This window comes from Embleya sp. NPDC025285, assembly GCF_055558835.1.
This window is the reverse complement of the sequence record NZ_JBVHLU010000032.1, coordinates 1-57,671: the sequence shown is the minus strand read 5'-3', so window position 1 is coordinate 57,671 and position 57,671 is coordinate 1. Positions and strand designations below refer to the sequence as shown.

The window sequence follows — 57,671 nt, the reverse complement described above, 5'->3', positions numbered from 1 at the left end:
GCGGCGCGCAGGTGGCGCCACTCGCCGTGCACCGGCATCAGGTTGCGCGGCCGGGTGAGGTTGAAGAAGTACAGCAGTTCACCGGCCGAGGCGTGGCCGGAGACGTGCACCTTGGCGTTGCCCTTGTGCACGACCTTGGCGCCCCAGCGGGTCAGCCCGTTGATCACCCGGTAGACCGAGGTCTCGTTGCCCGGGATCAGCGAGGACGCGAGCACCACGGTGTCGCCCTCGACGATCCGGATCTGCTGGTGCGAGCGGTTGGCCATCCGCGACAGCGCCGCCATCGGCTCGCCCTGCGAGCCGGTGCACACAAGCACCACCTCGTCCGGCGGCAGGTCGTCCAATGTCTTGACGTCCACGACCAGCCCGGCGGGAATCTTCAGATAGCCGAGGTCCCCGGCGATCTTCATGTTGCGCACCATCGAGCGGCCGACGAAGGCGACCTTGCGCTCGTAGGCGTAGGCGGTGTCCAGCACCTGCTGGATGCGGTGCACGTGGCTGGCGAAGCTGGCCACGATGATCCGCTGGTCGGCGTCCGCGAAGACCCGGTCGAGCACGCTCGCGATGTCCCGCTCGGCCGGGATGAAGCCGGGCACCTCGGCGTTCGTGGAGTCCACGAGCAGCAGGTCGATGCCCTCGGTGCCCAGCCGCGCGAACGCGGGCAGGTCGGTCAGCCGGTTGTCCAGCGGCAACTGGTCCATCTTGAAGTCGCCGGTGTGCACCACGGTGCCGGCCTCGGTGCGGATGGCCAGCGCGAGCGCGTCCGGGATCGAGTGGTTCACCGAGATGAACTCGCACTCGAACGGACCCAGGCGCTCGATGTCGCCTTCCTTGACCTCGAGCGTGTACGGCCGGATCCGGTGCTCGGTGAGCTTGGCCTCGATGAACGCGAGGGTCAGCTTCGACCCGATCAGCGGGATGTCGGCCTTCTCCCGCAGCAGGTACGGGACCGCACCGATGTGGTCCTCGTGGCCGTGCGTCAGGATGATCGCCTCGATGTCGTCGAGGCGATCCCGGATCGAGCTGAAGTCCGGCAGGATGAGGTCGACTCCGGGCTGCTCCTCCTCGGGGAACAGCACCCCGCAGTCGACGATCAGCAGTCGGCCGTCGAACTCGAAGACGGTCATGTTCCGGCCGATCTCGCCGAGACCACCCAGCGGGGTGATCCGAAGGCCGCCCTTGGGCAGCACCGGCGGCGGGCCGAATTCGGGATGAGGATGGCTCAAGTTCTCTCCTCGCCACGTGCCGCCGCCCGGCCGTCTTGGACGGCCGGACGGGGACGCGCAAAAGCTCGTGTTCGGCCCGGGCGGATGTGGTACCCGCCCGGGGCACTACTTACAGATATTCCTGTTTACAGCTCTACCCCACCCGCCGAGAGATCCTGCCTCAGCTGCGCGATCTGGGCCTTGGAGGCCTCGATCAGCGGCAGCCGCAGCGGCCCGGCGGGCAGGCCCTGCAATCCCAGAGCGGCCTTGGTGAGGATCACGCCCTGGGTACGAAAAATGCCGGTGTACACCGGAAGAAGACGCTGGTGGATCTCGCGCGCCTTGGCGACGTCGCCGCCGACGTAGGCGTCGATCATCGCGCGGAGCTCCGCCGAGACGAGGTGCCCGACCACGCTCACCACACCGACCGCGCCGATGGACAGGAGCGGCAGGTTCAGCATGTCCTCACCGCTGTAGTACACCATGTCGGTGCTCGCCAACACCCTGCTCGCGGACGCGAGGTCGCCCTTGGCGTCCTTGTTCGCCACGATCCGCGGGTGCTCGGCGAGCCGGATCAGCGTCTCGGTCTCGATCGGCACGGCGCTGCGGCCGGGGATGTCGTACAGCATCACCGGCAGGTCGCCGGCGTCGGCGACGGTGGTGAAGTGCCGGTACAGGCCCTCCTGCGGGGGCTTGTTGTAGTACGGCGTGACCACGAGCAGACCGTGCGCGCCGGCGGCCTGTGCCTGCCGGGCCAGCTCCACCGAGTGCCGAGTGTCGTTGGTGCCGACTCCGGCGACCACGAACGCGCGATCGCCCACGGCCTCCAGGACCGCCCGGACCACTTGCTCTTTCTCCGCGTCGCTCGTCGTGGGCGACTCGCCGGTGGTGCCGTTGACGACGAGTCCGTCGTTGCCGGCGTCGACAAGGTGGGAGGCCAGGCGCTGGGCGCCGGCAAGGTCGAGCGCACCGTCGGCCGTGAAGGGGGTCACCATCGCGGTGAGGACCCGGCCGAAGGGGGTCTGGGGGGTAGACGTCGGAGCCATGGCCCAAACGGTACCGGGCGCACACCTGACCTGCGGGTAGCACCCGCCCTATGAGACTTCGACGGCCCGTGCGGAGCAGTCCCGGCGTCGGCGCCGCACCGACGCGGCCCGAGCGCGCCCCGGACAAAAACAAGGACCAGGCGCTGCCCGCTCGGGGGTTCGAGCAGCGCCTGATCTCTTTCAGTATCGACCACCACGGGCGAAACCTTAGGGATTCGGGCGAAAAATTTCTAATGTCACCCTATGTGCCGATTTGACCACTCGGACGGCTCAACCCTACGGCGCGACCCGGCCGTTCGTGTTGAACGCCGCGTAGGTCAGCGGCATGAGCTCGGCCCACGCGGCCTCCATCCGCTCCGCGACCATCTCGATCTCGCGCTGCGGGAACGACGGGAAGGTCGCGTCGTCGCGCTTGGTGCGCAGCCCGAGGAAGTGCATCAGCGAACGCGCGTTGCAGGTCGCGTACATCGACGAGTACAGGCCCACCGGCAGCGTGGTGCGCGCCACCTCGCGTGCGACGCCGGTGTCCAGCATGCGCTGGTAGCCCGCGTAGGCGGCCGCGTAGGACTCGCGCGTCGCGTCGTCCACCGTCTTGTACTGCTCGGGGGTCCCGTCCACGAAGACATAGGCGCCGGGCTTGCCCTGCTGGACCAGCTTGCGGTCCTCGGCGGGCACGTAGAACACCGGCTGCAGCTCGCGGTAGCGGCCGCTTTCCTCGTTGTACGACCAGCCGACGCGGTGCCGGTGGAACTCGCGAAAGACGAAGATCGGCGCGCTCACGAAGAACGTCATCGAGTTGTGCTCGAACGGACTGCCGTGCTTGTCCCGCATCAGGAAATTGATCAGCCCCTTGGACCGCGAGGCGTCCCTTTCGAGCTCGTCGAGGGACTTCTCCCCCGCCGTGGAGACCCGAGCCGCCCACAACACGTCCTGGTCGGCGGCGCTGTGCTTGATCAGCTCCACCGTGACGTCGCTGCGAAAGCGGATGGCGGACGGATTCTCCTGGGGTGTCTCGGTCACGCGGGGTGGCTCCTCGTCGATCTGATCCCGGTGGGGTGGGCGCCCCAGCCTAACCACGCCCACCGGCGTCGCCGGACGCCGTGGCCGAGCCGCCGGCCGTCGGCGTGGACCGGGGTACCACCACGGTGGTCGGCTGCGTCGACGGACCCTCGGCGGGCCTGGTGGGAGCACCCGCGGGCAACGCCACCGAGGTCTCGAAGGACACCTTGTCCAGGCGGGACATGAACGGTTGCACCTGGATCAGCAGCTTGCCGACGTACTCCCGGGGCACCGCGAAGTTGTAGGTGATCACCGTGTCGGCGTTGCGCGCCGCCTGCTCCGGACCGCTGCGGGCGGGCCCGACCTTCGCGGCCGCGCACGGCAGCGCGTCCGGCCCGGCGTACAGCGTCACGGCGAACAGGTCGGCGAGCAGGTTCGAGCCGGTCCGGTTGGCGTAGCGGATCGGGACCGAGACGTCGACCGTCTCACGCTTCTCGTTCGGCACGCTCGCGGTGCGGGTCACCACGAGCGGCAGCGTGGCCACCGTCAGACCGTTCGAGTAGGTGTGCGATCCCTGCTTCTGCGGGACCTGGGCAGGCGGGGCGGAACCGCCGGTGGGCGGCGGCGCGCCCGGCGTCGAACCGCCCGTCGGGTTCTTGTCCGGCAGGTCCGGCGGATTGCCGGTGGCGCCCGCGGGGGCCGTCCTCGACTTCTCGTCGTCGATCGTCGGACCCACCATGCAGCCGCTCGCGAGCAGCGCGACCACCGCGCATGCCGGGGCGATTCGTCGGATCCGGACCCCCATGACCATCCTTCGCTGCCGCGCCCACCAATCCTTGCCGGACAGCGTCGCACGCCGCGCACGAGGGCGGCAGCGCCTTCGGCGCGTGTCGCCCACGCGTGTGCGCGTTCGGCGAGCGCGGGACACGGGCCGCCCGCGCGCGCGAGAATCGGCCGAACTCGACGATGGGGGCGCCACATGACCGATCCGTACGTACGCCCGGCCCACGCCGGCGACGGTGCCGAGTTGGGTGCCGCGCATGCCCGGGCCTGGCACGACGCCTACACCGGGGTGTTGCCCGCGGCCGCTCTGGAGGCCGCCACGCCCGACGCGCTGGCCGCCGAGTGGGAGGACGCGGCGCTCGCGCCACCCTCGCCCCGGCACCATTTGCTGGTCGCCTGCGCGGGCTCGACCGTGGCCGGCTTCGCGGCCCTGGTGCCCGGCTCGGACGAGGATCTCGACCCGGCGCGGGCGGGCGAGTTGGCGATCCTGGTGATCGACCCGCCGCGGCAGCGCGAGGGCCACGCGTCCCGGCTGCTGACGGCCGTTGTCGCGGACGCGGCGACGGACGGCGTGGAAACGTTGGTGACCTGGGTTCTGGAGAGCGACAAGCCGCTGTACGACTTCCTGGTCGGCACCGGTTGGGCGCCCGACGGCGCGACGCGCGAACTGTGGGTGGACGAGCCGGGCGGTGCGGTGATCCGACAGGTGCGATTGCACACGGCGGTGGCCGATCCGCGGTGATCGGGAATCGGTGGGCGAAACGGCCGAGCGGCACGGCGAACACCACATCGATGTGCCATTGAACAAGGTAAGTCAGCCGTCTTAACGTGGGCGCCGTGAGCCGAACTCCGACCCGCGAGCGCCTTCTGCTCACCGCCGAGCGGCTCTTCGCCGTGCACGGAATCGACGCGGTCTCGCTGCGACAGATCAGTGTCGCGGCGAGTCAGCGCAACAATTCCGCCGCGCAATACCACTTCGGCGACAAGGAGGAGTTGATCCGGGCGATCTTCGGATTTCGGCTCACCACCGTCAACGCGCGCCGCGAGGACCTGGTCCGGGAACTCGTCCGGGCCGGGCTCGACCGGGAACCGAGGGCGTTGGCCGAGGCGATGGTGCGCCCGCTGGCCGAACAGATCGACGTCGGCGGCAGCTTCTACCTGCGTTTCCTGGCCCGAGTGCACCAGCACGTGGGCGCGACCACGTACGCGCTGCCGGCGATGGGCCTGGAGGGCAGTTCGCCGGAGTTCGGGCGCCTGATCGACCTCGCGCTGGGACACCTGCCGGTCGCGGTCCGGCGCAACCGGCTGCGGCTGGGCGGCAGTCTGGCGGTGCACGCGACCGCCGATCGCGAGCAGCGCGTGCACGAGGGGCAGGCGCAGGACGTGCTGCCGCCGGCGGCCTTCGTGGCGGACCTGGTGGACGCGGTGGTCGGCATCCTGGCCGCGCCGGTGTCGGCGCAGGTGCTGGCCGCGTTGGAGCCCCCGACGGGCCGGCCGGCCCGGGCCGGTTAGCGGAGCCGACGCGGGCCGATCGGGCGGGGTGTCGAGACGATCAGGCGGAGCCGACGCGGGGTTTGCCCGCGTGCAGCCGGATCGCGGTGAGCATCGCCCGGCGCCCGCGCGCGTTGTCGCGCGCGTCGCCGTACGCGACGGCCAGCCGGTACCAGACCCGCCAGTCCTCGGGCGCGGCCTCGGTCTCGGCCTTGCGCCGCTCGAACACCTCGTCCGCGCTGTCCCGGTCGACCCGGCCGCCCGGAGTGCGGCTCAACTCGTCCGGCGGCAGCGCGCCCTCGGCCTCGAGTTCGCGGGCGAGCCGCTGCATCGCGAAGCCGAAGCGCACCTCGCGCCAGATGTACCAGGCGCCGACGACCGGCACGAGCAGGATCGCCAGGCCGAGCACGATGGTGACCGGTTCCCCGTCGCGGATCGCGATCAGGCCGCGACTGCCGACGAGGAACACGTAGAACACCAGAACCGCGATCAGCACGAGCGCGGTGACACGTTGTTTCACGATGGTCAGTCCAGGTCGAGGAAGTGTTCCAGGCCCACGGTCAGGCCGGGCGCGGAGACCACGCGACGCACCCCGAGCAGCACGCCCGGCATGAAGGACGTGCGCTGGAACGAGTCGTGCCGGATGGTGAGCATCTCGCCCTCGTCGCCGAGCAGGACCTCCTGGTGCGCGACCAGGCCGCGCAGCCGGACCGCGTGCACCGGGACACCGTCCACCTTGCCGCCGCGCGCGCCGTCCGGGTCGTCCACCGTCGCGTCGGGCATCTGCCCGAGGCCCGCCTTCCCGCGTGCCTCGGCGATCAGCTCGGCGGTCCGGCGGGCGGTGCCGCTGGGCGCGTCCAGCTTGTTCGGGTGGTGCAGTTCGACGATCTCGGCCGACTCGTAGAACCGGGCCGCCTTGGCCGCGAACTGCATCATCAGCACCGCGCCGATGCCGAAGTTGGGCGCGATCAGGATGCCGGTCTCCGGGCTCTTCGCGAGCCACTCGCGCAGTTGCGCCAGCCGGTCCGGAGTGAACCCGCTGGTGCCCACGACGGCGTGGATGCCGGCGCCCGCGCAGTATTCGAGGTTGCCCATGACCACACCCGGGTGGGTGAAGTCCACCGCGACCCGCGCGCCCGCCTCGGCGAGGTCGGCGAGGTCGTCGCCCTCGTCGACACGCGCCACCAGTTCGAGGTCGGCCGCGGCTTCGATCGCCCGGCACGCCTCGGAACCCATGCGGCCGGCCGCACCGATCACACCCACCCGGATTGCAGTCATGATGTCGCGCACTCTCCAGTCAGCGGAATTTCGCATCGATCAGGGTTCGATCAGCGTTCGACCAGACTTCGATCGCACGTGATCGCACTTCGATCAGGCCGACGTGGCGACGAAGTCCGCGTCGTCGGCGAACGGTCCGACCACGGCAAGCGTGGGTCGCGCGGCGAACAGTTGCCCCGCCACGTCGTGGATCTCGGCGGCGGTGACCGCCGCGATCCGGGCCAGCACCTCGTCGACGGAGAGGTGTTCGCCGTAGACGAGTTCGCTCTTGCCGATCCGACTCATCCGCGAGCCGGTGTCCTCCAGGCCCAGCACGGTCGAGCCGCGCAGTTGCCCGATCGCCCGATCGATCTCGTCCTGCGGCAGGCCCTCGCGGACCACCCGGTCCAGTTCGGTCCGGCAGATCTCGATCACCTGGCGGGCCTTCTTGGGCTGGCAGCCGGCGTAGATGCCGAACACGCCCAGGTCGGCGTAGCCGGAGTGGAAGGAGTAGACCGAGTAGGCCAGGCCGCGCTTCTCCCGGATCTCCTGGAACAGCCGCGAACTCATCCCGCCGCCGAGCGCGGTGTTGAGCACGCTGAGCGCGAACCGCCGGTCGTCGTCCCGGGCCAGCCCGGGCATGCCCAGCACCAGATGGGCCTGCTCGGTCGGCCGGTTCAGCAGCCGTACGCTGCCGGCCGAACGCACGCCGCGGCCGGCGGCACGCGGCGCGGAGGGCACCGCCGCCTCGTCCACGCGCACGTGCGCGAACGCCTTCTTGACCAGGCGGACCACCTTGGCGTGGTCGATGTTGCCGGCCGCGGTCACCACCATGTTCGGCGCCTTGTAGCGACGCTTGTAGTAGCCGCTGATCTGGGTTCGGGTGAGCGCGTTGATCGACTCGACCGTGCCCAGCACCGGACGACCGAGCGGGGCGTCGCCGAGCATCGCGTCGTAGAAGAGCTCGTGCACGAGGTCGCCGGGCTCGTCCTCGTTCATCGCGATCTCCTCGAGGATCACGCCGCGTTCGGCGTCCACATCCTCGGCGTCGATCAGCGAGCCGGTCACCATGTCGCAGATCACGTCGATCGCGAGCGGGAGGTCGGTGTCGAGCACGCGTGCGTAGTAGCACGTGTACTCCTTGGTGGTGAACGCGTTCATCTCACCACCGACGGCGTCCAGCTCGGCCGAGATCTCCAGCGCGTCGCGCTTCTCGGTGCCCTTGAACAGCAGGTGCTCGAGGTAGTGCGAGGTGCCGGCCAGGGCCGGGGTCTCGTCCCGCGAGCCGACCCCGACCCAGATGCCGAACGTCGCGGAGCGTACCGACGGCATGTTCTCGGTGATCACCCGAAGGCCGCCGGGCAGGACGGTGCGGCGGACGGCACCGGTGCCGTCCGCGTCACGCAGCAGGGTCTTCGTGGAACCAGGCCGCTGCGCGGACGCAGCGGCCTGGATCTTCGACGAGGAGGACGTCACTTGGCGGCAGCGTCCTCGGAGGCCTCGGCGTTGTCTTCGCCCTCGATGACCGGGACGAGCGACAGCTTGCCGCGCTGGTCGATCTCGGCGATCTCGACCTGCACCTTGTCACCGACCTTGATCACGTCGTCGACGTTCTCGACCCGCTTGCCGCCGGCGATCTTGCGCAGCTGCGAGATGTGCAGCAGACCGTCCTTGCCGGGCATCAGCGACACGAACGCGCCGAACGTGGTGGTCTTGACAACCGTACCCAGGTACCGCTCGCCGACCTCGGGCATCGTCGGGTTGGCGATCGCGTTGATCGTCGCCCGCGCGGCCTCGGCCGAGGTGCCGTCCGAGGCACCGATGTAGATCGTGCCATCGTCCTCGATGGTGATCTCGGCACCGGTGTCGTCCTGGATCTGGTTGATCATCTTGCCCTTCGGGCCGATGACCTCGCCGATCTTGTCCACCGGGATCTTGACGGTGATGATGCGCGGCGCGAACTGCGACATCTCGTCCGGCGTGTCGATGGCTTCCATCATCACGTCGAGGATGTGCAGGCGGGCGTCCTTGGCCTGCTTGAGCGCACCGGCGAGCACCGACGCCGGGATGCCGTCGAGCTTGGTGTCGAGCTGGAGCGCGGTGACGAACTCCTTGGTGCCGGCGACCTTGAAGTCCATGTCGCCGTACGCGTCCTCGGCACCGAGGATGTCGGTCAGGCACACGTACTCGGTCTTGCCGTCGACCTCGTCCGAGATCAGACCCATCGCGATGCCCGCGACCGGCGCCCGGAGCGGCACACCGGCGTTGAGCAGCGACATCGTGGACGCGCAGACCGAGCCCATCGAGGTCGAGCCGTTGGAGCCGAGCGCCTCGGACACCTGACGGATCGCGTACGGGAAGTCCTCGCGGGCCGGCAGGACCGGGAGGATGGCGCGCTCGGCGAGCGCGCCGTGGCCGATCTCGCGGCGCTTGGGCGAGCCCACCCGGCCGGTCTCGCCGACCGAGTACGGCGGGAAGTTGTAGTTGTGCATGTAGCGCTTGCGCGTCTCGGGCGAGAGCGTGTCGAGCATCTGCTCCATGCGCAGCATGTTCAGCGTGGTGATGCCCAGGATCTGGGTCTCGCCGCGCTCGAACAGGGCCGAGCCGTGCACCCGCGGGATGACCTCGACCTCGGCCGACAGGGTGCGGATGTCGGTCAGACCGCGACCGTCGATGCGCACCTTGTCGCGCAGCACGCGCTGACGCACAAGCTTCTTGGTGAGCGAGCGGAACGCGCCGCCGATCTCCTTCTCGCGACCCTCGAACGCCGGGAGCAGCTTCTCGGCGGCGAGGTCCTTGACCCGGTCGAGCTCGGTCTCGCGCGCCTGCTTGCCGGCGATGGTCAGCGCGGCCGACAGCTCGTCGGTGACCGCGGCGGCGAGCGCCTCGAAGACGTCGTCCTGGTAGTCCAGGTAGACCGGGAACTCGCCGGTCTCCTTGGCGGCCTTCTCGGCGACCTGGACCTGCGCGGCGCACAGCGCCTTGATGAACTTCTTGGAGGCTTCGAGGCCGTCCGCCACGACCTCCTCGGTCGGCGCGTCCGCGCCGCCCTTGACCAGCTCGATCGTGCCGGTCGTGGCCTCGGCCTCGACCATCATGATCGCCACGTCGCCGTCCTCGAGCACACGGCCCGCGACGACCATGTCGAACACGGCGCGCTCGAGCTCGGTGTGCGTGGGGAAGCCGACCCAGGTGCCGTCGATGAGCGCCACCCGGACGCCGCCGATCGGGCCGGAGAAGGGCAGGCCCGCGAGCTGGGTGGACATCGAGGCCGCGTTGATCGCCACGACGTCGTACAGGTGGTCCGGGTTGAGCGCCATGATCGTCTCGACGATCTGGATCTCGTTGCGCAGGCCCTTCTTGAAGGACGGACGCAGCGGACGGTCGATCAGGCGACAGGTGAGGACGGCGTCCTCGGACGGGCGGCCCTCACGACGGAAGAACGAGCCGGGGATCTTGCCCGCGGCGTACATGCGCTCCTCGACGTCCACCGTCAGCGGGAAGAAGTCGAGCTGGTCCTTCGGGCGCTTCGAGGCGGTCGTGGCCGAGAGCACCATGGTGTCGTCGTCCAGGTAGACCACGGCGGAACCCGCCGCCTGCCGGGCGAGCCGGCCGGTCTCGAAGCGGATGGTGCGGTTGCCGAACGTACCGTTCTCGATGACGGCTTCGGCGAAGCTGATGTCGGGACCCTCCACGGGTGCCCTCCTCGTTCGTTTCGAGGGAGGTCCGCGGCGCATGACGCCTGAGGGCCGGCCGAGCCGGTCTTCGATCGAAGCACCCGGGTGCGTTACCCGGGGGCCACTACCGAGGACCGGCGCTGTAGGTCGGCGCCTTGGTCGCGACGCGGCGCTCCCAGTTCTCTGTCGTGTTCGTCTTTGTTGCGCGTGCGGGACACAGCCTACAAAAAGCCGGGTCCGGATACGGCGAAGGAGCGGCTTGCGAAAGCCGCTCCCCCGTCGTGTGTTACTAGCGGATGCCGACGCCGCTGCGGCGGATGCTCAGGCGGTCCGTCAGCGTGCGGTAGCGCTCGATGTCCTTCTTGGCCAGGTAGCCGAGCAGGCGACGACGCTGGCCGACCAGGAGCAGCAGGCCCCGGCGGCTGTGGTGGTCGTGCTTGTGCTCCTTGAGGTGGGCGGTGAGCTCGTTGATGCGGTAGCTCAGGATCGCGACCTGCACCTCGGGGGAGCCGGTGTCGCCTTCCTTGGTGGCGTAGTCGGCCATGATCTGCTTCTTCGTTGCGGTGTCGAGCGACACGTGTTCTCCCTCTGCAAGGTGGTGAGCGCTTCCGGTCTGACTCACGGAGGCAACTGGGCTCACATGGTGCGGGCGCGCGGCCCGTGGGCAGCGCGCATCCCGGGCACGCGGCTCCGGGATATGGACAACCCTAGCAGGAGCGCTTCAGGCCGTGATGTTCCGCAGTTTGTCATACAGATCCAGAACGGCCAGGCACAACGGGACGACGGACACCATCAACATGCCTTCGAACAGGTCCAGCATCCGTCCCCAGAACGGTGACAGGCCACGCGAGGGCACCGTGCCGGCGATGATCGCCAACAGGGCGCCGACCGCGCACGCGAGCGCGAAGATCCAGCCCTGGCGCTCCACGTCCGGGATTCGGGTGTCCAGGGCCAGGCCGACGAAGAGCGTGGCCAGGCCGAGCAGGCCGGCCGTGTACAGCACGGTGACCTGCGTGGTGTGCCGGAACAGGCGGGCTCGGCACAGGGTGATCAGGGCGAGGACTGCGGTCAGGATCCCGGTCCACAACGTGTCCGCGTTGCCCAGGACGACGCAGGAGGCGACGATCACCGCGCCGCACGCGCCGGTGAGGCCGCTGAGCATCCGGTGGCCGTCGCGGGCGCGGGCGGCGATGTCGGCGTGGTCGACGGTGTCGCTCCGGCGGGCGGTCGGCGCGTCCGCGGGCAGGAAGCCGATCGGCAGGCGGGCGAGTCGCGCGGCCCAGGAGGGCAGGAACGCGATCGCCGCGACGCCGACGGTGCCGGCGACGGCGGCCGTCTCGCGCGGGCCGCCGGCGAAGGCGATCAGGCCGAAGGTCGCCAGTGTGCCGAGCGCGCCGGCGCCCGCGGCCGCGATGTACACCGCGCCGCGTTCGGGCAGCAGCGCGGCGATCAGGGTGGCGACCGGCAGGACCGCGACACACGCGGCCAGGAACTGCACCCGGCCCGGGCCCTCGTGTCCCGGCGGTTCGATCGTGCCCAGTCCGGCCAGGAACGCGTTCGGCAGCGCACCCAGGCCCAGCACCGCGCCGCCCACCCGGTCCCCGTACACCCGGGACCGCACGCCGGCGACCGCGGTCAGCACCAGGGCCGTCGAGCCGGCGGCGACGGCGGGCAGGCCGTGCGGCAGGGGGGCCATCCGCAACATCGCCGGAGTCCACAGCCGGTGGTCGCCGGTGACGGAGGTCGCCACCGAGTCGGCCACGTCGTCGTAGACCGGCGGCGGGGGCACGTCCGCGAGCGCGGTGAAGCGCAGCAGTTCACCGTCGCGGACGTGCTGCCCGGCCAGGGTGAGCGCGCTGTCCAGGGGTGCGCCGTCGAGCCGGGTGAGCCGGAAGCCGGTCACCGCGCCGTTGCGCTGGGTCTGCCCGGACAGCCGGAGGATCTCCGGGTACAGCTCGGCGAGCGGGACCTCCTCCGGCAGTGCGAGGTCCACGCGGCGATCCGGCGCGATGACGGTGATCCGGGCGAACCCGGTGGTGACCGTCGTGGTCGTGGAGTTCATCGGTGCGGACTCCCTCCTGGGCACTGCCCCTGGTCGTCGCTGCCCTTGCCGGTCGTTCCCTGCCGATCGCCGGCCGTGCCGGTCGCCGGCCCGTGCGCCGAACCGTGCCCCGCGGCGCCGAGGGTCCGAGACGACGAGGCACTCTATATACGCCGCGTTACGATTCGCCACCGAGCGTCGATGAGGCGGGTAGGATGCGGCGCACGCACGAACGGCTCGACCGGCTCGCCGGGCGGGCGGGGACGACGCCCCCGACCGGCTGGGTCGACTCACCTCACCTGCTCCTTTCCGTGTTCCGCGGTGGGCTCGATCCGTGTCCAGGGATCCTCGCGACGGATGAGGCTGATGCACCGTGACCGTGGTCATCGTCAAACGCCCGCCCAGGGTGTTGCCGCCGCCTGTGCCGACGGAGGAGATCCGGCTCCAGGCACCACCCGAACCGGAGCGCCCGGCCGACCGGAACCGGCTCATGAGCGTGCTCCCGATGATCGGCATGCTGGGGTCCGCGGGCTTCTTCTTCATGCCGGGCGCGCCCAGGATGATGATGGTCATGGGCGGCCTGATGATGATCTCGTCGCTGGTCATGGCGGTCGCCAACATCCTCACGTCGCGCGACGGCGACCGGGTGCGGATGCTCGACGCCCGACGCGACTACCTCGCCTACCTCGCGCAGCAGCGCAAGGAGGTCCGCCGGACGGCGCGCAGGCAGCGCGACGCGCAGTTGTGGACGCACCCGGACCCGGCGCAGTTGTGGTCGGTGGCCGCGGGTGAACGGCGGATCTGGGAACGGCGGGCCGGTGACGCGGACTTCGGTCAGGTCCGGGTCGGGATCGGCCGACAGCGGTTGGCCACGCCGCTGGTGGCGCCGAGCACGGCACCGCCGGCGGAGTTGGAGCCGCTGTGCGTGGACGCCCTGGGCCGCTTCCTGCGCGCCCAGGCGACGCTGGACGACCTGCCGATGGCGGTCTCGCTGCGCTCCTTCCCTCACCTGACCGTCTCCGGCGACCCGGAGCGGGTGTACGGGCTGACCCGGGCGATGGTGGGCCAACTCGCGGTGTTGCACTCGCCGGACGACGTGCGCGTCGTGGTGGCGACCGACGCGAACTCGCTGCCGCGCTGGGACTGGCTGAAGTGGCTGCCGCACACGCAGCACCCGTCGTTGTCCGACGGCGCGGGCTCGGTCCGGATGATCGCGGACGACCTCGGCGAGATCGAGGAGTGGCTGGCCGAGGATCTGGCCGGGCGCTCGCGGTTCACGGCCGGCGCGCGGCCCGTACCGGACCAGCCGCACCTGCTGGTGGTCCTGGACGGCGGCGGCGTGCCCGTCGACTCGGTGTTGGCGGGCACGGACGGTCTCCAGGGTGTGACCGTCGTCGAGGTGCTCCCCGGTCCGCCGGCCGAACCGCGCGGCGGTCTGGCGATCATCGCCGTGGGGGATCGACTGACCCTGGAGTCGACGACCGGCACGTACGAAGGGGTGCCCGACTTCCTGTCGGCGGCGGACGCGGAGGCGCTCGCCCGCAGACTCGCGCCACTGCGACTGTCGGCCGACGACGACGAGCCGCTGCCGGCCAACCTGGACTTCACCGACCTGATGGGCATCGGCGACGCCACCCGGATGGACGTGGCGCGGACCTGGCGGCCGAGGCCGCCGAACGACCGGCTGCGGGTGCCGATCGGGATCGGCCGGAACGGCGAGCCGATCATGCTGGACATCAAGGAAGCGGCGAAGGGGGGCATGGGGCCGCACGGCCTGTGCGTCGGCGCGACCGGCTCCGGCAAGTCGGAGCTGCTGCGCACCCTGGTGCTGGGCCTGGCCACCACGCACAGCTCGGAGATCCTCAACTTCGTGCTCGCCGACTTCAAGGGGGGCGCGACCTTCTCCGGGATGTCGGGCCTGCCGCACGTCGCGGCGGTGATCACCAACCTGTCCGACGATTTGACCCTGGTCGACCGCATGCACGACGCGATCACGGGCGAGCTGAACCGGCGGCAGGAGTTGCTGCGCTCGGCGGGCAACCACGCCAATCTGCACGACTACGAGCGGGCCCGGGTGGCCGGTGCGGCCCTGGAGCCGCTGCCCTCGTTGATGATCGTGATCGACGAGTTCAGCGAACTGCTGACCGCGAAGCCGGACTTCATCGACATGTTCCTCCAAATCGGCCGGATCGGCCGCTCGCTGGGCGTGCATCTGCTGCTCGCGTCGCAGCGTCTGGAGGAGGGCCGGTTGCGCGGCCTGGACACCCATCTGTCCTACCGCATCGGTCTGCGCACCTTCTCCGCCGCCGAATCGCGCGCGGCGATCGGCGTACCGGACGCGTACCACCTGCCGTCGGTGCCGGGCTCGGGCTACCTCAGGTTCGATACCGAGTCGATGGTGCAGTTCAAGGCCGCGTACGTGTCCGGGGCCCATCGGGCCTCCGGCCGGGTCCGGCGCGACCGCTCGGGTGTGCCGATGCCGGTGGTGTTCGGCAGTCGGTGGACGGCCGCGGACATCTGGAATCGGCACCCGGACCCGCCCCCGGGGCCCGAGCCGGAACCGGACGTCGACAGCGCGCTCGCGGACACGGTGCTGGACGTGATCGTGCGTCGGATGGCCGACCAGGGTCCGCCCGCACACCGGGTGTGGCTGCCGCCGCTGACCGAGTCGAACTCGGTCGACCGGATGTTGCCGCCCTTGCGTGCCACGTCGGAACGTGGGCTGTGCGCGCCCGACTGGGGCGCGAACGGCCGTCTCGTGGTGCCGCTGGGCCTGGTGGACAAGCCGTTCGAGCAGCGTCGCGACGTGATGTACGCCGACCTGTCCGGCGCGGCCGGCCACGCGCTCGTCGTCGGTGGCCCGCGCAGCGGCAGGAGCACCCTGCTGCGCACCATGATCGCCGCCTTCGCGCTCACCCACACGCCGTCCGAAGTCCAGTTCTACGTCCTGGACTTCGGTGGCGGTGGCATGGTCGCGCTGAGCGATCTGCCGCACCTGGGCGGGGTCGCGGGCCGGCTCGACGCCGAGCGGGTGCGCCGGATCGTCGGCGAGGTGAAGGGCATCCTGAACCGGCGCGAGGAGATGTTCCGGGTCGCCGAGATCGACTCGATCGACACGTTCCGCCGACGCCGCGCCGCCGGAACGTTGCCGGACGAGGCATGGGGCGATGTCTTTCTGGTCGTGGACGGCTGGTCGACCCTCAGGAACGACTTCGACGTGCTGGAGGCCGAGATCACCGACATCGCCGCGCGCGGTCTGGGCTACGGCGTGCACGTCGTGCTCACCGCGTCGCGGCATCCGGAGATCCGGCCCGCGCTCAAGGACCGGATCCAGACCCGGCTGGAGTTGCGGCTCGGCGAGACGATGGAGTCCGAGGTCGACCGCCGGCTCGCGGCGAACGTGCCCACGGGCGCGCCCGGTCGCGGTCTGTCCCCGGACAAGCTGCACTTCCTGGCCGCGCTGCCCCGGATCGACGGCTCCTCGACGGCCGAGGACCTGGGCGAGGGCATGGCCGCGATGGTCGGCGCGGTCAAGGCCGCCTGGGCGGGGCCGCTCGCTCCCCCGGTGCGGGTGTTGCCGATGCTTTTGCCCTACGAGCAGTTGCCGACGCCCGTGCAGGTGCCCGGTCGGGGCATCCCGATCGGCGTGGACGAGCAGACGCTCGACCCGGTCTACCTGGACTTCGGTGTCGACACGAACTTCGTGCTGTTCGGCGAGAGCGAGTCCGGCAAGACCAACTTCCTGCGGCTGCTCTCGCGCGGCATCTCCGAGCGGTACACGCCGGCCGAGGCCCGGATCATCGTCTCCGACTACCGGCGCACGCTCTTGGACGCGGTCCCGGAGTCGCACCTGCTGGAGTACGCCGCGGCGGCGCCGGCGCTGACCTCGTTCATGAACGAGATCCGCGGCGGCATCGATCGCCGGCTGCCCGGGCCGGAGGTGACCCAGGAGCAGTTGCGCAACCGGAGCTGGTGGAGCGGTCCGGAGTTGTTCCTGCTGATCGACGACTACGACCTGGTCGCCTCCTCCGCCGGCAACCCGGTGGGCGCCATCGCCGAGTTCCTGCCGCTGGCCCGCGACGTCGGCCTGCACCTGATCATCGCCCGCAGCACCGGCGGCGCGGGCCGCGCACTGTACGAACCGGTTCTGCAAAAGCTCCTCGACCTGGGCACCTCCGGCCTGATCCTGTCCGGCAACCGCGACGAGGGCCCCTTGATGGCCAACGTCAGGCCCGCCCGACTACCGCCGGGACGTGGGCAGTTCGTCTCCCGCCGACGCGGCGTGGCCCTGATCCAGACGGCCTGGCTCGCCGACGACCGACCGAGCCGGGCCGGGTGTGCGGGGTGACAGGCCGACCTCGGTCGGCACCGCCGCCGCTCGCCGGCCGGCAGGCACACCGCCTACCCGCCACCCCTACGGCCGGCCGCGGGTGCGCCGGCCGCGGGCGTCACGGACGACGGTGGCCGCGCAGACGACGACGATGGTCAGACCGACGGCCGGGAACAGGAGCACGGAGGCCTGACGGCGGTCGCGGTCGACTCGGGTGGGACCGTGCACGAGCGGGGCGACGTGGACGAGTTCGGTACCGCGGTCGATCCGGGGGTCGGGGACCGGGCTCGATGCCGGGACCACCGTGGAATCGAGCGCGCGCAGCGGGTCGACCACGCCCCAGCCGACGCCGTCCACGCGGCCCGCGGCCCCGCGCTGTGCGGTCTGTTCGATCAGCGTGACGACCTGGGCCGCGGTGTAGTCCGGGTGCGCCGAGCGGATCAGTGCCGCGACACCCGCCACGTACGGGGTCGCGAACGAGGTGCCGTCGCCTCGGCAGTGGCCGCCTCCGGGCACCGTCGACCACACGTCCACGCCGGGCGCGAGCACGCCCACATACGGCTTGTTCTGCGAGAACGGCGCGCGCTCGTTGTTGCGGTCCGAGGCGCCGACTCCCAGAACTCCCGGGTACTTCGCGGGCCACGAGTCGAGGTTGTCCTTGTCGCCGGAGTTGCCGACGGCGGCGACCACCACGACCTGCCCGACGAGCGCGCGCCGGATCGCGTCCCGCAGCCTCGTGCCCGGCTCCCGGCCGCCCACCGTGTCCTGCGAGATGTTGATCACCGAGGCGCCCGCGGCCACCGCGTGGTCGATCGCGGCGGCCAGGCTGTCCTCGTTGCCCTTGGTCGCGTCGTCGCCGCCGTTCTGCCGGATCGGCAACAACATCGCGTCGGGCGCGAGCCCCACGAAGCCCGTGTCCACCCTGGGCGTGAGCCTGTCGCCGGGCCGGGCCGCGATGATGCCCGCAGCCATCGTGCCGTGGCCATTGTCGTCGTCGGTGCCGTTGGCCCGGCCGTTGAAGAAGTCCTTGCCACCGGCCACGACCGCAGGGCCCAACTGCGGGTTGTCGTCGTCGATCCCGCTGTCGATCACCGCGACCGTGACGCCCTTGCCGGTGGCCTTTCGCCAGACCTCGTCGAGCAACACGCGCTGTAGGGACCACGGTTTGCCGGGCATCGGCTTGGCCGGGAACCGACAATCGTCACCCGCGAGCAAGGCGGTACCCGCTCGCCCGACATACACCGACTCACGCTCCGCCGGCACCGAGCCCATCGCCCCGACCGGCAACAACAGACCCAACGCGAGCAGAGATGCCCTCCAGCGTCGCCGCACGGCTCGCACCGGTTCGTTCGCCTTCCGGATCACCGCCCCACCGCCCCGCGATCGCGAGCCGACCGGGCCTTTGTCGGTGCTAGCGCCACATCCTGGCGTTGGCGGCCTCGGTCCTGCGGTATGCGTCGGCCGCCCGGGTCAGACCGTCGGCGATGCCGTTCAGCGCCTCCCGCAGACCCTGGGCGTTCCGGTCCCAGCTCGCCTGCTGGACGAGGTAACCCTCGCGCGCGTCACCGGACCACGACTCGGTGACCGGCGCGATGTCCCGCTTCAGGCCCGACTGCATGTCGGCGAGGCGGGCGTCGAGGGCGCGGATATCGGCTGCGGCCTGTTCGAGCGCAGCGAACGTGACAACTACCTGCGACATGCTTTCTCCCCAGTACGAGAGCGGGTACAACCGGCTGCGACCGAGCGCCCCGGCGGCGAAAGGACCGAGCGACGGAGCTCGGTCAGAACATCAACTTCGAGATATTGCCGGACACGGTGGTCTCGGTCCGGTCGTACGCGTCGGCGTTGCGGCCCATCGCGCCGGAGATGGCGTCGAGCGCACGCTTGACCCCGAGCGCCTTCTGTACGGCCTGCTCCTGCAACGGGTCGAATCGGTTCCTGGCGGCACCCTGCCATTGCCCCTCGATCGCGTCGACCTTGCGGTTCATCTCCTGGATCGCCGCTTCGAGTTCGGTCGCCACGCCCTGAACCTTCCTCGACAACTCCGCCAACATCTGCGGAGTGATCCTGAACGCTTCACCTGCCATGTTTCACCAGCCCCCATGAGACGGATGTGCGCGAGGCGAGGTCGTGTCACCCGGGTCGGATCCCCGCACCAACGTCACGGTTTGCGACGTCGTGGGAACTCTAACCGCATTCGAGGACGCCGCCCAAGCGAAACCCTACGCATGGTCACCAAAGGTCGACGCTGTGGATACATCTCCGGCCTTGCGCAAAATGCCGGTATTCGGTGTTGCCTTCGGGTCGAGTCGTCACCACTCACGACCCTTCCGACGCCGCCCCGACCTTCGCCCCCAGGCTCAGGAACCTTGCGGCCTCTTGGCGTCCGCCGTACTCAACTGCGGCCCACGCGCAACCAGTTCCGACCACGCCCTGGGCAACGGCCGCACCTCCACGCCCCTGTAGCCCAAGCGCAGCTTGGCCTCGCTCTCCTGTTCCCGCGCGGCCGGCGCCCCGCCGGTCCGCGCCGTCTCCGCAATGGCGTAGCGCAGACCGGAGTCGGCCACCAGATACGTCGGACCGCCGTCGTCGGGCGTCCCGGTCACCTCTCGATACAGCGCCCCCGCACCGGGTTTGACCCACACGCCGCCCATGCCGTCGGCGAGTTGCTCCGGCGGCCGGGTCCCGGCCGACTGCGCGGTCACCGGCCGGCCGCCGCGCCACTCGCCGGAGAAGGTGTTGCACACGACGTTGCGCGGCAGTTCCAGGTCGTCGCGGGTGATCCGGTTCATCGGCGTCGGCGGGATCTCCGGCCAACCCTTCTCCGCGGCGAAGGTACGGTCCTGCACCACCGCGCCGCCGAGCATGCCGAGGTTCACCGGAAAGGCTGTGGGCGTGGTGCTCCCGTACGCCTCCCGCGCCCTCGGGTTCGTGGTGAGCAGCACGGCGGTCAACTCGCTGACCGGCATCACGCCCTCGTGGGTGACCACGTAGTTCTGCCGTCGGGCGGCGCCCTCCGCGCGCAGCACGACGCCGACCCGGTTGTACTCCGGGGCCAACGGCAGCCGGGTCGCAGCGCCGTAGCCGGCCGGCGTCGGGTGGTCGATCGTGCCGCCCTCGATCAGCGTGGCCAGCCACGCGTCGCCGACCGGTTGCGCCGGCATGCCGACCAGGTTCAGCGCGCCGATCACGGTCGGCGCCTCGACCAGGAAGCGCCTGCCCTGATGGACGAGGTACTTGTGCCGGTTCCGGTCCTGTACGAACAGCGCCTCGCCCGGTCGCAGCGCCCCCTCCGCCGGAGCGGCGCCGATGAACACGCCGCGCTGCGGCTCCCCGTCCGGGTCGGGCTCGCCGTCCTTGCCCAGGGCCGGACGCTCGCACACGGTCCAGGGCTTGCGCTCCTTGACCGCCTTGGCCGTCGGCAGCCGGTCCGGCGCGTTCGGAATGCCCAGCGGCGCACCGTGACCGACGCTGTCGAGCCGCTTCTCCGCAACCAGGTTGACCTTGAACCTGCCGGGGTCCAGCAGCAGACGACCGGAGGCGATGTTGAGCACCGGGTGCAGCTTGCCGTCCAGGAAGACGTACCGACTCGCCGAGTCGCGCCCCACGATCAGGCTGCCCCGGTCCTTCCAACCCGGCGGCGTACCGGGCCTGACCAACCCGACGACCCCGAACCCGACCAACACCAGCATCGCGACCACGATGCTCGGCGTGAGCATCCGCATCGGCTTGGGCGCGTTGTCCTCCGTGCCTCCGCCCGGGCTCGGTTGCAGGAACGCGGCCACCATGCGGCGGCGCGCGAAGATGTACGCCTCGAGCTGCTCGCGGCGCGTTGCCATCGTTCTCCCCGTGATCGACGTGCGCTCCGGTCGAAGGGTCCACACCGACGCGACCGCGGGGTCGCGGGCCAACCCGTGGACACGTACCGTACGGTGTTCCGCACTCACTGTGACAGCAGGGCGACAAATCATGACCATGGGGGAGCTGACGTGGCCGCACCCGCGCCGGTAGGGCCGCATGCACGGAACGGTGCACCCACACCCGACGGGGCATTGCCACCGGCAACGCGCCGCGCGACGCTGCGCGTACACCCGCGGGCCGGTCGCGTCGGCGGCGTCCTGGTGCAACAGATCGTGCTGGTCCAGCTCGGGATCTCGCTGTTCGCGATCGCGGCGACCGCGCACCCGGCGGCGGCGATCGGCCTCGGCGCGGTGGGGGCCCTCCTGGTGGCGCCGGCACTGGTGCGGTGGCGCGGGCGTTGGCTCGTGCAGTGGTTGCCGATCGTGTTCGACTTCCGCCGGAGGCGCCGGCTTCCGGCCGTCGCGGATGACGCGGATCCGGTGCTGCTCCCGATCCTGGAGTGCGCACCGCACCTGGCGACCGGCTCGGTCGACGACCGTGAGCGCCGTTCGATCGGAGTGATCGGCGACGGCACCTTCCTCACCGCGGTGTTGCTGGTCACCTCGCGCGACGAGCCGCTGCGTCCCGCGCACGGGAAACGGCCGTTGCCGCTGCCGGCGATCGTGAGCACGCTGGAGGTCGACGACGTGACGTTGGCCTCGGTGCAGGTGGTCCAGCACATCCGGCCGGCGCCGGCCGACCACCTGCCCGAGGAGTCGTTGGCGGCCAGGTCCTACCGCCAACTCGTCGAACAGGTCCTGCACGACGTGCCGGCACTGCGGCTGACCTGGATCGCGCTGCGCTTCGAGCCCGACCTGTGCCCGGGCGCGGTCGCCGCGCGCGGCGGCGGCGAGCAGGGGACCCGGCGGGCGCTGCTGCGTGCGGTCGACCGGCTCGCCGGCAACCTGACCGGCGCCGGATTCGAGGCCCGCGCGCTCGAAGAGGCCGAGTTGATCCAGGCACTCGCCACCTCGTGCGGCGTAAACCGTTCCACCCGCCGATACGGGCGCGGTGGACGGCGGACCATCGAGTCCAGGCGGGCGTGGCGCTGCGACGACCGGTGGCACGCCACCTATTGGGCGAACCGCTGGCCGGAGCCGACCCAGGGGTGTACCTCCGACCCGATCGGCACACTGACCGCGACACCGGCCATCGCCACCACCTTCGCGCTGACCGCGACGCACGGCGTGGGCGGCACCACCGCGCTCACCGCGCACGTCCGGATCGCCGCCCGCTCGGACAGCGAACTCACGGATGCGACAAGACGGTTGGAATATCGGGCCGAAGCCGGGCGGATCGGTCTGATCCGGCTCGACTGGGAGCAGCAACCGGCCCTGCTGGCCACCCTGCCACTCGGCGGCCTGCCATGACGAACCGTCACATGTGGCTACATACAGGGAGGATCGACCAGTGAGCACGGCCGATCCCGGCCGGAGCCGGCACCAGGCCTCGAACGCACGGGGCAACAACCGGATTCCGAATCCGACCCCCGCGCCGGCCCCCATGCCCGGCTCGGGAACCCCCGCGCCCCGGCCTTCCCGGCGCAAGGGTCCGGCCCGGCCGGTCGGCCCCAGGCACGAACGGCACATGCCGACCGCCGCCCAACTGGCCGCCCTCGGCCTGCCGGTGGGCGACGACGGCGTGGTGATCGGAGTCGACGCCGAGCGCAACCCGGCGGTGCTGAACCTGTTCCGACCCGAGGCGTTGCACGTCGCGTTCGTCGGCGGCGCCCATGCGGTGCAGATCATCGCGCTGCGGGCCGCGGCGGTCGGCGCCCGGGTCGCGATCGAGTCCGGCCGGCCGCGGTTGTGGTCCGCGATGGCCCGGGCCGCGGGTGGCGCGCAGCCGTGCGTGACGGTACATCAGGTGGGTCGGCTCGGTCCGCAGGGACCCCGTGCGGGCAGCCCGGTCCTGGTCGTCCGCGACTGCGGCGCGCGGCCGCCCCGCGATCGGCTCGCGCCGGCCGCGTGGCAGACCACGCTGACCCTGCTGCCCTTCCTGGACCCGGCACTGGCCCGGCAGCGCATCGGCGCGGGCGCGGGCCTGGTCGGCCTCCAGCGGGTCTCCCCGATCGAGGCGCGGGCGGCGTCCTCGGTGTTGTCCCTGCCCGGTGAGGACGAGGCCGCGCTGCCCACGCTCGCCGACGAACTGACCCTGTGGAGTGCCGGAACGTCGCGTAAGTACGTATTACTGACGCCCACTCCGACCGAACTGGGCCTGCTCGGACCGCCACGTCGGATGGACTGACGAACAGTGCTCGCGACACCGGCTCTGAGCGAACAGGTGGACGGACCGGCGACGACCGCCGACACCCCTGACTACGCTGTGAGGCTCGTGCAGGGGGCGAACCCCGACCCGGGTCGGGGTACGGCGGACGGCGGCGGCGTGTGATCTGAAGCCGAGCCGCCTCCGGACGATCGGAAGGACCACACCGTGAGCAGCGAGCAGGACGGCGCACACATCGAGACGGGGGCGAACGAGGAAGAGGAGTGGTCGGGACCCGACTTCACCATGCCCTCGTGGTACACGCACCAAGACGGCGGCGCGCCCGCGCCACCGCCGTCCGGGGTCCGCGCGCCCGCGCCTCCCCCGCAGGGTGACCAGGTGCCGGCGGCGCCTCGGTACGGCAGCCAGGATCCGACACTGGTGCCGCCGGCGCGGACGCCCGAGCCGCACGCGCCGCTGCCGTACGGGACCGGCGCCGGCGCGAACGGGCCGACCGGCGGCGCCCCGGAACCGTACGGATCCGCCGCAGGCGCGCCCACGGCCTCGGTGCCGCCGGCCCGCCCGGCCGGCGACCCACCCGGCTTCGGCGCCCCGACGCCCGAACCGCCCGCGAACTCACCCGCGCCGACCGAACCGCCGGCGCCTTACGGCCAGGGCGCCCCCGGCCAATCCTCGACGCCGCTCCCGCACGGCGCCCCCTCGGCCGAGCAGCCGGCCACCGAGGCATCGGCGCCCCCAGCACCCACCTACAGCCCCGGCGAAGCCACCATGGTCGTCCCTCCGTCCTTCGCGGCCCCCGAACCGCCCGCCGAGGCACCGGCTCCCCCCGCACCCACCTACACACCGGGCGAACCGACCATGGTCATGCCACCGTCATCCGGGGCTCCCGATCGGCCCGCCGACACGCCGCCCCACACGCCCGGCGAACCCACCATGGTCGTCCCTCCGTCCTTCGCGGCCCCCGAACCGCCCGCCGAGGCACCGGCTCCCCCCGCACCCACCTACACACCGGGCGAACCGACCATGGTCATGCCACCGTTCCTCGACCCGAACGACGCTGCCGACGCGCCTGCAGACCCGGCAGACCCTGCACCGGCCCACACGCCGGGCGAGCCGACCGTGGTCGTCCCGCCGCAGTTCGAGCCCTCCGAGCCGACCGCCGAAGCACCGGCACCTCCCGCGCCGACCTACACCCCCGGCGAACCGACCATGGTCGTCCCGCCGCAGTTCGAGACCCCCGAACCGCCCGCCGCCGATGCCGCCCATGAACCCGGCGCGCCTGCCGCGCAGTCGGAGCACCGGGGTCCGGACCGCGCCGAGCAGGCCGAGCAGGCCCCGCCCGCCGCGCGGCCCAACGATGCCACGCCCGCCGAGCAGCCGGTTTCCGCTCCGCCGAGCGACGCCGCCCCGGGTCTCGAGGCAAAGCCCGCCGAGCCCGACGCGCCCGACGCGTCGACCGCGTCCCCCGAGCAGCCGGCCGGCGAAGCACCCGCACCCGACGGGACCGACGACGCGCGCCCGGACGCGCCGGTCGATCCGCACGACGTGCCCACCACACCCGCAGGCGGCACCCCGGTCCCCGGCCCCTCGACCGCAGCGCCGGCCCCCGAGGTGCCGCGCACGGAGCCCGCCGACGCCGCCGGACCCGCTCCCCGGCACGCACCCGAGCCGCCCACGCACGAGAACCACCAGCCGACCGAGCCGCACCGACCCGCCGCCGGCGACGCGCAGCCGATGCCCAAGCCGCACCAGGCCCCCCAAGCTCCCCCGGCTCCCCCGGCTCCCCCGGCTCCCCAACCCGAGGTTCGAGCCACCGAACCGCCGCAGCCCCACCCGACCCCGGCAGCGGCGGCCACGACGACCGCAGAGGCCCTCGACGCACCGCAACCACAGGCCGGCGGCCACCCGCAGCAGCCCCAGGCCCCGGCGGATTCGCAGGCGTCGCCCGCCGGCGGATACCCGCCCTACGCACAGCAGCCCGCACCGCCGCAGGGCGCCCCCGCGCCGTATCCGCCGCCGCAGCCGGGCGCCGCACACCCCGGGCCCCCGCCGCAGCAGCAGTACCCGGCTCAGGCCCAGGGTGCCCCGCTGCCCGACCCGGCGACCCGGCTGCTGCCGCCGATCACCGACGACATGCCTCCGCCCCCCGGCTTCCCGCAGCAGGCCCCACCCCCGGGCGCCGCGCAGCAGCCCCCTCCGCCCGGCGCCCCGCAGCCGCCGGTCAGCCCGCCGCACGGCTCGCCGATGCCGCCGCCGGCCTGGTCCGGCACGGCCCCGGGCAACGGCGAGGCGTGGGGTGGCGCGGCCCCGCCGCCGACCGGACAACCGCTGCCGCCGCCCGGCGGCGAGCCGATGGCACCGCCGCAGCAGCAGCGCTCGTGGATGCGGCGCACGTTCGGCGGCAACGAGCCGGAGCAGCAGGGTGGTCAACCGCCCTACGCCCAGGCCCCCGGCCCATACAACCAGGCTCCGGGTCCATACCAGGGCGCCCCCGCTCCGCAGGCCTACCCGCAGCCCGACCCGAACCAGGCGCACAACCCGTACGCCCAGGGCGCTCCCGGCCAGGACCAAGGCCAGGCGCCGTACGGCCACGCCGGCGGCCCCCAGGGCCGGGAACCGCAGCAGTACGGTCCGGGCGGCACCCCTTACGGGCAGCCCGAGGCGCACCAGCCGTACGCCCAGGGCACCCCGCCGCAGGGCGCCCCCGCGCCGCAGCACAACCCTTACGGCCAACCACCCGGCCCGCAGACCCCCGACCCGCAGTCGGCCCACCACCCGGGCACTCCGCCACACGGCGCACCCGGCCCGCAGGCCCAACCGGGCCCGCCGTCCGGACAACCCACCCCGGCCGACCGCGCCCCCGAGCCGCCCAACCCGTACGCCCAGGCGCCCGGCCCCTATGCGCAGGCGCCCGACCAGTACGCCCAGGCGCCCGACCCGGCCCAGCCGTACCACCCGGGCACCCCGCCGCAGGGCAGCGGGCAGCCGCAGGCCTGGTCGCCCGACGGCGGCGCACCCGCGCGGACCGGCGCCGGCGCGCCCCTGGGCTACACCGCCGCCGTCGAACTGACCAGCGACCGGCTGCTGCGCAAGCAGCCGCAACCGCGTCGGCAGACCCCGCGCTTCCGGATCGGCGGCAAGTCCGCCGACGCCCGCCGGGCCGAGCGCCTGGACCGGATCCGCACCCCCGTCCTCGGCTGCTACCGGATCGCGGTGATCAGCCTCAAGGGCGGCGTCGGCAAGACCACGACCACCACCGCCCTCGGCGCGACGCTGGCCACCGAGCGCCAGGACCGGGTGATCGCGATCGACGCCAACCCGGACGCCGGCACACTCGGCCGCCGGGTCCGCCGGGAGACCGGCGCGACCATCCGCGACCTGGTCAACTCGATGGCCCACGTGCACAGTTACATGGACATCCGGCGGTTCACCTCGCAGTCCTCCAGCGGCCTGGAGATCCTGGCCAACGACGTGGACCCGGCGGTGTCCACGACGTTCAACGACGAGGACTACCGCTCGGTGATCGACCTGCTGGGCAAGCAGTACCCGATCATCCTGACCGACTCGGGCACCGGCCTGCTCTACAGCGCGATGCGCGGTGTGCTCGACCTGGCCCACCAGTTGATCGTGATCAGCACGCCCAGCGTGGACGGAGCCACCAGCGCGAGCACCACGCTCGACTGGCTGGTCGCGCACGGCTACGCGGATCTGGTCGCGAACAGCATCACGGTGATCTCCGGCGTCCGCGAGACCGGGAAGATGGTCAAGACCGAGGACATCGTGGCCCACTTCGAGACCCGCTGCCGTGCGGTCGTGGTCGTCCCGTTCGACGAACACCTGTCGGCGGGCGCGGAGTTGGATCTGGACATGATGCGGCCCAAGACCCGCGAGGCGTACTTCGAACTGGCCGCGCTGGTCGCCGAGGACTTCCACCGCACCCAGCCGTCCGAGCAACAGCACCAGTGGCAGCCGCAGTACCGGCAACCACAGCAGCAGGCGCCGCAGCAGCAGCCCTACTACGGCCAACCGCAGCAGGCACAGCCGTACCCGCAGCAACAGCAATATCCCCAGCACCAACAGCAGCAGCAACCATCGCAACAACACCCGCACCAGCAGCCGCACCCACAGAACCCGCAACAACCACAGCAACCCCAGCAGCCGTACTACCAGCAGCCCCCGCCCGGCGACTGGCAGCAGCAGCCCCCGCCGCACCAGGGAGGCTGACACGCCGAAGGGCCGCCCCGGAGATTCCGGGGCGGCCCTTGGCACATCCGTCGCGAAGCGGCGCGGGCGTTCAGCCCGCCGGGTCCGAGTCCGCCGCGTCGATCAGCTCGCGGGCCCGCTTCACATCACGCGCCATGTGTTCCAGCAGGTCGTCGATCGAGTCGAAGCGCTCGGTACCGCGCAGGTACTCCAGGAAGTCCACCGCGACATGCGTCCCGTACAGGTCGAGGTCGGTCCGATCCAACGCGTACGCCTCGACCCGCCGCTCGGTGCCGTCGAAGGTCGGGTTGGTGCCGATCGAGATCGCCGCCGGCAACCCCTCGCCATCGATCACCAGCCACCCCGCGTACACCCCGTCGGCCGGGATCGCCGTGTACGGGAGCACCTCCAGGTTGGCCGTCGGGTAGCCGAGTTCGCGCCCGCGCTGATCGCCGCGCACCACCACGCCCTCGACCCGATGCGGGCGTCCGAGCAGTTCGGCCGCGCCCGCCACGTCGCCCTCGGCGACCCGGGCCCGGACCACGGTGGACGAGAAGGTCACGTCGCCGGAGACGAACAGTTCCGGCTCGACGACGCTGAAGTCGTTCGCCACGCCCAACTCCTCCAAGAGCGCGACGTTGCCCGTCGCCTTGTGGCCGAATCGGAAATTGCGCCCCTCGACGACCACGGCCGCGCGCAGCGTGTCCACCAGGACCTGCCGGACGAAGTCGACCGCGCTCTGCCGGGACAACTCGAGCGTGAACGGCACCACCAGCACCGCGTCCACCCCCAGGTCCGCCATCAGCTGCGCGCGCCGGTGGTGCGGCGTGAGCAGGGGCGGATGGCTGCCGGGCCGGACCACCTCGCTGGGGTGCGGGTCGAACGTCACCACGACCACCGGCAGCCCGCGCTCGCGACCGATCGCGACCGCCCGGCCGATCGTCCGTTGGTGCCCGCGATGCACACCGTCATAGGACCCGATCGTGACGACGGAGCGTCCCCAATCGCTGGGGACGTCCGCCAAGCCCCGCCAACGCTGCACCGTAACCGCTCCTCGTTCTTCGTGACGTGTCGCGGGTCCAGCTTCCCATGCAGGGGCTGTCGCTCGGTCCCGCCCCCGCCGTGGCGACCATCACCCCCGGATCCGGTCCGGGGCGCGGCTCAGCCCACGAACACCGCGAGCGGCCGGGCCACTCCCTGCCGGTTCTCCACCAGGGCCAGGAAGGTCCCGTCGGGCCCGAACACGCCGACCGGCCCCTCGCTGTCGTCGGCCGGCAACCGGCCGCCGTGCGATACGGCGCGGGCCTGGTCCTCGGTGACCTCGCGGCGCGGGAACGCCGCCGCCGCGGCCTCGGCGATCGGCAGCACGCCGAAGGACTCCTCCAACTCTTCGAGCGTGTGGGCCCGATCCAGCGCGTACGGACCCACCCGGGTGCGCCGCAGCGCGGTCAGGTGCCCGCCCACCCCGAGCCCGGCCCCCAGGTCGCGGGCCAGCGCGCGGATGTAGGTACCGGACGAGCAGGTCACCCGCACGTCCAGGTCGATCGTGTCGCCCTCGCGGCGGGTGGCGAGCACCTCGAACGTGGGGACGGTGACCGGTCGGGCGGCCAGCTCGAAGTCCTCGCCGTCGCGTACCCGCGAATACGAGCGCTTGCCGTCGATCTTGATCGCCGACACCTTCGAGGGCACCTGGAGGATCGGGCCGGTCAGCTCGGCGACGCCCGCCGCGATCGCGGCGTCCTGCACGTGTGCGGCCGAGGTCGTCTCGGTGACCTCGCCCTCGGCGTCGTCGGTGACCGTGCTCTGCCCGAGCCGGATCGTCGCGTCGTACTCCTTCTCGGTGAGCGCGAGATGGCCCAACAGGCGGGTGGCCTTCTCGATGCCGATCACCAGGACGCCGGTGGCCATCGGGTCCAGCGTGCCCGCGTGGCCCACCCGGCGGGTGCCGGCGATCCGGCGCAGCCGGCCCACCACGTCGTGCGAGGTGAGCCCGGCGGGCTTGTCCACGATCACCAGACCGTCGGGCGGCGGGGGTCCTGCGTTGCGGCGCTTCACGCGTCGTCTCCCGGGGTTGCGTGCGCCGGAGCGACCGGCAGTAGTGCGTCGGCGAGGAGCTCCCGGAATCGGGCCACCACCTCGGCCGGTGGGTCATAGGCGGTGAATCCGGCCGCGAAGGCGTGTCCACCGCCGCCGAAGGCCCCGCAGACGCGCCCGAGGTCCACCGCGCCCTTGGACCGGGCGGACGCGCGCAACGCGCCGTCGTCGTCCTCCTTGAGCACCAGCGCGACCTCGGCCTCGCCGCTCTTGCGGACCACGTCGATCACGCCCTCGATCTCGTCCAGTCGGATCCCGTGCGCGGCGCGTTCGGCGCGGGTGATCACGGTGGACACCAGCCCCAGACCGCCCGCGGCGGCGGCGTCCAACTCGGCGCCCGCCAAGGCGGCGGCGAGCACCTTGAGATAGCCGAATCGGCAGGTGTCCCAGATCGCCCGCTGGATCAGGTCGTGCCGTATCCCCGTGGCCATCAGCCGAGCCGCGAAGGTGTGCGTCTCGGGCGTGGTTCCCACGTACTTGAACGAGCCGGTGTCGGTGACCAGCCCGGTGTACAGCGCGGTCGCGATGTCGGCGGTCAGCGTCGCGCCGAGCCGGGTGATCAGTTCGTCGGCGAGCACCGCGGTCGCGGGCGCGTCGACGTCGATCAGGTGATGCGTCCCGAAGCGCGTGTTGGACGCGTGGTGGTCGACCACCAGCAGCGTGCCGGCCGCCTTGGCCTTGGCCTCCAACAGGCCCAATCGAGCCGAGCCGGCCGCGTCGAAGACGGCGACCAGCTCGGGCTCCTCGGGCACCTCGGTGTGCGCCACGAGCAGGTCCTGGCCGGGCAGGAACTCCAGCGAGGACGGCACCACGAGGGGGTCGTCGCCGTAGGAGACCCGGACCGTGCGGCCCAGCTCGCGCAGCGCCAGTCCGACGGCGAGCGCCGAACCCAGCGCGTCGCCGTCGGGGCTGACGTGTGCCAGCAGCGTGATGTCCTCGGCCGTCAGGAGTAGGCGTACCGCCTCGTCCCAATCGGCTGCGCCCGGCGCGGTCGGCGGCATTGTCCGCACGCCCGAGTCGCCGGTCCGCGGCTTCGCTTCCGCGGCCGGGCCGGGCTCCCGGTCCGCCGCCACGCCTGGTGTCAAGGTCGGTCGCCCTCCTGTGTATCCGCCTTGGTCTCCGCCTCCGACTCGTCGTCGGAGTCCTCGGAGTCGTCCACGGCCGGAGTCCGATAGGGGTCCGCGTCACCGGCATAGCCGGCGCCCGCGGCGGTTGAGCGTACCGCCGCATCGGCCTGCTGTGCCCGGGCGAGGAGATCGTCGATGAGTTTGGCGTTGTCCGGAAGGGCGTCGGCGATGAACGTCAGCGACGGCGTGTGTCGCACGCCGGTCTGGCGGCCCACCTCACTGCGGAGTACGCCCTTGGCGCTCTCCAGCGCGGCGGCGGTCGCCGCGCGCTCGGTCTCGTCGCCGTAGACCGTGTAGAACACGGTCGCCTCACGGAGGTCACCGGTCACTCGTGCGGCGGTGATCGTCACGAACCCCAGGCGCGGGTCCTTGATCCGGCGCTCCAAGGTCTCCGCGACCACGACCTGGATACGGTCCGCGAGTTTGCGCGCCCGTGCGGTGTCGGCCACTGATCCTCCTGCGATTGCTCGGCATTTCGGCGGAACCCCCCGCGCCCGGGGTCACCGGACGCGAGGGCCGCTCTCGTTGCTTGTTCTTCTTCGGTGTTCGTGCGCTGCCCGTTCGACCCGGGTCGAACGATCGTCAGTCGTCGTCCCCGTACACCCTGCGGCGTGCGGAGAGCAGCTCCAACTCGGGCCGGCCGGCGACCAGCCGTTCACAGCCGTCCAACACCTCGGCACATCGTTCGACACTCGCGGAGACCACCGCGATGCCGATCACGCTGCGCCGATGCAAATCCTGATGCTCCACCTCGGCGGCGGCAACGGCATTCTTGCGCTGAAGGTCCGCCAGGATGGGGCGGATCAGAGATCGTTTTTCCTTCAACGAGTGCACATCGCCGAACAGCACATCGAGGCTGATGGTTCCCACAAACATAGGCGACGGGCCTGGCCGGCCCGGGAGGCCTCGGGTCGGGACCGCTGGGGCCACCGACGAAAAGAACCGGGCTCGCACGTCGCGGCCCGGACACCACTGGTCACGCTTGCTCTGCTCGTACTGCGAGACGCCGGATCCGCCCGGTGTGCACCGGGCGGATCCGTCGTATCGGTTCAGCGGTTCGATCGGTTCGAGCTACCGGGTCAGCCTCGCGGCTTCTCCCGCATCTCGAACGTCTCGATGATGTCCTCGACCTTGATGTCGTTGAACGAACCGAGGTTGATACCGCACTCGAAGCCCTCGCGGACCTCGGTGACATCGTCCTTCTCGCGACGCAGGCCCTCGACGTTGAGGTTGTCGGCGACGACCGACCCCTGCCGGATGATCCGCGCCTTGGTGTTGCGCTTGATCGTCCCGCCGGTGACCATGCAGCCCGCGATGTTGCCGAGCTTGGAGGAGCGGAACACCGCGCGGATCTGCGCCGTGCCGAGCTGCACCTCTTCGTACTCGGGCTTGAGCATGCCCTTGAGCGCGGCTTCGATCTCCTCGATGGCCTGGTAGATCACCGAGTAGAAGCGAATGTCGACGCCCTCGCGGTCCGCCATCGTCCGCGCCCGGCCCTCCGGCCGGACGTTGAAGCCGATGATGATCGCGTCCGAGGCCATCGCCAGGTTGACGTTGGACTCGGTGATCGCACCGACACCCCGGTCGATGATCCGCAGCTCGACCTCTTCGCCGACCTCCAGGTTGAGCAGCGCGTCCTCCAACGCCTCCACCGAACCGGAGCCGTCACCCTTGAGGATGAGGTTGAGCTGCTGCATCTCGCCGGCCTTGAGGGCCAGGTCGAGGTCCTCGAGCGAGATCCGCTTCGAACGACGGGCCAGCAGCGCGTTGCGCTCCCGAGCCGCCCGCTTCTCGGCGATCTGGCGCGCGGTGCGCTCCTCCTCGACCACGAGGAAGTTGTCACCGGCACCCGGCACCGAGGTCAGACCCAGCACCATGACCGGACGGGACGGCGCGGCCTCGGTGAGGTTGTTGCCGTTCTCGTCGATCATCGCGCGGACTCGGCCGTACGCCTCGCCGACCACGATCGCGTCGCCGATGCGCAGGGTGCCGCGCTGGACCAGGACGGTCGCGACGGGGCCGCGGCCCTTGTCGAGGTGACCCTCGATCGCGATGCCCTGGGCTTCCTGGTGCGGGTTGGCGGTGAGCTCCAGAGCCGCGTCCGCGGTCAGTACGACCGCCTCGAGCAGCTCGTCGATGCCCAGGCCCTGCTTCGCCGAGATGTCGACGAACATCGTGTCGCCGCCGTACTCCTCGGCCACGAGCCCGTACTCGGTGAGCTGGCCACGAACCTTGGTCGGGTCCGCGCCTTCCTTGTCGATCTTGTTGACCGCCACGACGATCGGCACGCCGGCCGCCTGCGCGTGGTTGAGCGCCTCGATCGTCTGCGGCTTCACGCCGTCGTCCGCCGCGACCACGAGGATCGCGATGTCCGTCGACTTGGCGCCGCGGGCACGCATGGCGGTGAACGCCTCGTGACCCGGGGTGTCGATCAGGGTGATCTTGCGGTCGATGTCGTTGACCGTGGTCGCGACCTGGTAGGCACCGATGTGCTGGGTGATGCCACCGGCCTCGCCCGCGATCACGTTCGTCTTGCGGATCGCGTCGAGCAGGCGGGTCTTGCCGTGGTCGACGTGACCCATGACGGTGACCACCGGCGGACGCGCCTCGAGGTCGTCCTCGTCGCCCTCGTCCTCGCCCCATTCGAGGTCGAAGGACTCGAGCAGCTCGCGGTCCTCCTCCTCCGGGGAGACGATCTGGATCACGAAGTCGAGCTCGCCGGCCAGGATCTGCAGCTCCGCGTCACTGACCGACTGGGTCGAGGTGAGCAGCGAGCCGAGGTTGAACATGATCTGGACGAGAGCCGCGGGGTTCGCGTTGATCTTCTCCGCGAAGTCGGTGAGCGAGGCACCGCGCGACAGCCGGACGACACGCCCGTTGCCGCGAGGGGCCATCACGCCACCGGCGGACGGAGCCTGCATGTTGTCGAACTCTTGACGACGCTGACGCTTCGACTTGCGCGCGCGGCCCGGACGCCCACCGGGACGACCGAACGCGCCCTGCGTGCCGCCGCGACCGCCGGGGCCACCACGACCGCCGCCGCCGGGACGACCGGCGAAACCGCCGCCGCCACCGGGACGACCCGGAGCGCCGCCGCCACCACCGGGACGGGGACCGCCGAAGCCGCCACCGCCGCCGCCGGGACGACCGCCACCGCCGCCGGCACCCGCCGGACGACCGCCACCGCCGCCACCGGGACCGCCGGGACGACCGGGCGCACCGCCGGGACGACCGGGACCGCCGGGGCCACGAGCGGGCGCCGGACGGTTGGGCATCATGCCCGGGTTGGGACGCGGGCCACCGGGGCCTGCGCTACCACCGGGACGGGGACCCGCGGGGCCACCCGAACCACCCGGACGCGGGCCACCGGCCGCAGGACCCTGCGGACGCGGCGGCATGCCACCGGGAGTGGGTCGACCGGCGCCACCGGCGGCCTGCGGCCGCGGCATGCCGGTGCTGCCCGAGGTGAAGGGGTTGTTGCCCGGACGCGGGCCGGCGGGACGCGTGCCACCCGGACGGGGGGCACCTCCCTGACCGGGACCACCCGGACGCGCGCCACCGGCGGACGGAGCGCCACCGGTACGCGGACCGGAGGGACGCTCGCCACGCTCGGGACGATCGCCGCGCTCGGGACGGCCACCGGGGCCGCCCTGACCGCCACCGGCCGGACGCGGACCCGGACGGCTACCCGCCGGACCCGAGGAGGCCGCCGCCGGACGGTCCGAACGCGGACCGCGCTCGGCCTGGCCGCGGTCGCCCTGACCACGCTCGGCCGGACCGCGGTCGCCGGGACGCGCCGCCGGGCGCGGGCCCGGAGCCGGCGCACCGGCCGGACGCTGACCCGACTGCGCCGCGGGACGCTCCGCCTGACGCGGGGCGGCCGGAGCCGCCTCCGCGGCCGGCGTGGCCGGCACCACGGGCGGAGCGGTGCTGCCCTGGGGGGCCGGGCGCGGCGCCGGGCGCGGGCCCGGGGTCGGCGCACCCGCCGGGCGCGGGCCCGGCGCGGGGGCAGGACGCGCCGAGGCGCCCTGCGGGGAACTGGGGGTGGCCGCCTGCGGCGCGCCCGAGGGCGCGGGACGCTGGGGCCGGCGGGCGGGCCCGCCTTCCGTCTTGAGTGCTTCCGTCAGTTTGCGAACAACCGGCGCCTCGATCGTCGAGGACGCCGAACGAACGAACTCACCGAGTTCTTGGAGCTTGGCCATGACGACCTTGCTCTCGACTCCGAACTCCTTGGCGAGTTCGTATACCCGGACCTTTGCCACGTCGCTCCTTCTGGTCCGGGGTTGGTCGTCCGCCGGACCGTCACTACCGCATGTCTGTACTCATCGCGTACTCATCGAGTGCTCATCGCAATCTCGACCTACTTCCGACTCGCGAGGTACTGCTTCGCTGGACCTGTCCGACCGACCTCTGACAACCCATCACCGCTCAAATAAGCACGCAGTGGTGCCGAGTCCAGCGGCCCCGGCACGCGCAAAGCCCGAACGAACGCCTTTCGACGCTCAGCCTGGGCCAGGCACTCCGGATCGGGGTGCAGATGCGCGCCCCGTCCGAGCATTCGGCCGCGGGGGTCGGGGACACAACTGCCCTCCACCGCCACGACCCGCAATAGGTCGGCCTTGGCCGCACGCTGCCGACAACCTACGCACGTTCGGCACGGAGAGGCAGTGATTTCCTGCTTCTCCACCGTTGTACGAGGGCATGCTCGGGCTCGCCTGCGACCAGACATGTTCAAGTCTACCGCTCCTCACCGCGGCCTGGTTCGGTCGACCGTCCCCGGTCGTCCGATTCCCCGGTCTCGGTGTCCGGCCGGATGTCGATGCGCCATCCGGTCAATCGCGCGGCAAGGCGGGCATTCTGCCCTTCCTTGCCGATCGCCAGCGAGAGCTGGTAGTCGGGCACCGTCACCCGGGCGGAACGCGCGGCGAGGTCCACGACCTCGACCTTGCTCACCCGGGCCGGTGACAGCGCGTTGGCCACCATCCGCGCGGGGTCGTCCGACCAGTCGACGATGTCGATCTTCTCGCCGTTCAACTCGGCCATGACGGCACGCACGCGTGCCCCCATCGGCCCGATGCACGCGCCCTTGGGGTTGAGCCCGGCCCGCGTGGAGTAGACGGCGATCTTGGAGCGGTGGCCGGCCTCGCGGGCGATCGCGGCGATCTCGACGCTGCCGTCGGCGATCTCCGGAACCTCCAGCGCGAACAGCTTCCGCACCAGGTTGGGGTGGGTGCGCGAGAGCGTGATGGACGGCCCCTTGGGCCCACGCCGCACCTGTACGACATAGCAACGCAGGCGCATGCCGTGCGCGTACCGCTCGCCCGGTACCTGCTCCTGGGGCGGCAGGATCGCCTCGATGCGACCCAGGTCCACCAGGACGTTGCGGTTGTCCTTGCCCTGCTGGACCACGCCGGCGACGATCTCGCCCTCACGGCCGGCGAACTCGCCGAACGTGATCTCCTCCTCGGCGTCGCGCAGCCGCTGCAGGATCACCTGCTTGGCGGTGGTCGCCGCGATCCGGCCGAAGTCGTCCGGGGTGTCGTCGAACTCGCGAACGCGCTGTCCGGCCTCGTCGGTCTCGGTCGCCCACACGGTGACGTGCCCGGTGGCACGGTCCAGTTCCACGCGCGCCTTGGGCAGGCTGCCCTCGGTGCGGTGGTATGCGATCAACAGGGCCGATTCGATGGCCTCGACCAGGAGGTCGAACTTGATCTCTTTTTCGCGCTCAAGCCCGCGCAGGGCGCTCATGTCGATGTCCACGTCCTACGCCTCCTCGTCCATGGTGTCGTCGTTGTCGTTGTCGTCGTCGTGGTCGATGTCGTCCTCGACCCCGGTGTCCTCGTCGTCCTCGGCGTCGGCCGCCGGGTCCGCGCTCTTGCGGTTGAACTCGACCTGCACGACCGCCTTGGCCACCTCGTCGTAGGTCAGCCGGCGCGGCTTGCCCTCGACGTCCAACTCCACGCCGTCCGCGTCGCTCGCGCCGATCCGGCCGGTGAGGGTGCCGCCGTCGTGCAGGTGGACCTGGACCAGCCGATCCGCCGCGCGGCGCCAGTGGCGCTCCAGCGTCAGCGGGCGGTCCACGCCCGGGGTGGTGACTTCCAGTTGATAGGGCAGGCTGCCGAGCACGTCGCTCGGGTCGAGCACGTCCGAGACGGCCCGGCTGACCTCGGCGACCTTGTCCAGGTCGACGCCGCCGTCGGCGGCGACCATCACACGCAGCACCCGACGCTTGCCGGCGGGGGTGAGGGAGAGATCCTCCAGATCCACGCCCACCGTCGATACCACCGGCTCCAGCAACTCCCGCAGCCGGTCCAACGTGGTGGTGCTCATCCGGGTGACTCCTCGGCTGCGTGTGCTGTTGTCTCAGGTGCGTCGACCGCCCGGGGCGGGTCGGGGAAGGACAACAGTATCCGGTCCGGAGGCCATCTCGCGCACGTCCGCCCGGCGTACGCCGGATGTCCGCCGAGGTCCGCACGCCCGCATATGCGGTAGCGTCCGACACGGCCGGGGCCGGCGACGGACACCGGACATCGCACATCACGGACGAGGTTCAGGAGCGGGACGCATGCGCGACGCGGGGCCGACGCGACGGGCCGTCCTGGGCACCGTGGCCGCGGCGACGATCGCCGCGGCCGTCGTCGGTTGCGACGACGACGGCGGGGGCGCGGACCAGGGTCGACGCCGGGTCGACGACGCGGCGCGCGAACGGGCGTACGCGACGACCGGGGCACTGCTCGCGCACTACGACGCGGTCGCCGCGCGAGACGCCGCCCTGGCCGAGCGGATCCGGCCGCTGTCGCTCGAACTGCGCGAACACCTGCGCGTGTTCGCCGGGGGCGCGTCGCACTCCGCGCCGCCTCCCGCCGCCGCGCCACAGGACGCCGCCGCCACGGGCAGCGCGGTCGCCGACCGGGCGCAGCAGGCGTCCGACGAGCGGCTGACCGGACTTGACGCTCTCTCCCCCGAACTCGCCCGCCGACTGGCCGCCACCGCCGCGTGCCTGGCGGGTCACGCCCAACTGCTTCGGAGCGCATCGTGAGCACGCCGCGACCGGCCCCGTCCGGGTCCGCCAACCCCGAGATCCGGGCGCTGAGCGAGGCGTTGCAGGCGGAGCACGCGGCGGTCTACGGCTACGGCGTGGCCGGTGGCCGGCTGACCGGTGCCGCGCGCACCCAGGCGCGCACCGCGTTGGACACGCACCGGGCCCGTCGGGACACGATCGCGCGGCTGATCACCGATCGGGGCGCGGCGGCGCCGGCCGCGGCGCCCGCGTACACGATCCCGTTCCCGGTGGGCACGCCCGCGGACGCGACCCGGCTCGCGGTGCACCTGGAGGACGGGGTCGCGGTGCGTCTGGGCGAGTTGGTGGCCCTCGCGGGCGCCCCGCTGCGGAACGAGGCGGCGGGCTGGTTGCGCGAGACCGCCGTATGGGCGGTGCGCTGGCGCGGCACGAGTACCCCCTTCCCGGGGCTGCCCGCGTCGACCGAGCCCGGTACGCCGACGGCCGGGGGCCGCACGTGAGCGATCGGGTCGAGGTGCCGGAACGATTGACCCGGACCGCGCTGCGCTGGTGCGGCGAGGAGGTCGCCCGCCCGTGGCTCGCCGGGCTGCCGGACGCGGTCGCCGAGTACGCGCGGCGCTGGGGGCTGACCGTCGAGCGGCCGATCATCCCGGGCGGCGCGCTCAGCCTGACCTTCCTGGTCCGGCTCGCGGACGGGACGCCCGCCACCCTCAAGCTCGGCCTGATCGACCGCTACACCGCGCACGAGGCGGCCGCGCTCGCGTTGTGGGACGGCGTCGGGGCGGTCCGGCTGTTGGACGGTGACCCGCAGCGCGGCGCGCTGTTGCTGGAGCGGCTCCAGCCGGATGTGTCGCTGCGCTCGCTGGCCGAGGACCGGGCGATGCTGGAGGCGGCCGAGGTGGTCCGCAGGTTGTGGGTGACCCCGCCCGCGGACTGCACGATCGAGCCGGTCGCGGATCGGGCCGGGCACTGGGCGGAATCGATCCCTCGCCGGTACGCGGACCTGGCCGGCCCGTGCCCCCGGGCGCTGGTGGACGAGGCGGTGGCGCTGTGCCGCGAGTTGGCCGGCTCGCAGCCCGAGGTCGTGGTCCTGCACACCGACTGCCACCACGGCAACGTGCTGGCGGGTACCCGGGCGAAGTGGCTGGCGATCGACCCGCGCCCGATGCTCGGCGAACGCGCCTTCGACCTGGGCCCGCTGGTGCGGGACCGGATGGCCACGGTGGTCGCCGAGCCGCGCCCTCAGGCGCTGGTGCGGCGGCGGGTGACCTGGCTGGCGAACGCGTTGGATCTGGACGCCGAGCGAGTGCGCGGGTGGGCCCTGGTGCAGGCGTTGGCACTGGGCCTGTGGTGCGTGTCCGTCGACGATCCGGCGGGCGAGGACCTGCTCTCCGTCGCCGAGTGGCTCTCCTGATCCGGTGCTCGCGAGGCCCCGCCCGGATCCGGCGTCGGGCGGGGGTCGGGCCGGTCAGGTGAACGGCAGGATCGCGCCCATCACCGCGTAGGGACGTTCGTTGCCCGGGAACAACACCGGGCGGGCCAGGTCCCGGAACCCCAGGCCCCGGTACAACCGGCGGGCCGGGGTCTGCTCGTCGATCGCGGACAGCAGGATGTGCGACCGGTCCTGTCCCCGGCACAGCAGGGTGATCAGGGTGCGTCCGATGCCATGGCCCTGCCAGCGCGGCAACACGTGCAGCTCGCCGACCACGAACGACTCGTCCAGCCAGGCCCGATGTCCGGCCCGGGCCAGGTGCGGCTCGATCACCAGGCTCCACCACTGGTCGGTGAGGTTGGGGTAGCCGTAGCCGAATCCGACCAGCCGACCCGCGTCGTCGAACGCGCCCAGGGAGCGCACCCCGGCGAAGGTCGCGTGCCGGCGCATTATCCGCTGCCGCACCGCGATCTCGTCGTCGGCCAGACCGAACGCGCCGGCCTGGACGTCGACCGCCTCGTCCGCGTACTCGGCGAGATCGACGACCCGGCACGTCCACTCCATCAGCACACGCACTCCCTCGGGGCCGGGTCCCGCCGCCGCCCACGCACCACCGGCTCGGGCCGCGGACAAACGCGCCTGATCGGAGCGTGCCGTGTCGACCCTGGCCACATCCGCTGCGGCCCCATCAGAACAGCACGCTCATGAAGGTGCCGGTCTCGGCGAAGCCGACCCGCCGGTAGGCCGCGCGCGCGGGGCCGTTGTAGCTGTTCACGTACAGGCTGGCGATCGGGGCGACCTCGCTGAGCGCGTGGCGCAGCACGGCGGCCATGCCGATCTCGGACAGGCCCTCGCCGCGCCGCTCCGGCGCCACCCACACGCCCTGGATCTGGCACGCGTGCCGAGTGACCGCGCCGATCTCCGCCTTGAACACCACCCGGCCCTCCTCGATCCGGGCGAACGCGCGACCACCGGCGATCAGTTCGGCCACGCGCGCGCGGTACAGCGTGCCGCCGTCGCCGATCAGCGGCGAGACGCCGACCTCCTCGGTGAACATCGCCACGCACGCGGGCATCATCAGATCCAGTTCGTCCGGACGCACCCGGCGCACCAGCGGATCCGCCGCCACCTCGCGCGAGGGCTGGTCGGCGACCATCAGCGGCTGGATCGGGCGGACGTCACGGGCCGGGCCCCACACGGGTTCGAGCAGCCGCCACAGATCGGCCGCCGCCTCGGCCGGGCCGACGATCGACGAGCAGCGCCGGCCCTGGCGGCGGGCCCGCTCGGCGAAGGAGCGTATGGCGTCCGGGCCGGCCTCGACCGGGACCAGGTTCGCGCCCGCGTAGCACAGCGAGGTGAGCCGACCGCTCTGGTAGTACCCCCACAGTTCGCCGCCCAGCCGCCACGGATCGACGCCCGCGAGTCGGACCCGGGACGCGACGAAGACGTTCGTGACGGGGTCACGGTCGAGCAGCGCCTGGACGGCGGACAGGTCGGTCCCGTCCAGGACTTTGGTGGAAACCGAGCTCAGCACGTGCCTCACCATGCCATCGGGCGGACCTTGGGGAAATGCCAGTCTTGCGGCACCACCCTATGCAGGTCCGGGCCGCGCGCGCCGCCCGGGAGGCGACGGGTTCTGCGACCGGGGCCGGCGGCCCCCCGCGGGCGGGTCAGCGACGGAGCCGGGGAACCGCCGATCGGCGCGGGAGGGGCTCGCTCGACGCGGCGCCGGCGCACTCGGTGTCCGTCGCCGGCAGGGTGCCGTCGACCAGGTAGGCGGTGCCTCGCTCGTCGACGCATCCGCCGTCGACGAGGTAGTGCCCGTGGTTGCCGTTGTCGCGCACGGTCAGCAGTCGCGAGGAGGGCAGCGCGGCGTGCATGCGCAGGGCCCCGTCGTAGGGCGTCGCCGGGTCGCCGACGGACTGGATCAGCAGTACGCCGGGCAGCCCGGCACCGTCGATCCGGGTCGGCGGCGCGGTGTTGCTCTGCAGGTACAGGCACGCGCCGGGGGAGGCGATGGCCGCGCCCAGCGCGCCGTGCCGGGCCCGGAGCAGGGCCATGTCGCGCTCGAACACCGACTCGTCGGCCGGGGCGGGCGCGTCCGCACAGGTGACGGTCTGCATCACCGACTCGAAGTTGACCTCGTCCTCGGTCGCCGGCTTGCGCCCGGCGATCAACGCGGCCGGATCTCCCGACGCGTAGTCCGCGAGCGCGTTGGACATGCTCGCCCAGTCCCGGTCGGTGTACAGCTTGCCGAGCGTGTACTGGTCGAGTTCGACGCCGCCGAACATGCCGGCCGCCGGGCGCGCGGCGAGTTCGGTGCGCAGTCGCTCCCAGGTCGCCAGCACGGCCGGCGGGGTCGAACCCAGGTGGAAGCGGTCGGCCCGTTCGGCGGTCCACGCGGCCCACTCGCGCCGGCGCGCGTCGAATCCGGCGGCCTGGAGGAAACCGGTCTCGTACCAGACCCGGGTCGGGTCGACCAGGCTGTCCAGGAGCATCCGGTGCACCCGGTTCGGGAAGAGCTGCCCGTAGACCGCGCCCAGGTAGCTGCCGTACGAATAGCCCAGGATCGAGAGCCGGGCCGCGCCGAACGCGGCCCGGACCAGGTCGAGGTCGCGCGCGATGTCCCGGGTGCTCAGGTGTGGCAGGAGGTCCGCGGCGGACGCGCGGCAGCCGTCGGCGAACGCCCGGGCGGCGGCCAGGTGCGCCGCCCGGCCGGCGGGCATCGCCGGGTCGGGCTTGGGCCCGCGGCCGAACGTCGCCGGGTCGGTGCACCTCACCCGGGTGCTCGTGCCGCGCCCGCGCAGATCGAAGCCGATCAGGTCGTAGGCCCGGCGTACCCGTTCGGGCAGGCCGCCGGCCAGTGCCGCCATCGAGCCGACGGCGGCGGCGCCCGGACCGCCGAAGTTGACCATCAGGATGCCCTGGTACTCGGCCGCGGTCCCGGTCGCCGCGACCTTGGAGACGCCGACCCGGATCCGCGGGCCCGCCGGGCGGGCGTGGTCCAGCGGCACGCCGATGTCGCCGCAGCGCTCCCCCGGCGCGGTGCCCGACGGGCAGTCGCCCCACACGATCGGCTCGGTCTGTGCCCGGGCGGGCGCGGCGGCGGTCAGCACGGCGGCGGTCAGCGCGCCGGCCAGCAGGACGCGGACGGCGCGGGTCACGATTCCTCGCAGGTGGTGTCGCGGCCCGCGGGGAGCGTGCCGTCGGTCAGATAGGCCGCGGCGGCCCGCAGGACACAGTCGTTGGGCTGGAACGCGAGGATTCCGTGGTCGCCCTCGCCGAGCACGGTGATCAGATGCGAGGACGGCAGCGCGTGGTGCAGCGCGCCCGCCCCGGCGGGTGGGGTGGCCGGATCCCGGGTGCCCTGGATCAGCAGCACCGGCGGCAGGCCACGGCCGTCGATCGTGGGCGGCGTGCGCGGGGGCACCGGCCAGAACGCGCAGGGCGCGTTCAGCCACGTGTTGGACCAGGTCACCAGCGGCGCGACCCGATCCACGGCGCGGGCGTCGCGGTCCCAGACCGACCAGTCGCGCGGCCACGGGCCGTCGTGGCATTCGACGGCGGTGTAGATCGCGGTGCCGTTGGCGTCCTGCGCGGTGGGCGGGCTGTACAGCGCGGCCAGCGGCGCCGGGTCGCCCGCGTCGTGGGCGCGCAACGCCCGGGCGAACCCGGGCCAGGTCTGCGAGCCGTACAGGATCCGGGTGGCGATGTCGCGCAGCTCCGCGGGGCCGACGGTGCCGCCGGCGGGCTCGGCCCGGACGCGGGCGAGCACGCGGGCGAACACGTCGTCCAGGTCGGCGCCCTCGGCCGCGACGAAGTCCCGCCAGCGGCCCTGGAAGGCGACGTCCTGCCGCAGGTTGGCGCCGTACCAGATCTGGTCCGGGCGCGGGTCGACGACGCTGTCCAGGATCATCCGGTCGACCCGCTCGGGGAACGACTGCCCGTAGACCGCGCCGAGATAGGTGCCGTACGACCAGCCGATGAAGGAGATCCGGGGTTCGCCCAGCGCGGCGCGGACCAGGTCGAGGTCGCGCGCGTTCTCCGATGTGCCCAGGTGCGGCAGCAGGTCGCCGGCCCGCTCGGCGCAACCTCGCGCGTAGTCGCGGGCCCGCTGGACCAGGCGCTGTTCGTCCTGCGCCGTGACGGGCACCGGATCCGGCTTCGGCGCCCGGTCGAAGCTCGGGTCGACGCACGAGATGGGGTCGCTGTGGTGGTTGCCGCGCGGGTCGACACCGACGATGTCGTAGCTCTGCCGCACCCGTTCCGGCAACGCGTGTCCCACCAGATCGGCCAGCCACATGCCGCCGCCGCCCGGGCCCCCGGGGTTGACCACGATCGTGCCGAGCCGGGGCTTGCCGCCCAGGGCCCGCGCCATCGAGACGCCCAGCGTGGTGGTGGGCCCGTCGGGGCGGGCGTGGTCGACCGGGACGGCCAGCGTCCCGCAGCGCAGTCCGGGTGCAGCCACATCGGCCGGGCATTCGCCCCAGGCGATGCCGGGCGACACCCGGGCCGGTGCTCGCCCGCCCGGGTCGGGACCGCCGACGGGGCCCGCCGCGGTGCCCACGATCATGCCGGCGACGGCCAGTGCGGCCACGATGACGCGTCCCACGCGCGACGCCCCTCCCCCGGGGGCGATGCCCCGATCATGTATCTCGATGATCGGGGTCGGTTACCGGGGGTAGGGGCGCATCAACGATATGTCACTCGGGTGGGCGAGTGGATTGATCCGGTCGGGCTGCGATCGTCGCCCCGCCCGCGTCGGGCCGAAGCCGGTGCCGGAGGCGCCGTCGGGCCGGTATCGGGCCGGAAGCGAGGCCGCCCCGGGATCGGCCGCGCGCCGGCCCCGGGGTGGGACCGGCTCAGGCGATGTCGACGATCGGGTCGCCGCTGATCACGCCGTCCGCCTGCATCTGCTCGGCGAGCTTGAGCGCCTCCTCGATCAGGGTCTCGACGATCTTCGACTCGGGCACGGTCTTGATCACCTCGCCCTTGACGAAGATCTGGCCCTTGCCGTTGCCGGACGCCACTCCCAGGTCCGCCTCGCGGGCCTCGCCGGGCCCGTTGACGACGCAGCCCATGACGGCCACCCGCAGCGGCACCTTGAGCCCGTCCAGGCCCGCGGTGACCTGCTCGGCGAGCTTGTACACGTCGACCTGGGCGCGGCCGCAGGACGGGCAGGAGACGATCTCCAGGCCGCGCTGCCGCAGGCCGAGCGACTCCAGGATCTGGTTGCCGACCTTGATCTCCTCGACCGGCGGAGCGGAGAGGGAGACCCGGATGGTGTCGCCGATGCCCTGCGCGAGCAGGGCGCCGAACGCCACCGAGGACTTGATCGTGCCCTGGAACGCGGGACCGGCCTCGGTGACGCCCAGGTGCAGCGGATAGTCGCAACGCTCGGCGAGCAGCCGGTAGGCCTCGATCATCACGACCGGGTCGTTGTGCTTGACCGAGATCTTGATGTCCCGGAAGTCGTGCTCCTCGAACAGCGAGCACTCCCACAGCGCGGACTCCACCAGCGCCTCGGGGGTGGCCTTGCCGTGCTTGGCCAGCAGCCGCTTGTCCAGCGACCCGGCGTTGACGCCGATCCGGATCGGGGTGCCGGCGGCGGAGGCGGCCTTGGCGATCTCGGCGATCTTGTCGTCGAACTGCTTGATGTTGCCCGGGTTCACCCGTACCGCGGCGCAGCCCGCGTCGATCGCGGCGAAGACGTACTTCGGCTGGAAGTGGATGTCCGCGATCACCGGGATCTGCGACTTGCGGGCGATCGCGGGCAACGCGTCGGCGTCGTCCTGCGAGGGCACGGCGACCCGGACGATCTGGCAGCCGGACGCGGTCAGCTCGGCGATCTGCTGAAGCGTGGCGTTGACGTCGGAGGTCAGGGTGGTGGTCATGGACTGCACCGACACCGGGGCGTCTCCGCCGACGGCCACGTTGCCGACCATGATCTGCCGTGACTTGCGGCGCGGCGTGAGGGGCCGGGCAGGTACGGACGGCATTCCGAGCTGGATCGCGGTCATCTTCGCTTTAGTCCCGTGGGTCGGCGCGGTAGGTCGGACTCAACGCTACGCCACCACACACCGGTGCGGCCGCGCCCGTGCCCCCATGCCGACCCACCTGTTGCCTGATCGACACAAGGGGGGCCGGCGGGGCGTCTTGTCGGGGTGCTCTCCCGAGCGCCGGGCCCTGTCCGGCGGACAGGGCCTAGGTCACCTTCACCGGGTTGATCAGGTCGGCGATCAACACCAGCACGGTGAAGGCGATGAAGATCGAGGCCACGACGTAGGCGACCGGCATCAGCCTGGCCACGTCGAACGGGCCCGGGTCCGGCCGCTTGCGCAGGCTCGCGATCCGGCGACGGATCGACTCCCACCAGGCGCCGACCACGTGACCGCCGTCGAGCGGGAGCAGCGGCAGCATGTTGAACAGGAACAGCGACACGTTGAAGCCCGCGATGATGAAGATCATCAGGCCGACCCGCTGGGACGCGGGCACGTCCAGCGCGGCCACCTCGCCGCCGACCCGGGCCGCGCCGACCACGCCGACCGGGGAGTCCTGGTCGCGTTCGTCGCCCTGGAAGGCCGCGCCCCACAGCGCGGGCACCTTCTGCGGGATGCGCAGCAGGCCGTGGAACGCGCTCTTGACCAGGTCGCCCGTGTACTCGACGGACTCGGCGGCGCTCTGGCGCTGGATCCCCCGCGCCGGACTGATGCCCAGGAAGCCGGTGGTGACGTATTGATCGGCGACCGGGCGTCCTTCGCCGTCGAGCTTGATCATCTTGTTCTGTTCGAGCACCGGCTTGAGGGTGACGAGTTCGCCCTTGCGGTCGACCACGAGGGTGACCTCGCCGGACGACTTGCGGATCAGGCCCTGGAGCTTGTCGTAGTCGCCGATCTTCTCACCGTTGAACGACACGATGCGGTCGCCCGGCAGCAGGCCGGCCGCCTTGCCGGGGGCCGCCTTGGCGCCCTCGGGGCACTTGTCGGTCTTCGCGTCGGCACTGACCACGCACTCCGAGACGGTGCTCACCGTCGAGGTGGTCTCGGGGATCCCGAAGCCCATCAGGTACACCGCGAGCAGCCCGATGGCCAGGATCAGGTTCATGAACGGCCCGGCCAGCATGATGATCGTGCGCTGCCACGGCTTGCGCTGGTAGAACATCCGGTCCTCGTCGCCGGGACCGACCTCCTCGTAGGACGCCTCGCGGGCCTCCTCGATCATGCTGCGCCACGGTGAGGTGCTGCGGGCCTGCACCTTGCCCGACGCGTCGGGCGGGAACATGCCGATCAGCCGGCAGTAGCCGCCCGCCGGGATCGCCTTGAGGCCGTACTCGGTCTCACCGATCTTCCTCGACCACAGCGTCTTGCCGAAGCCGACCATGTACTGCGGCACCCGCACACCGAACATCTTGCCGGTGACCAGGTGGCCCGCCTCGTGCCAGGCGATGGAGAACAGCAGGCCCACGACAAAGACGACGATGCCGAGGATCGTCATGAACAGGGTCAACGGGGTTCTCCTCCGTGGGCGATGATCTCGCGTGCCCGTCGGCGCGCCCAGTCCTCCGCGTCGAGGACGTCATCCAGTGTCAACCGGTTGCCGTCCCCACGTACATCATGCTCGCTCACGACACGGGCGACCGTGTCGGTGATGCCGTTGAACCCCAGTCGTCCCGCGATGAACGCGTCCACGCACTCCTCGTTGGCCGCGTTGAACACGGCCGGCGCGGTGCCGCCGGCGCGCCCCGCGGCGCACGCCAGCTCGACCGCCGGGAACGCCTCGTTGTCGAGCGGGAAGAACTCCCACGTGGCCGCCTTGGTCCAATCGCAGCCGGCCGCCACGTTCGGCACCCGGTCCGGCCAGGACAGGCCGAGCGCGATCGGCAGCCGCATATCCGGCGGCGACGCCTGGGCCAGGGTCGAGCCGTCCACGAACTCGACCATCGAGTGCACGATCGACTGCGGGTGCACGACGACGTCGATCCGGTCGAACGGGATGTCGTAGAGCAGGTGCGCCTCGATCACCTCCAAGCCCTTGTTGACCAGGGTCGCCGAGTTGATCGTGATCACCGGGCCCATGTCCCAGGTGGGGTGGGCGGCGGCCTCCTCGGGCGTGACGTCGACCAGGTCGGCGCGGCTGCGACCGCGGAACGGGCCGCCGCTGGCGGTCACCACGAGCCGCTTGACCTGGTCGGCCCGACCGCCGCGGAGCGCTTGGATCAGCGCCGAGTGTTCGGAGTCGACCGGGACGATCTGGCCGGGCTTGGCGATCGCCTTCACCAGCGGGCCGCCGACGATCAGCGACTCCTTGTTGGCCAGCGCGAGGGTGCGGCCTGCGGTCAGCGCGGCGAGCGTGGGGGCCAGGCCGATCGAACCGGTGATCCCGTTGAGGACGACGTCGCACGGATGCGCGGCCAGTTCGGTCGCGGCGGTGGGGCCGGCCAGGATGCGCGGCAGCTTGTACTCGCCCTTGGCGTAGCCGCGCCGCTGGGCCTCGGCGTAGAAGGCCAGTTGCAGGTCCTGGGCGGCGGACGCCTTGGCCACCGCGACCACCTCGACCGCCAGTTCGAGCGCCTGTCGTGCCAGTTCCTCGACCCGGCCGCCGCCGGCGGACAGGCCCACGATCCGGAACAGGTCGGGGTGGGCGCGCACCACGTCGATGGTCTGGGTCCCGATCGACCCGGTGGAGCCGAGCAGGACGATGTCCCGCCGGGTGGTCGACTGGTCGCGGGCGGCGAAGGGCACGTACGGATCGGCCAGGGAGTCCATCCGACCATTGTGGCCCGCGCCGGTGCGGCGCCGAGCGCAGGTCGGCGGTTTGTTGGCGGTGGGCGACGGGGACCGCGCGTGTCGAAGGGCGCGGCCGGCGGGGTGCGCCCGCCGGCCGCGAGCGGCTCAGCCGACCGGTCGGTGCACGTTGTCCACTTTGGCCGGACCGGGTGTCGCGTCGGCGATCCACGGGCCTTCGGTGGACGGGTCGAGCACGCCCTCCTCCAGCCACAGGTGCCGACCCGCCAGCACGCCCTCGACCGCCTTGACGTCCAGCTCGTCGGTATTCGTCCACAACCGGCCGAACAGCTCGTCCACCCGGATCTGCGCCTGCCGGCAGAACAGGTCGGCGAGTTCGTACGCGGCCCGGCCCTGCTCGAGGTCGCGCCGGCGCAGCATGTCGGCCCGCACGCACACCGCGCTCATCGCGAACAGTTCGGCGCCGATGTCGACGATGCGACCGAGGAAGCCCTGTTTGCGCTCCATCGCGCCCTGCCAGCGGGCCATGCCGTAGAAGGTGGAGCGGGCCAGCCGGCGCGAGGCGCGCTCGACGAAGCGCAGGTGCGCGGCCAGGCTCGGCGCCCCGGCCCGGGCGAACTCGCGGTAGGACGTGGGCACCTGCCCCTTGCCGGTGACCAGTTTGGGCAGCCACTTCGCGTAGAAGACGCCCGCGTCGGCGGCGGCCTTGCCCTTGGCCTTCAGATCCGCGTCGGGGTCGATGATGTCGCCGGCCACCGCCAGGTGGGCGTCCACCGCCTCGCGCGCGATCAGCAGGTGCATGATCTCGGTCGAGCCCTCGAAGATGCGGTTGATCCGCATGTCGCGCAACATCTGCTCCGCGGGTACGCCGCGTTCGCCCCGGGCCCGCAGCGAGGCGGCGGTCTCGTAGCCGCGGCCGCCCCTGATCTGCACGAGTTCGTCGCTGACCGTCCAACCCACCTCGGACGCGTACAACTTCGCCAGCGCCGCCTCGATCCGGATGTCGCGGCGGTCCTCGTCGGCCATCCTGGCGGTCAGTTCCAGCACCGCCTCCAGCGCGAAGGCGCTCGCCGCGATGTAGGCGATCTTGCCCGCGACCGCCTCGTGTCCGGCGATCGGCCGACCCCACTGCTCGCGCTCGCCCGCCCACTCGCGGGCCACCTTCAGCGACCACTTGGCCGCGCCGGCGCACATCGCGGGCAGCGAGAGCCGGCCGGTGTTGAGCGTGGTGAGCGCGATCTTCAGGCCCGCGCCCTCGGCCCCGATCCGGTTCGCCGCGGGCACCCGGACGTTGTGGAAGCGGGTCACGCCGTTCTCGATGCCGCGCAGGCCCATGAAGGAGTTGCGGTTCTCCACGGTGATGCCGGGGCTGTCCGCGTCCACGACGAAGGCGGTGATCCCGCCGCGCCGGCCCTCGGCCTTGGGCACCCGGGCCATCACCACGAGCAGCCCGGCGACCACGCCGTTGGTGGTCCACAACTTCACGCCGTCCAGGACGTACGCCTCGCCGTCCTCGGTGGGCACCGCGGAGGTGGCCAGCCGGGCCGGGTCCGAGCCGACGTCGGGTTCGGTGAGCAGGAACGCGCTGACCTCGCGCACACAGCGCGGCAGGAACTCGCGCTTCTGCTCGTCGGTGCCGAACATCTTGACCGGCTGCGGCACACCGATCGACTGGTGCGCGGACAGCAGCGCGCCGAGCGCGGCGTTGACCGAGCCGACCAGGACCAGGGCCTTGTTGTAGTAGAGCTGACTCAGACCCAGGCCGCCGTACTCGGTGTCGATCTTCATGCCCAGCGCGCCGATCTCGGCCAGGCCCTTGATCACCTCGTCCGGGATCCGCGCGTCGCGTTCGATCACGGTGGGATCCACCCGGGTGATGAGGAACTCGCGGAGCACCGCGAGGAAGTCCTCCCCCCGACGGATCTCCTCGGCGTCCGCCTCGGGATGCGGGTGGACGAGGTCGAGCCGAAAGCGTCCGAGGAACAGCTCCTTGGCGAAACTGGGCTTGTCCCAGTCCTGTTGCCGTGCTTCCTCGGCGACCTTACGGGCTTCGCGTTCGCTGACAGGGGGCATGGCGGACTCCTCGCGGACTCGCAGCGGACCGACGTTGTTACCGATCGGTGTTACCTGCCCGTGCACGTCCACTGAATGCCGCGTGACGCCCATTTGTCCAGAGGAGGCGCTCCGCGAGTGTGCGGCCTTGCTCCGGACGGGCGTGCCCTTGCTCCGGACGGGCGGGCGCGCGCCGCTGCCCGCCGGACATGCGCTGCCTGCCCGCGGACATGCGCTGCCTGCCCGCGGACATGCGAAAGGGCCCGGCGACACCACCCCAGGCGGCCGGGCCCTTCGTTCGGGGGTGCCTACAGGTCCAGGCCCGTGAGCACCATGACGCGCTCGTACGTGAAGTCGGTCATCGCGTACGTGACGCCCTCGCGGCCGACACCGGAGTTCTTGGCGCCGCCGTAGGGCATCTGGTCGGCGCGGTAGGAAGGGGCGTCGCCGATGATGACGCCGCCCACCTCCAGCTCGCGCTGGGCCCGGAAGGCGGTCTGGATGTCGTGCGTGAACACGCCCGCCTGAAGGCCGAACTCGGAGTCGTTGACCGCGGCGAACGCGGCGTCGGTGCCGTCCACCCGGGTCAGCGTGAGCACCGGGCCGAAGACCTCCTCGCAGGCGATGGTGACGCCGGCCGGGACTTCGCTGAGCACCGTCGGCGCGTAGGAGGCACCGTCGCGGGTACCGCCGGTGAGCACCTTGGCTCCCGCCTGCACGGCCTCGTCCACCCACGCCTGGACCCGCTCGGCGGCGGCGACGCTGACCAGCGGGCCGACGTCGACCGTGTCGTCCTCGGGGTCGCCGGTGACCTGCGCGGCCACCTTCGCCACGATCTTCTCCACCAGGCGGTCGTAGACGCTCACGTCCGCGATCACCCGCTGCACCGAGATGCAGGACTGGCCGCCCTGGTAGTTGGAGAAGGTCGCGATCCGCTGCGCGGCCCACTCCAGGTCGGCCTCGGAGGACCAGTCGGCGAGCACGACGGCGGCGGCGTTGCCACCCAGCTCCAGGGTGACGTGCTTGCGCGGCACCGAGTCCATGATGCTCCAGCCCACCGGGCCCGAGCCGGTGAACGAGATGACCGGCAGCCGCTCGTCCTCGACCAGCGCCGGCATCCGGTCGTTGGGCACCGGCAGCACGCTCCAGGCACCCGCCGGCAGGTCGGTCTCGGCCAGGATCTCGCCGAGCACCAGCGCGGACAGCGGGGTGGCCGGGGCCGGCTTGAGGATGATCGGCGCGCCCACCGCGATCGCCGGGGCGACCTTGTGCGCGACCAGGTTCAGCGGGAAGTTGAACGGCGCGATGCCCAGCACCACGCCCTTGGGGATCCGGCGGACCAGCGCGTAGCGGCCGGTGCCGCCCGCGTCGGTGTCCAGCCGCATGCCCTCGCCGTTGAACCGGCGGGCCTCCTCGGCGGCCCAGCGGAAGACCGACACCGCGCGGCCGACCTCGCCGCGCGCCCACTTGATCGGCTTGCCGTTCTCGGCGGTGATCAGCCGGGCGATCTCCTCGGTGCGCTCACCGAGCCGCTTGGCGACGTGGTCCAGGGCCGCGGCCCGGCGGAACGCGGGCAGCGCGGCGAACTCGTGCGCGACCGCGTGCGCGGCGGCGACGGCCTCCTCGATCTGCGCGTCGGTGGGCTCGGAGACCCGGCCGACGATCCGGCCGTCGTACGAGTTCGTGACGTCGAAGGCCGTCTCGCCGGCGGCCTGTCGGCCCGCCAGCCAGAACGCGTGGGTGGTGGTCACTGCTGCTCCTTCTCCGTCAACGGGCGCCGATGATCCCGGTGACTCAACGGTAGGCCGATCGCCCGCCCGCGCATTTGTCCATACCGGCCAATTGTGCTCCGCCGCCACTACGACTTGTCGTCGCGGACCTCGCTCGGATCACGCAGCGCGAACCACAGCTCGGCGCGGGTGTCCGGATCGTCCAGGGTACGGCCGAGGATCTCCTCGGCCCGGCGGATGCGATAGCGCAGCGTGTGCCGGTGCACCCCCAGGTCGCCGGCCGCGGCGTCCCACTGCCCGTGTCGGGCCAGCCACGCGCGCAGCGAGCCGATCAGGTCGCCCCGGCCGCCCACGTCGTGCGCGCGCAGCGGCGCGAGCAGTTGTTCGGCCCACGCGTGCACCGCGGCCCCGTCCAGCAGTGGCAGCAGCCCGCCCGCGTCCCGGCCGTGCACGGTCAGCGTCCGCTCCGAGCGCAGGCCCACCGCGTGCGCGCCGAGCGCCTGCCGGTAGCCGTCGGCCGCGGCTGCCGGCTCGACCGGACCGGACACACCCGCGATCAGACCGGGCAGGTCGCTCGGCTCGACCGGCTCGACCGCTTCCGGCAGTACCAGTACGGTCGCGCCGCCCAAGTCCCCGGTGAGCGCGGGTGTCCCGGCCCGGACCGCCCGCGCGCACAGACGCTCGGTGAACGCCGCCACGACCGGCTCGGGCCCGGTGGCCACCACGACCCGCCACGGCCCGGGCGGCAGGTCGGTCGCGATGTCGTGCGCCAACTCGGCCGGCGTCGCCCGCTCTCCGGTGAGCAACATCCGCAGCAGCGCGGTACGCATCCGGGCGCCCGCGTCGGCGCTGACCCGGGACTGTTCCAGGGCCAACGTGAGCAGCGAGGCCGCGGTGCCCAGTGTCTGCCGGTCGGCCGTGCGCGGCGGGCGGGCGGTGCCCACCGCCAGGAAGCCGCTGATCCGCCGCTCGGCGCCCAGCGACTGGACCACCACCCGCTCGTCGCCCTCGACACCCGGCAACGACGCGGAGGACGGCGCGGGCATCCCGCGCAGCTTCTCGATGTCGGCGCGCAGCGCGTCGGTGCGCGTGCGGGCCGCCGTCGGCGCGACCTGGCGCAGCGTGCCGTCCGCGTCGTACAGCGCGGCCCAGCCGTCCAGCCGGGCCGCGAGCCGGCGGATCAGCGTCGCGGCGCCCTCGCGCCCGGCGGCCGCCCGGGTCAGCTCCTGCTGGACCGCGAAGCCGGTGGTGACGGTCTCGTACTGCTCGGCGGCCAACGCCGACGAGACCACCTTGCTGATCGCGATGAACGGGGTGGGGCGCGGCACCTCGAACACCGGGAAGCCGTGCGCCTCGGCGGCCTCGACGATCACCGCGGGCACCCGGTCCAGGGACAGACCCACCCCGATGCCGAGTCCGGCCACCTCGGCGGCGGCGAGCCGCTCGACGTAGGCGCGACGCTCGGCGTTGCTGCGGCCGAGCTTCATCCCCGTGGTGAGCAGCAGTTCGCCGCCCTCCAGATAGGGCGTGGGATCGGCGAGTTCGCTCGTGTGCACCCACCGCACCTCGCGCTCGAGCCCGCCCTTGCCCGCGAGCACCCGCAGGTCGAGGGCGGGTGCGCGGACCAGGGACGCGAGGGTGGGCGGCATGTCGGCGTTGTCCAGACTGGAGTGGGAGAGGCCTCCAGTGTGACTCAGCGGCTGAGATCGATCAGCACGGGAGGGGTTCGCTCGCCCTTTCGGGTGGTCAGGCTGACGATCGCGTGCCGCGTGGGCAGATCGCCGGCGATCTCGGACGGGGACCAGCGATAGCGCTCGACGGTGCGGGTGGTCACCCGCTCGGACCGGCCGCTGGCCTTCTCGCCGAACAGCGTGCCCAGCACCGAGTAGCGGATCCGCTTGGCCAGGCCGCCTTCGGGCGTGCCCATGGTGATCGACTTCTCCTGCTCCTTGGTCATCCCCCAGTGCTCGGCGAACAGTTCGGCGTCGGCGCGGGACGCGCCCGGTACCACCGCCTTGCAGCCGGCCGCGGCGAACACGGTGTGCCGCAGCGCGGGCGTGAGGTCGTCGAGCGAGCGGACCGACAGGACCAGGCCGGCCCGGCGGTTGCGGGCCCATTGCAGGCCCTTCGCGGCGTACTCGTCCACCAGGCGCCCGGCGTCGTCGGCTACCAGGCACGCGAACACCTTGCGCGGCCCGCGCTCGCGCCGGGGCGTGGCCATCGCCTGGACGAACTGGGACAACACCAGTCGGCCGATCAGCCTGGCCGCCTCGGGGTGCGCGGCCTCGTTCAGCCCGATCCGTACCCGCAGCGGCCGGTCGATGTCGCCGGCTGCGAACCGCTCCCGGTCGGGCCGGAACAGCTCGGCGACACCGGGCCGTTCCAGCACCGCCAGGCGCTGCACCAGCATCCGCGCGTCGTCGTCACCGCGGGCCATCGCGCGCAGCGCCCGTTCGTGCTCGGCGTAGCGGTCGGCGGCCCGCAGCGCGCGCTCCAGCGCGGCGAGCGCGGCCTCGGCGCCGTCCAGCAGGTCGAGCAGCGTGCCGACCTCGGGATAGCGGCCGTGCCCGGCCACGTACGCGCCGAGCACCTGACGCAGCGCGTTGCTCGCGCCCTCGGCGAGCTCGATCGCGTTCGGCGGCAGCGCGGCGGCGGCGAGCCGGTCGGCGGCGTCCTCGGGCGAGGCCGCGCCGCCGTACAGGTCCAGGCCCGAGGGCGAGTCCGGGTCGCCGACGATCACCTCGCGGTCGTAGCCGCCGCGGGGGCGTTCGCACTCGTCGCCCTTGGCGTCGATCACCACCAGCGACGCGGTGCCGGTCAGCGCGCGCAGGCTCATCGCCTCCACGACCGGCTCCAGCAGTCGGCCCGACTCGCCGGCCCCGGCCGCGCCGACCACGAGCATCGAGGCGCCGAGCACGTCCAGGTCCAGCGCGAACGCGGTGTCCCGGTACAGCGCCGGATTCCGCGGGTGGTCGGTGCCCATGCCGACCCGCACCTGTCCGGCCAGCAGATCGTGTTCGGCCCGCCTGGGTCGCACGTCGCGCTGCCCGGAGCCGTGCCGACAGGCCGCGGCGCCGTGGTCGTGGATCTCGTCGGCCACGTCGGCGAGGTATTCGGGGTCGAGCTCACCGGCCCCGATCACCCGGCGCAGGCGCAGGTAGTCCACGTCCCGCAGCCGGCCCGCCGCCACCTCGTGGTCGAGCACATCGGCCGCCTCGTGTTGCCCCGCGTCGCGCAGCTCGGGCCACAACTCGGCGTCCGCGACCGGCGCTTCCTCGTTCGGGTGCGCGGCGTGCACGGCGGGCGTGCGCGCGTACGGCCCGACCACCACCTTCCAGCGCCCGAGCACCGCGGCCGCGTACAGGAAGCCGCCGTTGTAGAGGAGTCGCACCAGCCACTGCCCGTCGTGCAGCAGCCCGCGCGGGAAGATCAGCAACAACAGCGCGACGAACGGCCGCATCAGCACGATCCACGCGACGAAGCCCAGGACCAGGAACAACGCGGCCCGCCGCCACTGTTCGGGGCGCGGGCGCCCGTTCAGCTCGGCGCGCCGGTCCAGCCGCTGCCACCACGGGCGCAGGAACGGCCAGGCGATCTCGTGCCAGCGGCCCAGATAGCCGAAGAGCACGAAGACCAGGACGTAGAGCAGATTGTTGAACAGCAGCGGCCACAGGAAGGTGGGGATGATCTTCCGGACCAGCCACACGTAGGCCATGATCACCCAGTTCAGGCTGAGCACCGCGATCACCAGCCACAACACCGCGCGCCGCACCAGCGCCGCCTCCGGCCGGGTGCGCGCCTCGCGCTCGGCCGCCCGCAGCTTGATCTCCCGCTCGTCCCGGCCGTATCCGTACACGCCCGGGGCCTCGCGGTGGCGCGGACCGCGCAGCCACCCGCGCAGGTCGAAGCCGTCGGGATCCACGTCGCGATCCGCCGCCGCCGGCGCGGGCACCCGCGCCCCGGCGGTCCGCGCACGGCGGGTCGGCGGTGTGCTCCGGCGTGCCGGGTCGACCTCGAAGGCCGCGGCCTCGAAGGCCTCCGCCTCGACAGCCGGCGACGCCGGGGAATCCGGCCGTTCCACGTCCACGTCCAGCCCTCCCGGAACCACGTCCTGAACCGGTACTCAATCTAGGCGCCACACCCGCTGTCGTGATGATCATTCCGGCGCGAGTCCGCGTTGCGTTCCGAAGTTGTTCTGCCCGATCGGCATTTGTCCATCCCGGACACAAGCAACCGGGTGATTAACCGATGCGGCGCATGCGGCGAACGCGACTCGGCGCCTAGCCTGCCGATAGGACCGCGGTGCCACCGTGAACCCCCGCCTCGACCCACAGGAGACCAGCATGGGCGCTTCGCAGCCCGGCGGGCCCTCGCTCCCGCAGGAGCGCCGGCTCGTCACCGCCATCCCCGGCCCGAAGTCGACCGAGCTGATGACGCGCCGCAACCAGGCGGTGGCGCGCGGCGTCAGCACCACCCTGCCGGTCTTCGTGACCCAGGCGGGCGGCGGCGTGGTCGTCGACGTGGACGGCAACTCCCTGATCGACTTCGGCTCCGGCATCGCGGTCACCAGCGTCGGCAACTCGGCCGAGGGTGTGGTGCGTCGCGCGTCCGAGCAGCTCCAGCGCTTCACCCACACGTGCTTCATGGTGACCCCGTACGAGTCGTACGTCGCCGTGGCCGAGCAGCTCAACGAGCTGACCCCGGGCGACCACGACAAGCGCACCGCGTTGTTCAACTCGGGCGCCGAGGCGGTGGAGAACGCGGTCAAGATCGCGCGTGCGCACACCAAGCGCCCCGCGGTGGTCGTGTTCGACCACGGCTACCACGGTCGCACCAACCTGACCATGGCGCTGACCGCGAAGAACATGCCGTACAAGGAGTCGTTCGGCCCGTTCGCCCCCGAGGTCTACCGGGTCCCGGTCGCCTACCCCTACCGCTGGCTGACCGGCGCGGAGAACTGCGCCGAGGAGGCCGCCGCGCAGGCGATCGACGTGATCACCAAGCAGATCGGCGCGCACAACGTCGCCGCCGTGGTGATCGAGCCCATCCTGGGCGAGGGCGGCTTCATCGAGCCGGCCAAGGGCTTCCTGCCCAGGATCGTCGAGTTCTGCAAGGCGAACGGCATCGTGTTCGTGGCGGACGAGATCCAGACCGGCTTCTGTCGTACCGGCCAGTGGTTCGCGTGCGACGACGAGGGCATCGTGCCGGACCTGATCACCACCGCCAAGGGCATCGCCGGCGGCCTCCCGCTGGCCGCCGTGACCGGGCGCGCCGAGATTATGGATTCCGCCCACGCGGGTGGTCTCGGTGGCACGTATGGCGGTAACCCGGTCGCCTGCGCCGCGGCGCTCGGCGCGATCGAGACGATGCGCGGGCTCGACCTCAACGGCGCGGCCCGCCGGATCGGCGAGATCATGCTCGGCCGACTGGGCACGATGGGCGAGAAGTTCGCCGAGATCGGTGAGGTCCGCGGCCGCGGCGCGATGATCGCGATGGAACTGGTCAAGCCCGGCTCCAAGGAGCCGAACGCCGAGCTGGCCGGCGCGGTCGCCAAGGCGTGCCACGCGCAGGGCCTGCTGGTGCTGACCGCCGGCACCTACGGCAACGTACTGCGCTTCCTGCCGCCTCTGGTGATGCCCGAGCACCTGCTCGTCGAGGGCCTGGACGTGCTGGAGGAGGCGTTCGCCGCCTCGGTCTGAGCCGCCCACGACACCACGAAACCGCCGCCCACCGGAACAATCCGGTGGGCGGCGGTTCTTGATGTTCGGCGTCTCGTTCGGCGCCTGCCTCGGCGTCCGGTTTCGGTGCTCGCCTCGGCGTGTTGTCGGGCGCGTTGTTCGAGTGCGTCGTCGAGCGCGGCCACTTCGGCCGGAAATCGACGTTCGAAAGCGGTGCGGGCCGATCAGAGCCGCGGTCGGCGCGGCGCCGGGGCGATCCGCTCAACCATGCTCAGGCCCGGGACGGTGTCCCACCCGCACAGGGCGAGCACGCGCAACATCTGTCGGCTCGCGCCGACCAGGACCATGTGACCACCGCGCCGGGACAACGCCCCGGCCTGGTCGACGAACACCCGCAGGCCCGCGACGTCGATGAAGGCGAGCTTGCTGACGTCCACCCGGACGTCACCGCCGTCACGGGCCGCGGAGGCCAGGACACGGCGCACCACGTCCACATTCGCGAGGTCGATCTCGCCTTCGAGTCGGAGGCCGCGCGGCCGGGGGGGGGGGGGGGGGGGGGGGGGGGGGGGGGGGGGGGGGGAAGGGGGGGGAGGGGGGGGGGGGGGGAGAGACCGGGAGAGGGGCGGGGGTGTTGT

General features: G+C 72.2%; 45 protein-coding genes (1 of these 45 running past the window's edge). 10 read left to right on the top strand and 35 right to left on the bottom strand.

The features are described 5' to 3' along the window. The 4 genes from ACZ4FV_RS22505 to ACZ4FV_RS22490 all read right to left on the bottom strand — a co-directional run. On the bottom strand, positions 1–1,226 hold the 5' portion of the coding sequence (locus tag ACZ4FV_RS22505; RefSeq protein ID WP_395862186.1) for a ribonuclease J. 463 nt of this gene lie to the left of the window's left edge; only the first 1,226 of its 1,689 coding nucleotides appear in the window; it begins with the start codon at positions 1,224–1,226; its stop codon lies beyond the left edge, outside the window. 125 nt (positions 1,227–1,351) lie between these two features. Then, a complete protein-coding gene (gene dapA / locus ACZ4FV_RS22500) occupies positions 1,352–2,251 on the bottom strand; it encodes a 4-hydroxy-tetrahydrodipicolinate synthase (protein WP_395862184.1) in 900 nt (299 codons plus the stop codon). A gap of 276 nt (positions 2,252–2,527) precedes the next feature. Further along, positions 2,528–3,271: an FAD-dependent thymidylate synthase gene (thyX, locus tag ACZ4FV_RS22495; RefSeq protein ID WP_465323128.1), complete on the bottom strand. Its 744-nt coding sequence runs from the start codon at positions 3,269–3,271 to the stop codon at positions 2,528–2,530. A 49-nt stretch (positions 3,272–3,320) separates the two neighbouring features. Further along, a complete protein-coding gene (locus tag ACZ4FV_RS22490; protein WP_465323127.1) occupies positions 3,321–4,055 on the bottom strand; it encodes a hypothetical protein in 735 nt (244 codons plus the stop codon). 174 nt (positions 4,056–4,229) lie between these two features. On the opposite strand from ACZ4FV_RS22490, the gene ACZ4FV_RS22485 reads away from it, so the two are divergent. After that, on the top strand, positions 4,230–4,775 hold the full coding sequence (locus ACZ4FV_RS22485; protein WP_395862179.1) for a GNAT family N-acetyltransferase: 546 nt from the start codon (positions 4,230–4,232) through the stop codon (positions 4,773–4,775). 95 nt (positions 4,776–4,870) lie between these two features. Beyond that, positions 4,871–5,545 carry a TetR/AcrR family transcriptional regulator gene (locus ACZ4FV_RS22480; protein ID WP_395862177.1) on the top strand — a complete coding sequence of 225 codons (675 nt, stop codon included), beginning with the start codon at positions 4,871–4,873 and terminating at the stop codon, positions 5,543–5,545. 40 nt (positions 5,546–5,585) lie between these two features. Here the strand turns inward: ACZ4FV_RS22480 and ACZ4FV_RS22475 are convergent, their stop codons facing one another. From ACZ4FV_RS22475 to eccD, 6 genes are all read right to left on the bottom strand, one after another. Beyond that, entirely contained in the window at positions 5,586–6,044 is a 459-nt protein-coding gene (locus ACZ4FV_RS22475) for a hypothetical protein (RefSeq protein WP_395862175.1), read from the bottom strand. A gap of 5 nt (positions 6,045–6,049) precedes the next feature. Further along, entirely contained in the window at positions 6,050–6,802 is a 753-nt protein-coding gene (gene dapB / locus ACZ4FV_RS22470; protein WP_395862173.1) for a 4-hydroxy-tetrahydrodipicolinate reductase, read from the bottom strand. 93 nt (positions 6,803–6,895) lie between these two features. Then, the gene (locus tag ACZ4FV_RS22465; protein WP_465323126.1) at positions 6,896–8,257 is read right to left on the bottom strand and encodes a M16 family metallopeptidase; all 1,362 of its coding nucleotides are present in this window, start codon (positions 8,255–8,257) and stop codon (positions 6,896–6,898) included. After that, entirely contained in the window at positions 8,254–10,476 is a 2,223-nt protein-coding gene (locus ACZ4FV_RS22460) for a polyribonucleotide nucleotidyltransferase (protein WP_395862170.1), read from the bottom strand. Before ACZ4FV_RS22460 ends, ACZ4FV_RS22465 begins: the two co-directional genes overlap by 4 nt. 271 nt (positions 10,477–10,747) lie before the next feature. Beyond that, on the bottom strand, positions 10,748–11,035 hold the full coding sequence (gene rpsO, locus ACZ4FV_RS22455; RefSeq protein WP_020553079.1) for a 30S ribosomal protein S15: 288 nt from the start codon (positions 11,033–11,035) through the stop codon (positions 10,748–10,750). Positions 11,036–11,179: 144 nt separating this feature from the next. Continuing rightward, positions 11,180–12,520 carry a type VII secretion integral membrane protein EccD gene (gene eccD / locus ACZ4FV_RS22450; protein ID WP_465323125.1) on the bottom strand — a complete coding sequence of 447 codons (1,341 nt, stop codon included), beginning with the start codon at positions 12,518–12,520 and terminating at the stop codon, positions 11,180–11,182. A gap of 352 nt (positions 12,521–12,872) precedes the next feature. Between eccD and eccCa the strand changes: the two genes are divergently transcribed. Further along, complete coding sequence (gene eccCa, locus ACZ4FV_RS22445) at positions 12,873–16,847, top strand: type VII secretion protein EccCa (protein ID WP_465323124.1); 3,975 nt, start codon at positions 12,873–12,875, stop codon at positions 16,845–16,847. Between the two features lie 66 nt (positions 16,848–16,913). On the opposite strand, the gene mycP is transcribed toward eccCa, so the two are convergent. The 4 genes from mycP to eccB form a co-directional block, all read right to left on the bottom strand. After that, the gene (gene mycP, locus ACZ4FV_RS22440; protein WP_465323123.1) at positions 16,914–18,194 is read right to left on the bottom strand and encodes a type VII secretion-associated serine protease mycosin; all 1,281 of its coding nucleotides are present in this window, start codon (positions 18,192–18,194) and stop codon (positions 16,914–16,916) included. A 46-nt stretch (positions 18,195–18,240) separates the two neighbouring features. Next, positions 18,241–18,528, bottom strand: coding sequence for a WXG100 family type VII secretion target (locus ACZ4FV_RS22435; RefSeq protein ID WP_395862162.1), 288 nt, complete (start codon positions 18,526–18,528; stop codon positions 18,241–18,243). Between the two features lie 82 nt (positions 18,529–18,610). Next, complete coding sequence (locus ACZ4FV_RS22430) at positions 18,611–18,916, bottom strand: WXG100 family type VII secretion target (protein ID WP_395862160.1); 306 nt, start codon at positions 18,914–18,916, stop codon at positions 18,611–18,613. A 273-nt stretch (positions 18,917–19,189) separates the two neighbouring features. Then, positions 19,190–20,668 (bottom strand): type VII secretion protein EccB, encoded by a 1,479-nt coding sequence (gene eccB / locus ACZ4FV_RS22425; RefSeq protein WP_402231882.1) that lies wholly within the window; start codon positions 20,666–20,668, stop codon positions 19,190–19,192. A gap of 213 nt (positions 20,669–20,881) precedes the next feature. On the opposite strand from eccB, the gene eccE reads away from it, so the two are divergent. The 3 genes from eccE to ACZ4FV_RS22410 all read left to right on the top strand — a co-directional run bounded on the left by eccE (position 20,882) and on the right by ACZ4FV_RS22410 (position 27,179). After that, a complete protein-coding gene (eccE, locus tag ACZ4FV_RS22420) occupies positions 20,882–22,099 on the top strand; it encodes a type VII secretion protein EccE (protein WP_465323122.1) in 1,218 nt (405 codons plus the stop codon). A gap of 217 nt (positions 22,100–22,316) precedes the next feature. Further along, positions 22,317–22,976 carry a hypothetical protein gene (locus tag ACZ4FV_RS22415; RefSeq protein WP_465323121.1) on the top strand — a complete coding sequence of 220 codons (660 nt, stop codon included), beginning with the start codon at positions 22,317–22,319 and terminating at the stop codon, positions 22,974–22,976. Positions 22,977–23,162: 186 nt separating this feature from the next. Next, complete coding sequence (locus ACZ4FV_RS22410; RefSeq protein ID WP_465323120.1) at positions 23,163–27,179, top strand: MinD/ParA family ATP-binding protein; 4,017 nt, start codon at positions 23,163–23,165, stop codon at positions 27,177–27,179. Positions 27,180–27,249: 70 nt separating this feature from the next. On the opposite strand, the gene ACZ4FV_RS22405 is transcribed toward ACZ4FV_RS22410, so the two are convergent. The 9 genes from ACZ4FV_RS22405 to rimP all read right to left on the bottom strand — a co-directional run bounded on the left by ACZ4FV_RS22405 (position 27,250) and on the right by rimP (position 36,709). After that, entirely contained in the window at positions 27,250–28,200 is a 951-nt protein-coding gene (locus ACZ4FV_RS22405; protein ID WP_395862150.1) for a bifunctional riboflavin kinase/FAD synthetase, read from the bottom strand. 119 nt (positions 28,201–28,319) lie between these two features. Further along, positions 28,320–29,213 (bottom strand): tRNA pseudouridine(55) synthase TruB, encoded by an 894-nt coding sequence (gene truB, locus ACZ4FV_RS22400; RefSeq protein ID WP_395862148.1) that lies wholly within the window; start codon positions 29,211–29,213, stop codon positions 28,320–28,322. Next, positions 29,210–30,337, bottom strand: a complete 1,128-nt coding sequence (locus ACZ4FV_RS22395) for a DHH family phosphoesterase (RefSeq protein WP_465323119.1) — start codon at positions 30,335–30,337, stop codon at positions 29,210–29,212. Before ACZ4FV_RS22395 ends, truB begins: the two co-directional genes overlap by 4 nt. Next, positions 30,334–30,828: a 30S ribosome-binding factor RbfA gene (gene rbfA / locus ACZ4FV_RS22390; RefSeq protein ID WP_391582779.1), complete on the bottom strand. Its 495-nt coding sequence runs from the start codon at positions 30,826–30,828 to the stop codon at positions 30,334–30,336. Before rbfA ends, ACZ4FV_RS22395 begins: the two co-directional genes overlap by 4 nt. 133 nt (positions 30,829–30,961) lie before the next feature. Then, positions 30,962–31,255 carry a DUF503 domain-containing protein gene (locus tag ACZ4FV_RS22385; protein ID WP_395862144.1) on the bottom strand — a complete coding sequence of 98 codons (294 nt, stop codon included), beginning with the start codon at positions 31,253–31,255 and terminating at the stop codon, positions 30,962–30,964. A 203-nt stretch (positions 31,256–31,458) separates the two neighbouring features. Continuing rightward, positions 31,459–34,641: a translation initiation factor IF-2 gene (gene infB / locus ACZ4FV_RS22380; RefSeq protein ID WP_395862142.1), complete on the bottom strand. Its 3,183-nt coding sequence runs from the start codon at positions 34,639–34,641 to the stop codon at positions 31,459–31,461. A 98-nt stretch (positions 34,642–34,739) separates the two neighbouring features. Then, positions 34,740–35,108 carry a YlxR family protein gene (locus ACZ4FV_RS22375; RefSeq protein ID WP_395862788.1) on the bottom strand — a complete coding sequence of 123 codons (369 nt, stop codon included), beginning with the start codon at positions 35,106–35,108 and terminating at the stop codon, positions 34,740–34,742. An 8-nt stretch (positions 35,109–35,116) separates the two neighbouring features. Further along, positions 35,117–36,139: a transcription termination factor NusA gene (gene nusA / locus ACZ4FV_RS22370; RefSeq protein WP_395862140.1), complete on the bottom strand. Its 1,023-nt coding sequence runs from the start codon at positions 36,137–36,139 to the stop codon at positions 35,117–35,119. Between the two features lie 3 nt (positions 36,140–36,142). Beyond that, entirely contained in the window at positions 36,143–36,709 is a 567-nt protein-coding gene (gene rimP / locus ACZ4FV_RS22365) for a ribosome maturation factor RimP (protein WP_465323118.1), read from the bottom strand. A gap of 235 nt (positions 36,710–36,944) precedes the next feature. Here rimP and ACZ4FV_RS22360 point away from each other — a divergent pair, with 235 nt between their 5' ends. Genes ACZ4FV_RS22360 through ACZ4FV_RS22350 form a run of 3 tightly spaced genes read left to right on the top strand, consistent with a single transcriptional unit; the run spans position 36,945 to position 38,814 of the window. Further along, the gene (locus tag ACZ4FV_RS22360) at positions 36,945–37,418 is read left to right on the top strand and encodes a hypothetical protein (protein ID WP_402231893.1); all 474 of its coding nucleotides are present in this window, start codon (positions 36,945–36,947) and stop codon (positions 37,416–37,418) included. After that, on the top strand, positions 37,415–37,900 hold the full coding sequence (locus ACZ4FV_RS22355) for a ferritin-like domain-containing protein (RefSeq protein WP_395862134.1): 486 nt from the start codon (positions 37,415–37,417) through the stop codon (positions 37,898–37,900). The genes ACZ4FV_RS22360 and ACZ4FV_RS22355 overlap by 4 nt, the downstream gene beginning before the upstream one ends. Continuing rightward, positions 37,897–38,814, top strand: a complete 918-nt coding sequence (locus tag ACZ4FV_RS22350) for an aminoglycoside phosphotransferase family protein (protein WP_395862132.1) — start codon at positions 37,897–37,899, stop codon at positions 38,812–38,814. The genes ACZ4FV_RS22355 and ACZ4FV_RS22350 overlap by 4 nt, the downstream gene beginning before the upstream one ends. 54 nt (positions 38,815–38,868) lie before the next feature. On the opposite strand, the gene ACZ4FV_RS22345 is transcribed toward ACZ4FV_RS22350, so the two are convergent. From ACZ4FV_RS22345 to ACZ4FV_RS22295, 11 genes are all read right to left on the bottom strand, one after another. Continuing rightward, positions 38,869–39,396, bottom strand: a complete 528-nt coding sequence (locus ACZ4FV_RS22345; RefSeq protein ID WP_395862130.1) for a GNAT family N-acetyltransferase — start codon at positions 39,394–39,396, stop codon at positions 38,869–38,871. A 124-nt stretch (positions 39,397–39,520) separates the two neighbouring features. After that, the gene (locus ACZ4FV_RS22340) at positions 39,521–40,378 is read right to left on the bottom strand and encodes a GNAT family N-acetyltransferase (RefSeq protein ID WP_395862128.1); all 858 of its coding nucleotides are present in this window, start codon (positions 40,376–40,378) and stop codon (positions 39,521–39,523) included. A gap of 124 nt (positions 40,379–40,502) precedes the next feature. Then, a complete protein-coding gene (locus ACZ4FV_RS22335) occupies positions 40,503–41,996 on the bottom strand; it encodes an alpha/beta hydrolase (RefSeq protein ID WP_465323117.1) in 1,494 nt (497 codons plus the stop codon). After that, complete coding sequence (locus tag ACZ4FV_RS22330) at positions 41,993–43,444, bottom strand: alpha/beta hydrolase (RefSeq protein WP_395862125.1); 1,452 nt, start codon at positions 43,442–43,444, stop codon at positions 41,993–41,995. Before ACZ4FV_RS22330 ends, ACZ4FV_RS22335 begins: the two co-directional genes overlap by 4 nt. A gap of 250 nt (positions 43,445–43,694) precedes the next feature. Then, positions 43,695–44,852 (bottom strand): flavodoxin-dependent (E)-4-hydroxy-3-methylbut-2-enyl-diphosphate synthase, encoded by a 1,158-nt coding sequence (ispG, locus tag ACZ4FV_RS22325; protein ID WP_395862123.1) that lies wholly within the window; start codon positions 44,850–44,852, stop codon positions 43,695–43,697. A 184-nt stretch (positions 44,853–45,036) separates the two neighbouring features. Next, complete coding sequence (locus tag ACZ4FV_RS22320) at positions 45,037–46,338, bottom strand: M50 family metallopeptidase (RefSeq protein ID WP_465323116.1); 1,302 nt, start codon at positions 46,336–46,338, stop codon at positions 45,037–45,039. Next, positions 46,335–47,597, bottom strand: coding sequence for a 1-deoxy-D-xylulose-5-phosphate reductoisomerase (gene dxr / locus ACZ4FV_RS22315; protein ID WP_395862120.1), 1,263 nt, complete (start codon positions 47,595–47,597; stop codon positions 46,335–46,337). Before dxr ends, ACZ4FV_RS22320 begins: the two co-directional genes overlap by 4 nt. Before the next feature lie 126 nt (positions 47,598–47,723). Beyond that, positions 47,724–49,649, bottom strand: a complete 1,926-nt coding sequence (locus tag ACZ4FV_RS22310) for an acyl-CoA dehydrogenase family protein (RefSeq protein WP_395862118.1) — start codon at positions 49,647–49,649, stop codon at positions 47,724–47,726. Positions 49,650–49,936: 287 nt separating this feature from the next. Beyond that, positions 49,937–51,379: an aldehyde dehydrogenase family protein gene (locus tag ACZ4FV_RS22305; protein ID WP_465323115.1), complete on the bottom strand. Its 1,443-nt coding sequence runs from the start codon at positions 51,377–51,379 to the stop codon at positions 49,937–49,939. A gap of 107 nt (positions 51,380–51,486) precedes the next feature. After that, entirely contained in the window at positions 51,487–53,007 is a 1,521-nt protein-coding gene (locus ACZ4FV_RS22300) for a PucR family transcriptional regulator (protein WP_402231901.1), read from the bottom strand. 44 nt (positions 53,008–53,051) lie between these two features. Continuing rightward, on the bottom strand, positions 53,052–55,445 hold the full coding sequence (locus ACZ4FV_RS22295) for a type IV secretory system conjugative DNA transfer family protein (RefSeq protein WP_465323114.1): 2,394 nt from the start codon (positions 55,443–55,445) through the stop codon (positions 53,052–53,054). A gap of 256 nt (positions 55,446–55,701) precedes the next feature. On the opposite strand from ACZ4FV_RS22295, the gene gabT reads away from it, so the two are divergent. Further along, positions 55,702–57,057, top strand: a complete 1,356-nt coding sequence (gene gabT, locus ACZ4FV_RS22290) for a 4-aminobutyrate--2-oxoglutarate transaminase (protein ID WP_395862110.1) — start codon at positions 55,702–55,704, stop codon at positions 57,055–57,057. A 203-nt stretch (positions 57,058–57,260) separates the two neighbouring features. Here the strand turns inward: gabT and ACZ4FV_RS22285 are convergent. Beyond that, positions 57,261–57,671: STAS domain-containing protein (locus ACZ4FV_RS22285; RefSeq protein ID WP_465323113.1), on the bottom strand; the 411-nt coding region annotated here is incomplete at its 5' end.

Coding starts and splice junctions, on each gene's coding strand:
- dapA (WP_395862184.1), bottom strand. CDS start 2,251: ATGGCTCCGACGTCTACCCCCCAGACCCCCTTCGGCCGGGTCCTCACC.
- ACZ4FV_RS22490 (WP_465323127.1), bottom strand. CDS start 4,055: ATGGGGGTCCGGATCCGACGAATCGCCCCGGCATGCGCGGTGGTCGCG.
- ACZ4FV_RS22485 (WP_395862179.1), top strand. CDS start 4,230: ATGACCGATCCGTACGTACGCCCGGCCCACGCCGGCGACGGTGCCGAG.
- dapB (WP_395862173.1), bottom strand. CDS start 6,802: ATGACTGCAATCCGGGTGGGTGTGATCGGTGCGGCCGGCCGCATGGGT.
- eccD (WP_465323125.1), bottom strand. CDS start 12,520: ATGAACTCCACGACCACGACGGTCACCACCGGGTTCGCCCGGATCACC.
- ACZ4FV_RS22435 (WP_395862162.1), bottom strand. CDS start 18,528: ATGTCGCAGGTAGTTGTCACGTTCGCTGCGCTCGAACAGGCCGCAGCC.
- ACZ4FV_RS22430 (WP_395862160.1), bottom strand. CDS start 18,916: ATGGCAGGTGAAGCGTTCAGGATCACTCCGCAGATGTTGGCGGAGTTG.
- eccB (WP_402231882.1), bottom strand. CDS start 20,668: ATGGCAACGCGCCGCGAGCAGCTCGAGGCGTACATCTTCGCGCGCCGC.
- ACZ4FV_RS22415 (WP_465323121.1), top strand. CDS start 22,317: ATGCCGACCGCCGCCCAACTGGCCGCCCTCGGCCTGCCGGTGGGCGAC.
- ACZ4FV_RS22385 (WP_395862144.1), bottom strand. CDS start 31,255: ATGTTTGTGGGAACCATCAGCCTCGATGTGCTGTTCGGCGATGTGCAC.
- ACZ4FV_RS22375 (WP_395862788.1), bottom strand. CDS start 35,108: ATGTCTGGTCGCAGGCGAGCCCGAGCATGCCCTCGTACAACGGTGGAG.
- rimP (WP_465323118.1), bottom strand. CDS start 36,709: ATGAGCACCACCACGTTGGACCGGCTGCGGGAGTTGCTGGAGCCGGTG.
- ACZ4FV_RS22360 (WP_402231893.1), top strand. CDS start 36,945: ATGCGCGACGCGGGGCCGACGCGACGGGCCGTCCTGGGCACCGTGGCC.
- ACZ4FV_RS22345 (WP_395862130.1), bottom strand. CDS start 39,396: ATGGAGTGGACGTGCCGGGTCGTCGATCTCGCCGAGTACGCGGACGAG.
- ACZ4FV_RS22340 (WP_395862128.1), bottom strand. CDS start 40,378: ATGGTGAGGCACGTGCTGAGCTCGGTTTCCACCAAAGTCCTGGACGGG.
- ispG (WP_395862123.1), bottom strand. CDS start 44,852: ATGACCGCGATCCAGCTCGGAATGCCGTCCGTACCTGCCCGGCCCCTC.
- dxr (WP_395862120.1), bottom strand. CDS start 47,597: ATGGACTCCCTGGCCGATCCGTACGTGCCCTTCGCCGCCCGCGACCAG.
- ACZ4FV_RS22310 (WP_395862118.1), bottom strand. CDS start 49,649: ATGCCCCCTGTCAGCGAACGCGAAGCCCGTAAGGTCGCCGAGGAAGCA.
- ACZ4FV_RS22300 (WP_402231901.1), bottom strand. CDS start 53,007: ATGCCGCCCACCCTCGCGTCCCTGGTCCGCGCACCCGCCCTCGACCTG.
- gabT (WP_395862110.1), top strand. CDS start 55,702: ATGGGCGCTTCGCAGCCCGGCGGGCCCTCGCTCCCGCAGGAGCGCCGG.